This window comes from Rhodohalobacter barkolensis, assembly GCF_002834295.1.
Taxonomy (GTDB): domain Bacteria; phylum Bacteroidota; class Rhodothermia; order Balneolales; family Balneolaceae; genus Rhodohalobacter; species Rhodohalobacter barkolensis.
Genome location: NZ_PISP01000001.1, coordinates 634,387 through 692,057 on the forward strand (window position 1 = coordinate 634,387; position 57,671 = coordinate 692,057).

53 protein-coding genes and 1 riboswitch (2 of these 54 only partly in view) are annotated in these 57,671 nt (G+C 40.8%); of the genes, 37 read left to right on the top strand and 16 right to left on the bottom strand.

What is annotated here, in order from left to right; genetic code table 11:
• The 5 genes in view from CWD77_RS02510 to CWD77_RS02530 are tightly spaced (at most 52 nt apart) and all read right to left on the bottom strand, a layout consistent with a single transcriptional unit that may run on beyond the window.
• On the bottom strand, positions 1 to 923 hold the 5' portion of the coding sequence (locus CWD77_RS02510; RefSeq protein WP_101071652.1) for a serine hydrolase. The gene continues 301 nt to the left of window position 1, outside the view; 923 of the gene's 1,224 nt are visible here — the first part of the coding sequence; its start codon is at positions 921 to 923; the stop codon falls past the left edge of the window.
• Between the two features lie 50 nt (positions 924 to 973).
• Positions 974 to 2,233 carry a type IX secretion system plug protein gene (locus tag CWD77_RS02515; protein ID WP_165779059.1) on the bottom strand — a complete coding sequence of 420 codons (1,260 nt, stop codon included), beginning with the start codon at positions 2,231 to 2,233 and terminating at the stop codon, positions 974 to 976.
• 52 nt (positions 2,234 to 2,285) lie between these two features.
• Positions 2,286 to 3,113 (bottom strand): diaminopimelate epimerase, encoded by an 828-nt coding sequence (gene dapF / locus CWD77_RS02520; protein ID WP_165779060.1) that lies wholly within the window; start codon positions 3,111 to 3,113, stop codon positions 2,286 to 2,288.
• Between the two features lie 7 nt (positions 3,114 to 3,120).
• On the bottom strand, positions 3,121 to 4,320 hold the full coding sequence (locus tag CWD77_RS02525) for a DNA polymerase III subunit (RefSeq protein WP_101071655.1): 1,200 nt from the start codon (positions 4,318 to 4,320) through the stop codon (positions 3,121 to 3,123).
• Between the two features lie 22 nt (positions 4,321 to 4,342).
• On the bottom strand, positions 4,343 to 5,005 hold the full coding sequence (locus CWD77_RS02530; RefSeq protein WP_101071656.1) for a heme exporter protein CcmB: 663 nt from the start codon (positions 5,003 to 5,005) through the stop codon (positions 4,343 to 4,345).
• 202 nt (positions 5,006 to 5,207) lie between these two features.
• Here CWD77_RS02530 and CWD77_RS02535 point away from each other — a divergent pair, with 202 nt between their 5' ends.
• The 8 genes from CWD77_RS02535 to ald all read left to right on the top strand — a co-directional run bounded on the left by CWD77_RS02535 (position 5,208) and on the right by ald (position 12,669).
• Positions 5,208 to 5,678, top strand: coding sequence for a PTS sugar transporter subunit IIA (locus CWD77_RS02535; protein WP_101071657.1), 471 nt, complete (start codon positions 5,208 to 5,210; stop codon positions 5,676 to 5,678).
• A gap of 11 nt (positions 5,679 to 5,689) precedes the next feature.
• Positions 5,690 to 7,159, top strand: coding sequence for a D-alanyl-D-alanine carboxypeptidase/D-alanyl-D-alanine endopeptidase (gene dacB / locus CWD77_RS02540; RefSeq protein ID WP_101071658.1), 1,470 nt, complete (start codon positions 5,690 to 5,692; stop codon positions 7,157 to 7,159).
• Between the two features lie 2 nt (positions 7,160 to 7,161).
• Positions 7,162 to 8,532 (top strand): sigma-54-dependent transcriptional regulator, encoded by a 1,371-nt coding sequence (locus CWD77_RS02545; protein ID WP_101071659.1) that lies wholly within the window; start codon positions 7,162 to 7,164, stop codon positions 8,530 to 8,532.
• A gap of 39 nt (positions 8,533 to 8,571) precedes the next feature.
• On the top strand, positions 8,572 to 9,462 hold the full coding sequence (gene folD / locus CWD77_RS02550; protein WP_101071660.1) for a bifunctional methylenetetrahydrofolate dehydrogenase/methenyltetrahydrofolate cyclohydrolase FolD: 891 nt from the start codon (positions 8,572 to 8,574) through the stop codon (positions 9,460 to 9,462).
• Positions 9,463 to 9,518: 56 nt separating this feature from the next.
• Positions 9,519 to 10,232 (top strand): hypothetical protein, encoded by a 714-nt coding sequence (locus tag CWD77_RS02555; protein WP_206017929.1) that lies wholly within the window; start codon positions 9,519 to 9,521, stop codon positions 10,230 to 10,232.
• A 21-nt stretch (positions 10,233 to 10,253) separates the two neighbouring features.
• Positions 10,254 to 10,988, top strand: coding sequence for a tRNA pseudouridine(38-40) synthase TruA (gene truA / locus CWD77_RS02560; protein ID WP_101071661.1), 735 nt, complete (start codon positions 10,254 to 10,256; stop codon positions 10,986 to 10,988).
• 82 nt (positions 10,989 to 11,070) lie between these two features.
• Positions 11,071 to 11,367 (top strand): hypothetical protein, encoded by a 297-nt coding sequence (locus CWD77_RS02565; protein WP_133120163.1) that lies wholly within the window; start codon positions 11,071 to 11,073, stop codon positions 11,365 to 11,367.
• A 189-nt stretch (positions 11,368 to 11,556) separates the two neighbouring features.
• Positions 11,557 to 12,669 carry an alanine dehydrogenase gene (gene ald / locus CWD77_RS02570; protein ID WP_101071663.1) on the top strand — a complete coding sequence of 371 codons (1,113 nt, stop codon included), beginning with the start codon at positions 11,557 to 11,559 and terminating at the stop codon, positions 12,667 to 12,669.
• Between the two features lie 137 nt (positions 12,670 to 12,806).
• On the opposite strand, the gene CWD77_RS02575 is transcribed toward ald, so the two are convergent.
• The 5 genes from CWD77_RS02575 to CWD77_RS02595 form a co-directional block, all read right to left on the bottom strand.
• Positions 12,807 to 13,976 carry a citrate/2-methylcitrate synthase gene (locus tag CWD77_RS02575; RefSeq protein ID WP_101071664.1) on the bottom strand — a complete coding sequence of 390 codons (1,170 nt, stop codon included), beginning with the start codon at positions 13,974 to 13,976 and terminating at the stop codon, positions 12,807 to 12,809.
• A 211-nt stretch (positions 13,977 to 14,187) separates the two neighbouring features.
• On the bottom strand, positions 14,188 to 14,958 hold the full coding sequence (mazG, locus tag CWD77_RS02580; protein WP_101071665.1) for a nucleoside triphosphate pyrophosphohydrolase: 771 nt from the start codon (positions 14,956 to 14,958) through the stop codon (positions 14,188 to 14,190).
• A gap of 160 nt (positions 14,959 to 15,118) precedes the next feature.
• Positions 15,119 to 16,393 carry an asparagine synthetase B gene (locus CWD77_RS02585; RefSeq protein WP_101071666.1) on the bottom strand — a complete coding sequence of 425 codons (1,275 nt, stop codon included), beginning with the start codon at positions 16,391 to 16,393 and terminating at the stop codon, positions 15,119 to 15,121.
• Entirely contained in the window at positions 16,390 to 18,291 is a 1,902-nt protein-coding gene (locus CWD77_RS02590; protein WP_101071667.1) for a tetratricopeptide repeat protein, read from the bottom strand. The genes CWD77_RS02585 and CWD77_RS02590 overlap by 4 nt, the downstream gene beginning before the upstream one ends.
• Before the next feature lie 6 nt (positions 18,292 to 18,297).
• Positions 18,298 to 18,900 (bottom strand): Maf family protein, encoded by a 603-nt coding sequence (locus CWD77_RS02595; protein WP_101071668.1) that lies wholly within the window; start codon positions 18,898 to 18,900, stop codon positions 18,298 to 18,300.
• Between the two features lie 200 nt (positions 18,901 to 19,100).
• On the opposite strand from CWD77_RS02595, the gene CWD77_RS02600 reads away from it, so the two are divergent.
• From CWD77_RS02600 to CWD77_RS15520, 8 genes are all read left to right on the top strand, one after another.
• A complete protein-coding gene (locus CWD77_RS02600; RefSeq protein ID WP_101071669.1) occupies positions 19,101 to 19,361 on the top strand; it encodes a DUF3098 domain-containing protein in 261 nt (86 codons plus the stop codon).
• Positions 19,362 to 19,448: 87 nt separating this feature from the next.
• Entirely contained in the window at positions 19,449 to 20,219 is a 771-nt protein-coding gene (locus tag CWD77_RS02605; RefSeq protein ID WP_133120164.1) for a DUF92 domain-containing protein, read from the top strand.
• Positions 20,216 to 21,526, top strand: a complete 1,311-nt coding sequence (locus CWD77_RS02610) for a dicarboxylate/amino acid:cation symporter (protein ID WP_101071671.1) — start codon at positions 20,216 to 20,218, stop codon at positions 21,524 to 21,526. The genes CWD77_RS02605 and CWD77_RS02610 overlap by 4 nt, the downstream gene beginning before the upstream one ends.
• A gap of 196 nt (positions 21,527 to 21,722) precedes the next feature.
• Positions 21,723 to 22,619 (top strand): tetratricopeptide repeat protein, encoded by an 897-nt coding sequence (locus tag CWD77_RS02615; RefSeq protein ID WP_101071672.1) that lies wholly within the window; start codon positions 21,723 to 21,725, stop codon positions 22,617 to 22,619.
• Positions 22,620 to 22,700: 81 nt separating this feature from the next.
• Positions 22,701 to 25,175, top strand: a complete 2,475-nt coding sequence (locus tag CWD77_RS02620) for a T9SS type A sorting domain-containing protein (RefSeq protein WP_101071673.1) — start codon at positions 22,701 to 22,703, stop codon at positions 25,173 to 25,175.
• 154 nt (positions 25,176 to 25,329) lie between these two features.
• Positions 25,330 to 26,151 carry an aldo/keto reductase gene (locus CWD77_RS02625; protein WP_101071674.1) on the top strand — a complete coding sequence of 274 codons (822 nt, stop codon included), beginning with the start codon at positions 25,330 to 25,332 and terminating at the stop codon, positions 26,149 to 26,151.
• A 68-nt stretch (positions 26,152 to 26,219) separates the two neighbouring features.
• Positions 26,220 to 26,396, top strand: coding sequence for a hypothetical protein (locus CWD77_RS15515; RefSeq protein WP_165779061.1), 177 nt, complete (start codon positions 26,220 to 26,222; stop codon positions 26,394 to 26,396).
• The gene (locus tag CWD77_RS15520; protein ID WP_165779062.1) at positions 26,393 to 26,551 is read left to right on the top strand and encodes a hypothetical protein; all 159 of its coding nucleotides are present in this window, start codon (positions 26,393 to 26,395) and stop codon (positions 26,549 to 26,551) included. Before CWD77_RS15515 ends, CWD77_RS15520 begins: the two co-directional genes overlap by 4 nt.
• A gap of 4 nt (positions 26,552 to 26,555) precedes the next feature.
• On the opposite strand, the gene CWD77_RS02630 is transcribed toward CWD77_RS15520, so the two are convergent.
• A complete protein-coding gene (locus tag CWD77_RS02630) occupies positions 26,556 to 27,287 on the bottom strand; it encodes an acyl-[acyl-carrier-protein] thioesterase (RefSeq protein WP_165779063.1) in 732 nt (243 codons plus the stop codon).
• A 100-nt stretch (positions 27,288 to 27,387) separates the two neighbouring features.
• Between CWD77_RS02630 and CWD77_RS15695 the strand changes: the two genes are divergently transcribed.
• A complete protein-coding gene (locus CWD77_RS15695) occupies positions 27,388 to 27,516 on the top strand; it encodes a hypothetical protein (RefSeq protein ID WP_276307509.1) in 129 nt (42 codons plus the stop codon).
• A gap of 4 nt (positions 27,517 to 27,520) precedes the next feature.
• Positions 27,521 to 27,749, top strand: a riboswitch (cobalamin riboswitch).
• 67 nt (positions 27,750 to 27,816) lie between these two features.
• Positions 27,817 to 29,727 carry a TonB-dependent receptor gene (locus CWD77_RS02635; RefSeq protein WP_101071676.1) on the top strand — a complete coding sequence of 637 codons (1,911 nt, stop codon included), beginning with the start codon at positions 27,817 to 27,819 and terminating at the stop codon, positions 29,725 to 29,727.
• Positions 29,728 to 29,836: 109 nt separating this feature from the next.
• Here CWD77_RS02635 and ftsE read toward each other — a convergent pair whose 3' ends face one another.
• The 4 genes from ftsE to CWD77_RS02655 are packed head-to-tail and all read right to left on the bottom strand — an operon-like array spanning position 29,837 to position 33,745.
• Positions 29,837 to 30,514, bottom strand: a complete 678-nt coding sequence (gene ftsE, locus CWD77_RS02640; RefSeq protein ID WP_101071677.1) for a cell division ATP-binding protein FtsE — start codon at positions 30,512 to 30,514, stop codon at positions 29,837 to 29,839.
• A complete protein-coding gene (locus tag CWD77_RS02645; RefSeq protein WP_101071678.1) occupies positions 30,511 to 31,287 on the bottom strand; it encodes a class I SAM-dependent DNA methyltransferase in 777 nt (258 codons plus the stop codon). The genes ftsE and CWD77_RS02645 overlap by 4 nt, the downstream gene beginning before the upstream one ends.
• The gene (gene pdxA / locus CWD77_RS02650) at positions 31,280 to 32,287 is read right to left on the bottom strand and encodes a 4-hydroxythreonine-4-phosphate dehydrogenase PdxA (protein WP_101071679.1); all 1,008 of its coding nucleotides are present in this window, start codon (positions 32,285 to 32,287) and stop codon (positions 31,280 to 31,282) included. The genes CWD77_RS02645 and pdxA overlap by 8 nt, the downstream gene beginning before the upstream one ends.
• A gap of 60 nt (positions 32,288 to 32,347) precedes the next feature.
• Positions 32,348 to 33,745 (bottom strand): GWxTD domain-containing protein, encoded by a 1,398-nt coding sequence (locus CWD77_RS02655; RefSeq protein ID WP_101071680.1) that lies wholly within the window; start codon positions 33,743 to 33,745, stop codon positions 32,348 to 32,350.
• 119 nt (positions 33,746 to 33,864) lie between these two features.
• On the opposite strand from CWD77_RS02655, the gene CWD77_RS02660 reads away from it, so the two are divergent.
• From CWD77_RS02660 to fbp, 10 genes are all read left to right on the top strand, one after another.
• A complete protein-coding gene (locus CWD77_RS02660) occupies positions 33,865 to 35,475 on the top strand; it encodes an acyl-CoA carboxylase subunit beta (RefSeq protein ID WP_101071681.1) in 1,611 nt (536 codons plus the stop codon).
• 196 nt (positions 35,476 to 35,671) lie between these two features.
• Positions 35,672 to 37,039, top strand: a complete 1,368-nt coding sequence (locus CWD77_RS02665) for an acyclic terpene utilization AtuA family protein (protein WP_101071682.1) — start codon at positions 35,672 to 35,674, stop codon at positions 37,037 to 37,039.
• 114 nt (positions 37,040 to 37,153) lie between these two features.
• Positions 37,154 to 38,197, top strand: coding sequence for an NAD(P)/FAD-dependent oxidoreductase (locus tag CWD77_RS02670; RefSeq protein ID WP_101071683.1), 1,044 nt, complete (start codon positions 37,154 to 37,156; stop codon positions 38,195 to 38,197).
• A gap of 58 nt (positions 38,198 to 38,255) precedes the next feature.
• Positions 38,256 to 40,052 (top strand): ABC transporter ATP-binding protein, encoded by a 1,797-nt coding sequence (locus CWD77_RS02675; protein WP_240596613.1) that lies wholly within the window; start codon positions 38,256 to 38,258, stop codon positions 40,050 to 40,052.
• A gap of 77 nt (positions 40,053 to 40,129) precedes the next feature.
• Positions 40,130 to 41,401 carry a ribonuclease Z gene (gene rnz / locus CWD77_RS02680; RefSeq protein ID WP_101072916.1) on the top strand — a complete coding sequence of 424 codons (1,272 nt, stop codon included), beginning with the start codon at positions 40,130 to 40,132 and terminating at the stop codon, positions 41,399 to 41,401.
• A gap of 12 nt (positions 41,402 to 41,413) precedes the next feature.
• Positions 41,414 to 43,204, top strand: a complete 1,791-nt coding sequence (locus CWD77_RS02685) for an ABC transporter ATP-binding protein (protein WP_101071684.1) — start codon at positions 41,414 to 41,416, stop codon at positions 43,202 to 43,204.
• A gap of 54 nt (positions 43,205 to 43,258) precedes the next feature.
• Positions 43,259 to 43,510 (top strand): hypothetical protein, encoded by a 252-nt coding sequence (locus CWD77_RS02690; RefSeq protein ID WP_101071685.1) that lies wholly within the window; start codon positions 43,259 to 43,261, stop codon positions 43,508 to 43,510.
• Positions 43,511 to 43,517: 7 nt separating this feature from the next.
• Positions 43,518 to 44,643 (top strand): peptide chain release factor 2 gene (prfB, locus tag CWD77_RS02695; RefSeq protein ID WP_108722887.1). Its coding sequence is split into 2 segments (ribosomal slippage): positions 43,518 to 43,586 and positions 43,588 to 44,643, totalling 1,125 coding nucleotides; the frame shifts between segments, so codons are not numbered across the junction.
• Complete coding sequence (coaE, locus tag CWD77_RS02700) at positions 44,640 to 45,248, top strand: dephospho-CoA kinase (protein ID WP_101071686.1); 609 nt, start codon at positions 44,640 to 44,642, stop codon at positions 45,246 to 45,248. Before prfB ends, coaE begins: the two co-directional genes overlap by 4 nt.
• A 55-nt stretch (positions 45,249 to 45,303) precedes the next feature.
• Positions 45,304 to 46,341 carry a class 1 fructose-bisphosphatase gene (gene fbp / locus CWD77_RS02705; protein ID WP_101071687.1) on the top strand — a complete coding sequence of 346 codons (1,038 nt, stop codon included), beginning with the start codon at positions 45,304 to 45,306 and terminating at the stop codon, positions 46,339 to 46,341.
• 21 nt (positions 46,342 to 46,362) lie between these two features.
• Here the strand turns inward: fbp and CWD77_RS02710 are convergent, their stop codons facing one another.
• On the bottom strand, positions 46,363 to 46,872 hold the full coding sequence (locus CWD77_RS02710) for a DUF192 domain-containing protein (protein WP_101071688.1): 510 nt from the start codon (positions 46,870 to 46,872) through the stop codon (positions 46,363 to 46,365).
• A gap of 142 nt (positions 46,873 to 47,014) precedes the next feature.
• Here CWD77_RS02710 and CWD77_RS02715 point away from each other — a divergent pair, with 142 nt between their 5' ends.
• The 9 genes from CWD77_RS02715 to CWD77_RS02755 form a co-directional block, all read left to right on the top strand.
• The gene (locus CWD77_RS02715) at positions 47,015 to 47,473 is read left to right on the top strand and encodes a ribosome maturation factor RimP (protein WP_101072918.1); all 459 of its coding nucleotides are present in this window, start codon (positions 47,015 to 47,017) and stop codon (positions 47,471 to 47,473) included.
• A 28-nt stretch (positions 47,474 to 47,501) separates the two neighbouring features.
• Positions 47,502 to 48,761 carry a transcription termination factor NusA gene (gene nusA, locus CWD77_RS02720; protein WP_101071689.1) on the top strand — a complete coding sequence of 420 codons (1,260 nt, stop codon included), beginning with the start codon at positions 47,502 to 47,504 and terminating at the stop codon, positions 48,759 to 48,761.
• 66 nt (positions 48,762 to 48,827) lie between these two features.
• On the top strand, positions 48,828 to 51,716 hold the full coding sequence (gene infB, locus CWD77_RS02725; protein WP_101071690.1) for a translation initiation factor IF-2: 2,889 nt from the start codon (positions 48,828 to 48,830) through the stop codon (positions 51,714 to 51,716).
• Between the two features lie 110 nt (positions 51,717 to 51,826).
• Positions 51,827 to 52,201: a 30S ribosome-binding factor RbfA gene (rbfA, locus tag CWD77_RS02730; protein ID WP_101071691.1), complete on the top strand. Its 375-nt coding sequence runs from the start codon at positions 51,827 to 51,829 to the stop codon at positions 52,199 to 52,201.
• A complete protein-coding gene (gene truB, locus CWD77_RS02735; protein WP_101071692.1) occupies positions 52,201 to 52,956 on the top strand; it encodes a tRNA pseudouridine(55) synthase TruB in 756 nt (251 codons plus the stop codon). Before rbfA ends, truB begins: the two co-directional genes overlap by 1 nt.
• Positions 52,957 to 53,029: 73 nt before the next feature.
• The gene (locus CWD77_RS02740) at positions 53,030 to 53,992 is read left to right on the top strand and encodes a bifunctional riboflavin kinase/FAD synthetase (protein ID WP_101071693.1); all 963 of its coding nucleotides are present in this window, start codon (positions 53,030 to 53,032) and stop codon (positions 53,990 to 53,992) included.
• A gap of 50 nt (positions 53,993 to 54,042) precedes the next feature.
• The gene (rpsO, locus tag CWD77_RS02745; RefSeq protein ID WP_101071694.1) at positions 54,043 to 54,312 is read left to right on the top strand and encodes a 30S ribosomal protein S15; all 270 of its coding nucleotides are present in this window, start codon (positions 54,043 to 54,045) and stop codon (positions 54,310 to 54,312) included.
• A gap of 137 nt (positions 54,313 to 54,449) precedes the next feature.
• Positions 54,450 to 56,570: a polyribonucleotide nucleotidyltransferase gene (gene pnp, locus CWD77_RS02750; RefSeq protein WP_420821210.1), complete on the top strand. Its 2,121-nt coding sequence runs from the start codon at positions 54,450 to 54,452 to the stop codon at positions 56,568 to 56,570.
• Between the two features lie 112 nt (positions 56,571 to 56,682).
• Positions 56,683 to 57,671, top strand: partial view of a M16 family metallopeptidase gene (locus CWD77_RS02755; protein WP_101071696.1) — the 5' portion only. 265 nt of this gene lie beyond the right edge of the window; 989 of the gene's 1,254 nt are visible here — the first part of the coding sequence; the start codon lies at positions 56,683 to 56,685; its stop codon lies beyond the right edge, outside the window.

Here is a 57,671-nt window from a genome sequence, read left to right on the forward strand (position 1 = left end):
CAGTTCAGTATTCTTTCACTTGCCCTGCTTGAGATATTCTCCTGTGTGTAGATCTGTTCAAGAAATGTAGTCAAATCCCGAGCTGTGGCTTTTGGAAAAAGCTCCATTGCATCGCGCTCTTCCATGAATGATCTTCCGAGTCTGTCATCTTCAAATTCTTTTGTCAACTCTTCACGTATTGTTGAATCCGTAGTAAATTCATTGGATTGTTGAATTACGTAATCTCTGAACTCACTTTTTGATCTTTCATCCCAATCGGATATAAGTTCATCAATAAATTGATTGCTTACCGATTCTGATATGGTAAGGTATATTCCCGAAAATGGAAGAGGTGTATCCGTTGATTCGAGTCCAAATTGATCCATTAATCCATCCCAATCGAATGGCTCCAGCTTCCACCACAGGTAATCGGAGAGAGCCGGATCATTAAAATGGGAGAGAAGAACAAAAGCATCCTGTACTGAAATCTCTCCATTTTGAACCCACCCTTTCTCTTCTGCAAAAGTAATGGCATCAGCGTGGACTGAATTGTCGATCTGTGGTAGTACATATTTGTCAATATCGTTCACAGAGATCAGTTCTTCCGGGTTAAGATCACCGGATTCCATCTCAATTGCATAGGCGGTCATCAGAAATATATTGGATAGAGCACCCATGGTTCGGGGAGTATCTGCTTCATAGAAAATTGTAGAGTCCGGATGTTCAAGTACAATACTGGCAACGGAGACATTCTGCGGATTTTGTTCAATATATTCCGTTAACCCTCGCAGTGACTCAGTTTTAGGCACCCAGTCAGATCCCTCCATAAATGCTTCCCGATTTTCAAGAAACGTGTTAAATGCCGTCCAGTTTAAACCGATCACTACAACCCCTAATACGAGAGCTGTACCTACAAATGCGGATATAAATTTTAAAATTCTCATGTGATGAATAAAGGGAAATAATGTGTCGTAATTATAAATTTGGACTGATTTTATCGACTTGCCTTATAAAACGTATTAACCTGCAACAATCTGTGATAAAATTGATTGATGTCTCTGAAGTAGACAAAAGCATGATACTCCTGTTGGTTATCCGGAAACAGTGTATCAAAGGCAAGATCGTCCATTGTTCCGTTTTCAACCAACACGTATTTGTATCGATACGTGCCTTCTTTCATAATAACCGTACTGATCCATCTTCCAAGATTCTCATCATAATTTAGTCGATGTTCTTGGGAGATTTTCCAGGAATTAAAATCGCCGACCAGATAAATTTCCTGATTCTCATTTAAATTGTATTCGGTATCAAATCTGAATTCAACTTCAAGATAGTTGGAGTTTGTGGTGGTTTCGGGGCCATAATTTTGAGGCACACCTACCGTAACCGGTTGCGTAAATCCTTCTGATTCATCTCTCAGTGTTACTTTCCAGGGCTCCGCGCTTTTATCAACGTCCAGAACCGTTCTGCTTAGCTGATCCACATTGTTTAGGTTCAACACTCGAAATTCATAATCGCCAAAAAAAGGTCGGTTAAAAGAGAGTTCAAACTGAGCTTCATCCGGGTCTGAAAAATCTAGTTCCTGAGCTTCTACACGTCGCCCCCAAAATTGATTTTGACTATAGTAAAAAGAGAGATCGAACTGAGGTTGATCCACAAAATCGGGTAGAACGTAACGACTTACAGGACTGTGCATCACTCTTTGGTTAAAGCGAGCAGACTGCAAAACTTCTGCACCTGATGCTATTGAACCCTCATTTTCATACACGAAAAAAGGCAGAGAGAATTCAAGCTCACCCGTATCTCTGTTATGAATATGAAGTAAGTAATTTCCACTGACTCTGAATCCGATGTTTTGATTAGGAAAGCTGTAAGAAAAAGACCGGTAGTACGGCTGTGATGATCGGCTGACTATACCGCCTGATATATCGTACTGTTCAAAACCTGTCAGGAACTGATCAGGCGAAAGACCTGACTCCGACCAGTCCGGATTATGGTGCGTAAATGAGATTTGGTACGAGCGTGATTCAAAGCCAAGCGACTCAAATCGAAGGGTTAACTGGTCGTTGCTGTTTAGCTCCAGAAATGGAGCAGCATTGGGTTGTTTGGAAGGATGGAGCTTAACGGAATAAACAGGATCATCCGGTGATACGACCTGTGGCAGTGTAAAATATTGATCAGTTGCAGATTCTTGTGATGATCTTTCCTCAGAATAGGATTGCCCTGTTGTTGTACACCCGTGTAAGGTTGTCACAATCAAAAGTGTAACACTCAGATTAATGATAACGGATACATATGAGTTATTTTTACAGATAGTACTCTCCCTCAAAAACAAAAGTTGCCGGTCCTTCAAGTTTAATTTCACTGTATTTTTTGTCAGATTCATTAAACTGAAAATGAACCATCAGGGTACCGCCTCTCACTTTTACTTTATATGTGTATTTACCATCTCCATTTTGCTGAAGATGATGCCATGCCAGCGCTGAAGAGATCGCTCCGGTTCCGCATGCAAGGGTAAGGTTTTCCACACCGCGCTCGTACGTTTGCAGACAGAGTTCGTCCGAATCTACACCGGCAATGAAATTGACGTTGGTTCCCTTTGGCTGATAGTGATTGTGATAACGTAAATAGCGTCCGTCTGTTATCAACTGCTTTTCATCTTCGAGCAGATCTTTTTGAACCGGGCACACAATATGCTCGGTGTTTGTATAAACATTTAAAACAGATTCTGAACCTACATTCTCTTCTTTAACTTCTGTTTCGAGCGGAAAAGAAATGGTTACATTCTCTTGTTCAACATTGGCTCTGTAGATTTTGTCGTGTACCCGAAAGCTGAACTGTTTGGGTGAACCTAATGTAACTGCATATGCGGCAAAACAGCGGGCTCCATTACCGCACATTCCGGCGTCACTGCCATCCGGATTTTTATAGACCATGACCAGATCTGCTTTTTTGGTGATATCGTAACAGAGTGCAATCAATCCGTCACTCCCAATTCCAAATTTGCGATCACATAACACAGGAGCAATTTTCGACAACTCTTCGTCTTCAATTTTCATGGATCGGTTGTCAAACAGGACAAAATCATTTCCTGCACCCTGCATTTTTATAAAGGGGAGTGTATTGTTGTTCATCAGTCGGTTATCCTTCAGTAAGTGCAGGTAAATGTTTCCATGCCTCATCTTCATTAATCAAGGGATCTACTCCACGCATCAAGGCCGTAAATCTCATGGAGAGTGCTGTATAAATATATTTAAGCTGCACATTCTGGTACAGCAGCTGTTTCAAACTCTGAAGATGTTCAATCATCTCAATAATACGGGCATCCTTCATTGTTGCCGTAAATTTCTTGATCACTTCAATTTGATCCACGTTGGTGACTAACTGTGTGCTCTTCTGTTCCCTGTACACAAGAATGTCTCTCAGAAATTGCTCCAGAGAGTTACATACGGCAATTTGATTTTCAGTATTGAGTTTGCTGTTCCACTCATTGACAATTTTAAGAAGTGCCGGTACATCCTGGGTGTAAGAATATCTTAGAAAGTCGATAATTTCTGTACGGGTCTGCTTTAAGGTCTTAACATCAAAGAAACGGGAGAGGGAGTAGTTCCCATCTGCCATCCTGGCCAGGAAAGACGCATCTTCCTCAGATTTATGATCAAACTGTACCAATCCATCTCGAATATCATTTTCACTGAGCGGATTTAACCGTATTTGCTGGCATCGTGAGATAACGGTTGGCAGCAGTTGATCGGTTTTGGTAGCTGTGAGAATAAAAACCAGCCTTGATGATGGCTCTTCCAGAAATTTTAAAAATGCATTGGCAGCCTCTTTACGCATCGTATCGATTTCTGTAATCACAACTACGGTTCGTCGTCCCTCATTGGGATTGTACTTCATCAGCGGCTGAATGTCTGACCGGTAGTAATCGATGGGATAAAATGCGCGTCTGTTCTTAGACATATTATCACTGTTCAGGGCCGGCCGAACGGCAAAATCAACGATTTCGTAGGGATCTTGAGCCAGCATTTCAATTCTGGGCTGTATTTCGTTTTCGCCTTTGGATGGAAATGGAATAAACAGATGAATGTCCGGGTGAGCAAACCAGCTGGATTTTTTTGATTCTGCAGTTCCCCTTAGATTAGTGAGATTATCAATTCCGTTGATGGCTTCTGCCATAGCCAAAGCAAATGCCTTTTTTCCGACTCCGGTTGGACCGGTGATGAGATAGGCGTGATTAAGCCGATCACTTTTCAAAATTCGTTCAGCCTTCTCACGGGCATCCTGTTGTCCAACTAAACGGCGATCTCCAAACGATATGTTATTTTCAATAAAACTCATTCAGCTAAATCAATTTAAAGGTCTATTCATCCCAGATATAATCAAAGAGAAGTACTCCGGCTGCGATCGTTGTACCACAATACCCAATGAGTGCGGCGAGATCGTTTAATTCGGATCCATCAGGACCGTTAACCAGCGCGATGGTGGTTGTTCGAGTTAAAATAAGGAGTAATGGAACCAAAAGCGGGATACAAAGAACAGAAAAAACGGCTCCCTTTCGATCTGCTTTGGCAATCATCGCAGAAACCAAAGTGGTAACAGACGAGAGACCGGCTGCTCCGAACAGAATTGAGAACAGAAAATAGGGTAAACTCACAATTTTCATGTTCATCATTACGATATAGAAGAAAAATGTAAAGATGTGGAGTATTAATAGGAACAGAAAATTATAAACCAGTTTACCGGTATAGACTTCAGTAGCACGAGAATTTAAACGTAGAAGCTCCCAGGTTTTCTTTTCGGTTTCATGCACAAAAGATCGCATCATTCCGGTCATTGCAGCAAAAAGGATCACAATCCATACCAAACCGCTTTTTGGAGTGGGGTCGAGCTGCTGTGCACTTAATGTAAACAGTATCAGGAGCAGAGCGGCTCCTGTAAATGCCAGGAGTGTATTGATCGCATATTTTGTGCGAAGTTCTTGGGTAATCTCTTTCTTAAGAATTGTGAGCGATGATTTCAGCATAGAATCGTCAGATCATTAAGTGCCCGTAAAGGTACAAAAAAATAGCAGAGAGGTGAGGGTAAATTCTTACGTTTTTCTGCTATAAAATGAGATTATTATGCTTCTTAAAATAATCTGAAATGCATTAGGAATATTTTTGAAGAGTATGCAATATGGTCACTATATTCTGATGTACTAAAACCGCTGTGCTTGAATCTTTTTTATGAACATCTATTCACTACTCGACAAGTCTACAATTCTTGCTAATCTTGATGTGCAGTCAAAAAAAGAACTGCTTGAGAAGATGATTCAGTCTTTGTCGGATCATGTTAATGAGAAACAACTCCGGGAAATACATACGGCTGTATTTGAACGAGAAGAAATTATGTCTACCGGGGTTGGAAAAAGCCTTGCCATTCCACACGGCAAAGTTAAATCAATCGACGAAAATATAGCGAGTTTCGCAAAGCTTAAAACTCCAATAGACTACGACTCCATCGACGGCGAACCGGTGCAAATGGTTTTTTTATTGGTTGGCCCGGAATCGAAACATACCATTCATATTAAACTTTTGAGTAGAATTTCACGATTAATGAATAGTGTCTCTTTTAGAGAATTGCTAAACGATTGTGATACACCGGAAGAGATTTATGAAGCTTTTCATCAAGAAGAGCAACGATATTTTACCACATGATCCTATAGCCTATGGAATCTGTTCGATTGTTTAAACGATCACTCATCAAGGCACTTCTGCTGAGCACATTTCTTTTCTCAGGGCCTCTGATATCTTATGCACAAATTTCATCTGAGGTCGATTTTTTGATCGACAGGAGTCGTGCAAACGATGCATTCTGGTCTATTCATGTTTCAGACAGCCTCGGTAATGTTTTAGAAGAACTGAATGGCCACAAACTGATTCGACCGGCCTCTAACCTGAAGTTAATTACATCCGGTGCATTTCTGGATGTTCTTGGAAAGGATTACCGATTTACGACAAATCTCTATGGAAGGGGAGAAGTTATAGACAATCGCTGGGTAGGAGACTTAATCATTGAGGGAAGTGGCGATCCTTCCATTAACGGTGAGTTTTACGACGATCCGCTATTTCTTTTTGAAGAGTGGTTTCAGGTACTTGATTCGCTTGGAATTGAACAAATTGATGGCAGTATTATTGCTTACGATGGGCTTTTTGATGACGTACCCTATCCGCAGGGATGGGAGTGGGATGATCTGTCCTATTACTATGCACCCGAAATCAGTGCGCTTTCATTCAACTTCAATGTGGTGGATCTGGAAGTGGTGGCTGATGGGGCTGTTGGCTCTCAACCCACCATTCGCTGGTTTCCTTTCAATACATCGTATGTAGAGTTTTTGAACCAACAAACGATCACACCTGCCGGTACAAAATATAATGAATCGTACCGAAGAGTATTGGGAACCAACACTATTGTGTTGCGAAGTACATTGCCCCAGGGATATTACGAGACGGAGCCGCTTTCTGTACTCTCACCATCAACCTATTTTATTGATACTTTTTCGCGCTATCTGGACAGGAGCGGTATACGGGTTAGAGGGCAATTAATTGTAGAGAGTGATTACTATAGCTGGAGTACAGAAGGCTTGGAAGTACTGGCGACTCACACATCTGAACCGCTTCATAAAATGGTGACCTGGATGAATCGTGAAAGTGATAATCTTTTTGCAGAAATGCTGACGAAAAAAGTTGGGAACCATGTGTATAATACTCAGGGAAACACAGAAATTGGCTTACAGGTGATTAAAGAGTTTATGCACGAAACCGGTATTGATACTTCTGTAGTACGGCTTCGAGATGCTTCCGGTATGGCACCCGCTACCCTGATTCGGGCTTCCGATTTAAATCAGTATCTTAATTCTATTAAAAATAAACCTTGGTTCGATACGATGTACGAATCGCTATCGGTAGGCGGTGTCAATGGAACGTTAGGGCATCGATTCAGGAACAGTACAGTGAATAGAAATTTTTATGGAAAGTCCGGTTTTATGTCGGGTGTAAGAACGTTAAGCGGTTACTTGACAACCGGCTCGGATCAGCAGCTGACGGTAACCATTGCTACAAATAATTACACAACATCTACAGGACATGTAGACTGGGTTCACGAGAAAATTTTAGAACATCTCTACAATAACTACTGAGAATGAGTAAAAAGCCGCGGATTTTAATTACAGATGATGAAAAGAGTATCAGGAATATTCTGAGGGATATACTTGAATATGAATCATATGACGTAGAAGAGGCGGAAAGTGGTGATGAGGCTCTTAAAAAGGTTTCCGGTGGAAGGATAGATCTTGTTATCCTGGATATCAAAATGAAAGGAATAGACGGACTGGAGACTCTGGAGAAGATTAAAGATACAGAGCCCGAACTCCCGGTTATTATGATTTCCGGACACGGCACCATTAAAATTGCAGTCGACGCTACAAAAAAAGGCGCCTACGATTTCCTGGAAAAACCACCGGATCTGAACAGGTTACTGGTTACTGTGCGGAACGCTTTAAAAAGCAGTGAGCTCATTCGTGAAAACAAGCAGATTAAGTCTGAACTGCTCGGGGTTTCCGAAATTATTGGTGAAAGTGCCCCGATCAAAAAAATTAAGGATACCATATCAAAAATTGCTGCCACGTCCAGCCGCGTACTCATTACTGGAGAAAATGGTACGGGAAAGGAACTGGTTGCACGATCCATCCACAGCCAAAGCAGAAGAGCTTCTAAACCTTTTGTTGATGTAAACTGCGCTGCGATTCCCTCAGAACTTTTGGAAAGTGAACTTTTTGGTCACGAGAAAGGAGCTTTTACCGGTGCCATCAAACAGAGGATCGGTAAATTTGAACAGGCGAATGGCGGTACACTTTTTTTAGATGAAATTGGAGATATGAGCCCCGATGCTCAGGCAAAAGTGCTGCGAGCCCTTCAGGAAAATAGGGTTACTCGGGTTGGAGGTTCCGAATCTATTGAAGTGGATGTAAGGGTGATTTCAGCTACAAATAAAGATCTTCGAAGCGAGATTGAGCAGGGAGGCTTCCGGGAGGATTTATACCATCGGTTAAGTGTAATTCCAATTCACATACCACCGCTTCGGGAAAGAAGGGAAGATATCCCCCTGCTGGCGAAAACCTTTCTGGCTCGCTTGGGTGAAGAAGAAATCGTGTTTTCCGGAAAATCATTTACAGACGATGCCATCGAAGTGTTGAAAGAACAGACCTGGTCAGGTAATATTCGTGAGCTTCAAAATGTTATTGAACGATTGGCAATACTTTCGCCCGAAGATGAAATTACAGGTGATGATGTCCGCCGACTGGTGGTAGGGAATCAAAGTTCGAAAAAGGCGGTCTCTGAATTGATAAATGATCTGGAAAAATTCCAGGATTTTAAGGAGGAAGCCGAAAAACTTTTTCTGGTAAAAAAACTTGAGAAATATGGCTGGAATGTATCGGCTACGGCTGAGGCGATTGATATTCGAAGAAGCCACATCTACAATAAGATGAAGAAATATGATATTGAACGTTAATTGAAGCTCGAAATATAGATTAAATAAGGGATAGGATAGATGTCTGCAAAACTGATTGATGGGAAAAAAGTTGCCTCAGAACTTAAAGAACAAATTCGCGAAGATGTCGATAATTGGGTAAATGCCGGTAACAGGCGCCCTTTTTTGAAAGTTTTACAGGTTGGAAACGACCCGGCTTCTTCAACATACATAAAAGCAAAAACCCGAGTTTGTAAAGAGGTTGGGATTGATACGGACACCACTCATTTACCGGATACCGTATCGGCCAAAGAGCTGAAAAATGTAGTCACTCAATTTAATAATGACGATTCCATTGATGGAATTTTAGTTCAGCTTCCTTTACCGTCTCATTTGTCATCTCATGATGTGATTGAGAGTATTGATCATAGAAAAGATGTGGATGGATTTCACCCGATGAATGTGGGTCGTTTAACGCTCGATCAGCCAACATTTAAATCGTGTACCCCGGCAGGTATTTTTGAACTTTTCAAGTATTATAGCATCCCCACAAAGGGAAAACATGCTGTAGTGGTGGGGGCGAGTAATATTGTGGGTACACCAATGTCTATAATGCTTTCTCGTGAGAACTCATCCGGTAAGGCAACCACTACCATTTGCCACAAGTTTACGAAAGACATCACAGCACATACAATCTCTGCGGATATTCTGGTAGTAGCCGCCGGTCAACCGAATTTGATCAAGGCTGAAATGGTAAAAGAGGGAGCTGTTGTGATTGATGTTGGAATAAATCGAGTGGCTGATGAAACCAGCGATAAAGGTTATAAATTGGCGGGTGATTGTGATTTTGAGAGCCTCAAAGATAAGGTTAGCTGGATTACACCGGTTCCGGGCGGTGTAGGACCCATGACGGTTGCCATGTTGATGAAAAATACACTACTGGCAGCTAAAAAATCGATCTATCCGGATTGATGATGTGACATAACCTGAATATGTTTTTATACCGTCTGATTTTAATATCTATCGTTATGATCCTGTTATTTGGTTTAGCAGGTGTAACTACTTCTTCCGCTCAGCTGGTTGAATCGGGCAGTGATGGAATGGATCAAATTTCTCAATTAGATCAGACTGACGATAAATCACCCCGAGGAGCTTTTTTAAGATCGTTGGCCGTTCCGGGCTGGGGACATTTTTATGCAGGTAAAAACCATTCGACTCGGGGTGGCATACATTTGGGAGCGGATGCAATTGTGTTGGGATCTATTTTTGGATTCAATATCAGAGCGAACAGACTGGAAAATGATTTTCTCACCTTCGCAAATTTAAAAGCCGGAGTTGATTTATCATCAAGAAACAGATCGTTTCGATTAGCCGTTGCCGATTTTAACTCTTTGAATGACTACAATGACTATCAGTTGCGTACGCGGAACTGGAATCGGCTCATTGAAGATACACCGGATAATCGATGGAACTGGTCGTCAGCAGAAGATCGAACGACGTACAGGGACATGCGATCCGATGCAGACCGAATCCGAAACCAAATTCCCGGTCTTGCAGGGATTATGGTAGTTAACAGAATTATAAGTGGAATCAGTGCCTATAACAGAGTCCGGAATGATAATGAAAGCAGTAATCTAAGCAGAACATCTGTTTCACTCTTACCGGTTTGGCATAACAATCAAATCGATCCATCGATATCTGAATTAAGCGGAGTGGCTGCTAAGTTTACATTTACATTTTAATATTTCTTCCCACCCAGATTTATGAGCCGTTATAAACTCACATTCGAATATGAAGGTACCGATTACAGCGGATGGCAAAGGCAACCCAATGTGCGCACGGTAGAAGGGGAGATTGAGTATGCTTTCTCTAAAATGTTTCAAAAGGATATAAACATCATTGGTCAGGGAAGAACGGATGCCGGTGTTCATGCTCTATCACAAACAGCCCATGTGGATCTGCCCGAACGATATTCAAAAGAGCGTATTGAATATGCAATGCGTGGCTTGCTGCCAAAAGATGTGGCCCTAAAAAAAATTGAAGATGCAGATGAGGATTTTCATGCGCGATTCCATGCCCAATCCAGGAGTTACAGGTATCAAATATCAGTTGAACCAAGTCCTTTGAATCGTAGATTTACGTGGGAACACTTTATGGAGCCGGAATTTAATATCCTTGAAAAGTGTGCGGAAATGATAACAGGAGAGAGAGATTTTATCAACTTCTGTATTCCAAATGATGAAGAGATAGGTACCACGATTTGTACCATTCTGAACTGCAGCTGGAAGCGTGATAATGAAATGTTACAGTTTGATATTGAAGGGAATCGTTTTTTACGTCATATGGTACGACGTTTGGTTGGTAGTATGATGGAGGTTGCCACCGGAAAAAAATCAATAGAGGATTTTAAAGTACTGTTAAGTAATGAACCCGTTGAAAGAAAAGCATTTGCAGCTCCTGCATGTGGATTGATCTTAACAGAAGTTAAGTATGATTGATGCCCCGCTTAACAAATTGTTAACATAGGGGTAAAGATTCGATAAGCTCAATTGTCCATTTTAGGACGAATTATATATTTATATGAGCTTAGATATGTTAATAGGGTCAGACTTTAATCATAAAATGGAATCCATTCTTTTAAAAGCGCTTAAACTATCTGAATCATCCAATCAAAGCCGGATATCTGTAGAAGAGTTAAATCAAGATTTAGAATTGGATAGAAATGAATTAAAGAACTATCTGGAGTATTTGAGCGATAAAAACTTTCTGATCTTATCAACTATAGGAGGTCCTTTCTTGTACGGTCATATTGAGTTGACTTCAGAGGGTTTAAAAAAGGCAAATAAGATCCTTCAAAAAAGTAAAAATTGCCGGTAATTTTTAAACCCATTAACACAAATAAATCTGGTTTGAAATGTATTGATCTGTTTGACGTTCAAAACGTTGGCAGATTTCCCGATTTCTAATCAGTTTTGCTCTCTTTTACACGATTTCCTCTCGCCTTTTGCTGAAAGTTTCCTACCTTTATAGCGACTTTTTAAACGTTCAAATAAAACTATTGATATAATGATTATTGGAGTTCCTAAAGAGATAAAAACTCTTGAGAATCGTGTTTCTTTGCAACCGGGTGGAGTTCATCAATTGATAAATAACGGGCATCAGGTTCTTGTAGAAAAGGGTGCAGGTCTGGGAAGCGGTTTTACAGACGAAATGTACGAAAGTAATGGAGCAACCATCATCGATGATGTAGAAGAGCTTTGGAAACAAGCCGGCATGATCATGAAAGTAAAAGAACCGATTAAAGAGGAATACCCTAGGATGCGTGAAGGTCAGATTATCTTCACCTACTTTCACTTTGCGGCCAGCCGTGAACTGACTGAAGCCGTTCAAGAATCGAAATGTATAGCCATTGCATACGAAACTGTTGAGAAAAAAGATGGATCCCTTCCTCTGCTTGTTCCGATGAGTGAGGTTGCCGGACGTATGGCGGCTCAGGAAGGTGCTAAATATCTCGAAAAAACATTTGGCGGACGAGGCGTATTAATGGGAGGTATTCCCGGAGTGCCACCTGCAAACGTACTGGTACTCGGTGGAGGTATTGTGGGTGTAAATGCCGCTAAAATTGCTGCAGGAATGGGGGCCAGTACAACTATTCTGGATATAAATATTCCTAAGCTGCGCTATTTAGATGATGTGATGCCGAAAAATGTTCGTACACTTTTTTCTACGGAAGGAAATATCAGAAACTTGCTTCCTACAACGGACCTGATTATTGGTGCTGTACTAATACCCGGAGCTAAAGCGCCAAGCCTAATCAGCAAAGATATGTTGAGTCTGATGAGACCCGGAACGGTTATGGTTGACGTTGCCATTGATCAGGGTGGATGTTTCGAAACTTCGAAAGCCACTACGCATGATGAGCCGATCTATATGGTTGATGACGTTGTTCACTACTGTGTAGCTAACATGCCGGGTGCTGTTCCTTACACTTCAACGTTAGGACTGACCAATGTAACACTTCCTTACGCTGTTCAGATAGCGAACAAAGGTTGGGAAAAAGCAATTAATGATGATCCTGAACTGAGAATGGGACTTAACATAGCTGATGGAAAAATTGTTTATAAATATGTTGCAGATGCATTTGATATGGAATACACTCCCATTGACGACGTGATGTAATTTTTCTAAACACTATATAGAAAAACCCGGTTCAATAATATTGAGTCGGGTTTTTTTGTTTAGGATAAAAAATTTCATAAAAAAACCCTGCGGGATTGTTCCGGCAGGGTTTAAATAGGTTAATAGGAGAAGAGAAATTATCTCTTTTCAACAGGCGTCCATTCCAGGTTTTTCTCACCTATGTAGAGCGCTCTTGGACGAACCAGACGATTATTCTCTGATTGTTCAATGTAGTGAGCAGACCATCCGCTTACGCGACTCATGGTAAATATACATGTAAAAAGATCCGGTTGAATACCAATTGAGTAGTAAACCGTTGCTGAGAAGAAATCCACATTAGGATCAATATCCTTCTCATCCTTCATGGTTTTCATCATATCTTCAGACCACTCATAGAGTTTTTCATGTCCGGTCTCTTCAGATAATTTTTTCGACATTTTTCTTAGGTGGAAGGCACGCGGGTCGAATGTTTTGTACACTCTGTGACCAAAACCCATAATCTTTTCTTTGTTCTCAAGCTTTTTCTTGGTAAACGCAACGGCATCCGCGCTGTCGCCTTCTTTTTCAAGCTCGAGTAGAGTATTCATTACAGCGGTATTTGCTCCACCGTGTAGTGGGCCTTTAAGCGCACCAATAGCACCTGTAACAGCTGAGAACATGTCAGATTCAGTAGCACAGATGGTTCTGGCGGTGAAAGTTGAAGCGTTCATTCCATGTTCTGCATGAAGTATAAGGCAGAGATCCATGGTTTTCTCAGCTGCATCACCCGGCTTCTCGCCGTTTAGCATATATAGAAAATTATAAGCTGTACTTCCTTCCTTCAGAGGAGAAACAATCTTTTTTCCTTTTCGAGATCTGTCGAATGCAGCAATAATAGCTGGAATTTGAGCCGTCATTGCAATCGCATGCTTCCGGCTGTCTTTGGCTTTATCCCCGGAATTTTCTGTTTCAAAATCTGAAAGCATGGAAACAGCTGTTCTGAGAACCGCCATCGGCTCAGCGTTTTTGTTGGTAGTTTTGATATACTCCAAAACCGGCTTGGGTAAATTACGTTGGCTAATCAACTCATTTTTCAGTTCATCAAGCTCAGACTTGTTTGGCAGTCTGTCATTCCAAAGCAGAAAGCATACTTCTTCGAATGTTGCCTTTTCTGCAAGTACATCAATATTATACCCTGAATAGATGAGTTCACCTTTTTGTCCGTCAATTGAGCTCTTGGTGGTAGAAAAAGCTACAATACCGTCTAAACCCCTGTTGATGTGTGGATATTCGCTTGTATCGATATTATCCAGATTATGGTGCGCCATTATATTTATCCTGTTTAATTAACATTTTTATCTCTGCGGTTGCAAATAGTCTTGAATAAACTGAACGTGTCTCCTAAGAATGGATAACCTTTATGAATATAAATCGTTCAGCGAGCGTCAACTTCTTTATCACGCAGAAATTTTCTTTTTTATGCTAATAAAATACAAAAAAGTAAGCGCTTTTAGAAGCAGTCTCAGAGGTTAAAGTCTGTTAACTCCCTTCATTTTTCTTTGCATCTTCCCATAGCTGATCCATCTCCTCCAATGAAGCATCTACGATAGATCTTTCCCTCTCTTTTAAACTTTTCTCGATATGCTGAAATCGATAGGTAAATTTTCTATTTGCACCTCTTATTGCATCTTCTGCATTCAATCCAAGCAGTCGTCCAACATTGACTAAACTGAAAAGCAGATCCCCAAATTCATCCTGCTGTTCCTTTGCCGTTTGATTTGCTACTGCTTCCCGCCATTCATCAATCTCTTCATTCAGTTTATTCCAGGCGAGTTTCCACTCTGCCCAATCAAAACCGACATTTGCCGCTTTTTCCTGCATACGCTGAGCTCTGATAAGTCCGGGCAGATGTTTAGGAACGCCATCGAGAATAGAGTCCCGACCCTCTTTTAGTTTAATGGCTTCCCAGTTGGCGGCTACCTGGTTTTCCTCATCAGCCACTGTATTTCCAAATACGTGAGGATGGCGCCGAATCAGTTTTTCCGAGATGTTGTAGATCACGTCACCCATTTCAAAATGCTTGGTTTCTGAGGCCATCTTGGTTTGAAAAACGACGTGAAGAAGCAGATCACCAAGTTCCTTTTTCAACTCATCCATATCATTATTGTCGATCGCTTCTACAGCTTCATAGGCCTCTTCGATGAGGTTGTCTTTAATACTGTGGTGAGTCTGTTTTCGATCCCAGGGGCACTCTTTTCTTAAAATGGAAATAAGTTCTACCAGGTCTTCAAAATTTCGAGATGGCTTCATAGTCTGTATTACAGTATTTCAGTTGAATAAAGAGTCAGATTGATATTGAATGCAAAGATAGGAAGGTTAGGGGAGAGATGTGTGGATTCGGTATATGTTCTACGGTTTAAGGTATACGGCAAAAGTGCTCGTCAGACGAGTTTTCAAACTCTATTTTGAATCACGTCTGTTTCTTTTTCTTCTCTGCAGCGGGGAACAGGATATTATTAAGGATCAATCGGTACCCGGGGCTATTGGTATGAAGGCTCAGGTCAGTCGGAGGATCACCAACACGATGTGTGTAATCCTCAGGATCGTGACCTCCGTAAAATGTAAAGGTTCCGTTTCCGTAGTTGCCATGCACATATTTCACCTGATCACGTCCGGGCGACTCGGCGAGAATGACGGCACTGTTTTTAATTTTGTCTCGCTGAAAAGCCGTGGCCTGACCATAAAAACCGCGGATACTGCTCACGTGATTTTGTGTAAGCATAGAAGGAACCGGATCCCATTTGGCAGAAAAATCGAACAGGGTAAAAAAGTCAAGACTCTCGCTGATACGGTTTAAATCTACTTCAATATCGATGGTGGAGTGTTCATACTCGTACGGGTCGGTTATAACTTCAAATCCTTCGAATGCGAAGGTTTCGTTAAAATTGAGACGGTTATTCACATCGTTATCAATCGGGTCCCCATCGATTTCTCTTGGAATAATGTCTAATCCTTCGGCAGCCAATGAAATATCAAAAGTGTCCGTTGCCGAACACATCGCAAACATAAACCCGCCATTTCCAACAAAGTCACGTATTTCATGTACGATATCCAGTTTTAGCTGGCTAACTTTTTCGTAACCCAACTCAGTTGCCAGCTCCTGTTTATCCTGAACCTGAGTGATATACCACGGAGCATTTTGGTACATACCCCAGAACTTCCCAAACTGCCCTGTAAAATCTTCGTGATGGAGATGCAGCCAATCATAATCAGCCAGTTCACCTGAAAGTACTTGTCGGTCGTAAACTGTGTCGTAAGGAATTTCAGCATAGTCAAGTACCAGGGTAACCGCATCATCCCAAGGAAGTGAACCGGGAGGAGAGTAGACCGCTATTTTTGGGGCAGCTTCAAGATTAACAGCCGACATGTTTACTCCAGGATTTTCCACTTCACCGATGATTTGTGCTGCCTGAGACTCAGTAATTACTTCAACCTTAACATTTCTGATCCTGCTCTTTCGAATAATATCCTGAGTTTCGGTTGTTAAAAAACTACCGCCTCGGTAGTTCAGCAACCATTGTCCGGTTTCGCCTTCATTCAGATGATTAAAAATAATTCCATAAGCTTTCAGGTGATTGGTTTGTGAACCATCCATTGGAATTAAAACACGATTCTGGGCTTGCAGATGAAAGAAACCTGAACCCAAAAATAGAAGTAATAATAAAGCTGTAAACTTGGATCTCATTGCAAATATCCATTTTGAAACTGTTGTAATTTTTCTCGTGCATACGAAGCGTAAAAACCATCAGGAAAAGAGATTACAAGATCTTCAAAAAACTCCTCGGATTCATCTCGTGTAAACTCAGTTTTTACATCTGAACTGAAAAATTTATCCTCCGCAGATAAATTCCTGTTGATAACAATTCTTCCATTTACAATCTGTTCAACCAGCAGAGCACGATCCCACATCAGCCGTTCGAGCAGGGGAGTTTGTGAATTCGTTTCAATTTGCCGGTTGAGAAGTTGAAGTTTGAACGCTGTAAAATCTTCGGGCAGTGTTGAGGTCAATTCGACAGATAAATCATCCGCAAATGGATTTCTGGGGTTATCCCAAATAGGCTCCAAAATTTCTAAGGCGTTATTGAAATTCCCGGTATGAAGAGAAAACATTCCTTCGCCCAGACTATCTAATACGGAACCTGTTGTATCTGCTCGCAATCCATCCTGAATCCATATACGAAGTTTAATCGCATCATTTGCATAATAAGATGAATTTCTACGTTCCAGCGATCTCAGCTGTATTTCTGCAAACTCGGAGTCACCCGCAAAAAAGTCAGAAAGGGCGGAGAAATATCGAACTTTTTCGGAGAGGTCGGATTGATCGGTTGCGCGGTCAGCCCGTGCCAATTGCTGGCGGGCTCTGCTAAAGTTGTTATTGAAGATGGAAATTCTTCCTTCGGCATAAAGAGTGTATGGATCATCGGATCCTGCATTTTGCTGTAATTTTGAAAACCATTTTTCGGCATCTTCCGGATCTTTAAAAATATCCAGAGACAAATCAACCAAACGGGCTAAAACTCTGTTTATCTGTTGATAATCAGAATCTTGGTCAATCAACTCCTCTGAGGTGTCATAAGATTTTTGATAGAGTACACGAATAGAATCTGCCGGTACGAGGTTGTTCTGTTCGGCATACTGAGCCCACTGCAGGTACGTGTTGCTAAGCTCATCAAAAGAACGATAACGAGTGGTTAAATTTGTACTTTCGTTGTAATACTTATAAGCATTTTCCGCAAAAGGAAACTGTTTGGCAGAGAGAAAACGGTTACCCAGTGAGAACAGTGAATATACAGTGTATGACGTCTCTTCTTCATAAAAGCGAGCGAAATTATACGCGCGTTCATACTCTTCCGTTTCAAGTAGGAGCCAGCTTAAAAGTTGATAAAGCTCGGCATAGGCTTCATGAGATGTAGAAAGATCCATCATTAAATCCTCCAGCTCAAAAGAGGCAATCTCATATAGATTATTGTCTTGCATTTGGAAAAACCGCTGCTGAACAATAGCCATTTGACGGGGAGATTCAAGGATTAACCGATAATACTCACTTACAGATTCATCAAATCGCCCGGCCTGCATATAGGTATTGGCGAGTTCGTTAAGGAAGAGAGTTTGATTGTTATGGATCTCCTGAGCTTGACGATAGGTTTTAATGGCCTCATCATATTCCCTGCGATTGTTCATCGATGATGCAATTGTGTAGTAAGCCTGTATGTTTTGAGAATTATTTTCAATTGCTTCACTCCAGATCTCGATAGCTTTGTCTCGATTTCCTTTCATATGCTGAATTTCACCGAGTTTACCTTTTGCCTGAAGTGTTACGAAGCCGCGTTCGATCTGTTTTTGAACTATCTCTTCTGCTCGATTCAAATTATTGACGTTGATCAATGCATCAATCAAGCGATCAAAGTAAACATAAGATGAAGGATTTTGTTCATGTAGTTCAGACAAAATTGGAATGGCTTCTTCATAATTCTGTTGCTGCATCAGCCGGTTGGCAGATTGAAAATCCCTATTTTGTGAAATTCCGATATCAACGAAAAACAGGAAAATCAGACCGGTAAAAAAAATAGATCGATATAGCATCAGCAGTTAATAAAACAGTTGTTTAAACACGTTTGGAAAGTGCAGTTTTACCTGATCATAAAATTTGAAAAGTGGAAACCCAACAACGTTATTGTAATCGCCATTAATTTTTTTAACGAATACAGCTCCGAAATCATCCTGAATGCCGTACGATCCGGCTTTATCCATTGGACTGCCGGTTGAGACATAACGTTCTATTTCCGATTTTTCTAACGCCCCAAATGTAACTTTCGTCTCTTCAGAAAAGGTTCGATGTTTTATTAAAGTTCCATTTTGGTGTGTTAAAGCCAGATATACGCCGCTGTATACTTCATGGGTTTGATCACTCATCCTGGCAAGCATCTCTTTTGCGTCATCTTTGTTCTGAGGCTTACCGAGATAGCTGCCGTTCAGAGATACAATGGTATCAGCGGCAATTATAAACGAATTTGGATGTTGCTGAAGCACCGATTCTCCTTTCTGAAGCGCTAGGGACTGAACCAGTTCTTTTGGATTCATACTATCATCCATCACTTCTTCGATATCAGAAGGGGATACAGTAAAATTCAGATTGATCTGTTTGAGCAAATAAGACCGTCGGGGACTAGCCGAAGCCAGGATGATTTCCATATTTTAAAATTCTCTTAGAAAGAACATTTTTCCTGTTTCAGATATTTGAATAACTTAAACATCGAACGGGCTTATTAAAAGTAAATCCTTTGAATCAGTGGGGATTTTTTTTATTCGGGATTGATCAAAAAGAGTGTTTACTTGCAATAGCAGTGCCTGTATGTTTTTAAATCACAATAAATAAAGAACCGATTGTCTGTATGAGTGCGAAGCAACGAAGGAATAAGAATAAGAAAAAGAAACCGATGCTATTTACTCCTTTAAATTATAAACTTTTGGGATTGGGGGTACTGTTGGTTGTGATTGGTTTTACGGCAATGAGACTTGAAAATGAAGTATATGGTATTATATCACTCTATTTTTCACCTATCATTATACTGTCAGGTTATGTTGTAGTAATCTATTCTATATTGAAACGAGACCATAAACTTGAGGATTCATCACCCAAAACCTCATCTTAAATCGTTTTGGACAGGCTCATAAATTATCTTTTCTGGATCGTCATTATATTTCTCTTCGTACTTGAGGGGAAATCGAGTGATCATTTGATGATCTTAGCTGGAATGGGCCTATCCATATTAGTTGCGTATATAGCTTTTTTTCTCAATTGGATTACACTCGATGCAACCAAAGCTGCTGTCGTATTAGGAACCGTAACGTTTGGTTTTGGTGGCATATGGCTGGCACTTGCACTGATTTTTTTCTTCATAAGTAGCAGCCTGGTTACTCAAAGGAAAAGACAAAATGGAGTAGATGCCGGTTCAGTTCCTCTGCGGTCTGAAGATCCCTATCATAACAGCAGAAGGGATGGCTATCAGGTGTGGGCCAATGGATTTTGGGTAGCGGTGTTCTGCCTGCTCTGGTTTCAATTCAAGCAAGACTATCTGCTACTCTCTGCATATGGTGTAATAGCTGCCGCAACTGCAGATACCTGGGCTACTGAACTGGGTTCAAAAAAACCTGGAAGAACCCGATTGATAACCAATTTCAGAAAGGTAAATCCGGGTACGGATGGCGGAATCAGCTTAAGGGGTACCCTGGCAGCAATGATAGGCAGTTCTGCAATAGCAAGTATTTTACTGATTCAGCCTGATTCAAACAGTTTACATATTTTTATTGCTATTGCAGCAGCTGGATTTCTTGGTTCTGTTGCAGATTCCTATCTTGGCGCTTATTTACAAACAAAAAATGTACATCGCTTCAGGCCAGATCGATTAATTGAACGCGATGCCATGTTTAAAAACTGTTTTGTCAATTGGCTGGCTACAGGAATTGGCGGCATGTTAACTCTCATAACTATTAAAATCATAACTCTATGAAGTGGTATAGAAAACTACATTGGCAAATAATAATCGGTATGGTACTTGGCCTTATTTGGGGGCTTTTTTCCAGTATAGTTGGGTTAAATGAATTTACCAGCGATTATATACGGCCATTTGGTGATATTTTTATAACTCTTCTGAAGTTGATTGCCGTACCTCTTGTACTTGCTTCTTTAGTTGTTGGAGTTTCCAATTTAAATGATATGAGTCAGCTTTCCCGAATGGGAGGGAAGACGATTGCCATTTATTTGATTACCACAACTTTAGCCATTACAATCGGTCTTGGGGTGGTCAACATTATGCAGCCCGGAAAAGCGCTACCTGAGGAGACAAGAACCAGTCTGATGGAAAGCTATGGCGGATCAGTAGAGGGAAGAGATGAAGCCGCACAAGAACTCCTGGATCGTAGTCCCCTCGATTTCTTTGTAGACATTGTGCCTGAAAACTTTTTTGAAGCCGCTTCTGACAACGCAAATATGCTTCAGGTGGTTTTTATTGCCATTCTGATTGGAATAGGTATTGTTCAAATCCCAATTCAAAAGGGTCAGGTACTGATTAACGTCTTCGAGTCTTTAAATGATGTGATCATCAAAATAGTCGACCTGATTATGAAAACAGCACCTTACGGTGTATTTGCACTGATGGCTGTTGTGATTGTGGATCTAGCGGGAGACGACTTGAGCCAGGCGCTCACGCTTCTCAGCGCGCTCGGTTGGTACACGCTTGCTGTTGTCTTTGGCCTGTTTCTTCATGTGATGATTGTTTATTCAAGCCTTTTTAAAATATTTAGTCAGATGAAACTCAAAGACTTCTTCAAGGCAATTCAGCCGGCTGTTCTCTTAGGTTTCAGTACAAGTTCAAGTGCAGCTACGCTTCCGGTTACCATGGAGAGAGTAGAGAATAACCTCGGAGTAGATGAGGAAGTCTCCAGTTTTGTTCTCCCTGTGGGAGCTACAATTAACATGGACGGAACCAGCCTTTATCAGGCAGTGGCAGCTGTATTTATTGCACAGGCACTGGGAATGGATCTTTCGATTGCTCAGCAGTTAACGATTGTTTTGACTGCAACATTGGCGTCAATAGGAGCGGCCGGAGTACCGGGGGCAGGAATTATCATGCTGGTTATCGTATTGCAAACCATTCAGGTGCCGATAGAGGGAATAGCACTTATTTTAGGTGTCGATCGTATTTTGGATATGGTTAGAACAGCCGTGAATGTGACAGGGGATGCAGCTGTTGCAGTAGCTGTTGCTCATACTGAAGGAAAGTTAGGGGCTTTGCACTTTGATGATGAAGACCTTTAATCAGTGAAGAGTCATTTAAACAGACAATATCAAATGACTCTTTTTGTTTTAGAATTGCAGTTCGGATCAAAACGTTGAATCTGTAGTTAGAACAGACACTGATTCTTTATGGTTTTTATACTATCACAGGATTGAATACGTAGGTTCTAGGGTTTGCAACTGTTCTGAAACTGACCAAATAACTATAATCTGACAAATGACGCTGCTTGTTTATTTTTTAACGCTCTTTACATTTATGACGGGTACGCCGGACTCGTCCTTGTCCAAATCATATGATGAAAAATTAGAGGAGGGGATCGAAGCATTTTACAACACCGAATGGGAAAAAGCTGAAACAATTTTCACACAGCTAATGAGTGAAAACCCTAATGATCCACAGCCACACTTTTTCTCCTCAATGATGCCTTTTTGGGAGTATTTTTTTATTGATCAGAATGAAGAGCTTGCCACTGAATTTCTGGATCGGTCTGAAACTGCTGTGGAGCTTAGTGAAAAGCGGTTAGACAACTCACCCAATGATACTACCATGGTGTTACTGCTGAGCGGTTTACATGGTTACAGAAGTTTGGTTGCAGCTGGTGAAAGTAATTACAGAGTGGCTGTTCGTAGCGGTATGACCGGGTTCAGTTACACACGCAAACTTTTATCTCTGGATACAGATCGCCCGGATGCAAGAATTGGCAGGGGTATGTTTTACTACATGATGGGCAGTGTTCCATCAGAATTAAAGTGGGCTACAAATATTGCAGGTCTTCGCGGTGATATAGATCAGGGTTTTGAAGAATTAAAAATTGCTGCAGAGAGTGAGAGCTATGTGAGTAATGACGCCAATATGTTGTTGATGTATCTTTATAATAAAGAAGAGAGATATGAAGAAGCTTTGTACTACGCCGATCTTCTTACCGATCAGCTTCCTAAAAATGTGATTTTTAAATTTAAAAAAGCAGAAATTTTAGAAAGCTCCGGCAATAAAAAGGATGCGAGAGAGTTATTTGCAGAGATTAATGAAATGAATCATCCGGATCTTCCATTGCTTACAAAAAAGAGCAGGATAAAGGTTGAGGAGCTCACAGATTTAACACAAATTTATTAGAATACTACAACAATCTTTCTGTTTTAATTGTTATTTTTGTTACATAATAAAACAGAGAAACTGTTAACTATTAATCAGCCTATGGGGAAACCGCTACAGAAGGGAATTTTTACTGTTCTGTTTTATCTTTTGGCTTTTACATTTCTCATTACAGCAAGGTCTCAGGCACAAGTTGTAATTCAGGATGAAAGAGGTTTAGAGATTGCTTTCAGTGCATCCGGTTCCCTTAACCAATCCCAAATTATTCAGCTCACTCCAAGTGATATATCTTCTCTTTTTTTTGAAGGAGAAGAGATTACGATTAGACCTTGGGGAGAATCTTCAGATAGCGCTTCACCATTTTTTGTTGAAAGTGAGAGTGGAGATTATGCGATTGGCGGATTAAAACCTGCTAACTCACCCAAAAACCGTCTTTTTTATCTGAGTCTGGCGAATACGACATCTTCTATGATAGATGGGATAAATGTCGCATTTGATCTACTCTATTTGCCTACTGATAATTCGGACTTTTCACTGCAGCTTCGGTATAAACTTGGAGACCAAGAATGGACGGATGTTCCCGGAGCTACATTGAACAGTTCTATGTTACGAGGAGATAAAGAAGGATGGAACTCATTCTCAGTACAATCTACGCTCGACCAAATACTTTTGGAGCAAGAGGAAGCAATAGAATTTGAATGGATAGACCGAAATGGTGAAATGGATGCGGATCAAATTCCGGTTGCCATTCAGCATGTTGAATTATTTCCCGAGATATTTACACCAAGTGAAATGAAACGGGGTGATCTGATTATTACAGAAATTTTACCCACTACCGAGTTAAGTAACGGCAATGTTGAATTTGTAGAACTGTATAACCCTACAGAGAAAACAATCTCGCTTAAAGGAGTTGAAGTTCGAACTTCGAATGGATCAAGTATGATTCGTACAGATTTTGAACTTTCACCCAACAGTTTTGGTGTAATAACCTCTGCCAGTTCCCCGGAATTTATCCGGTCTAATCAGGTTTATCGATATAGCAATTCAATATTATCTGATAACAACGGATTTGTAGAACTGTATAGTGGGGACAGAGAGGTAGCTAAAGCTACATTTGAACGAATGGATACGGATCGTTCACTGGAGTTGAATCGCATTTCCAATGCCTTTGATGGGTACACCAGTTTGCAATATTTATCACCCTCAGCAACGACTTTATCAGGAAATGTATCAGCATCTCCTGGAAATGCCGGGAGTGCGCAAAAACTGTTTGTTAAAGAGCTTACAGGTAATGGCTGGTATTTTATTTCCTCACCGGGACTACTCGATGAGAGACTGAGCCGGATTAATTTCCAAAACATTAACATGGTTAGAAGCGAAGTGGGTTCTTTTTCAGACTTCGAACCAAACGAGCCTCTTTTTATATATCAGGAAGATGGAACATCCAGGAAATTGTATTCTGTTGAATCAACTCAAAATCTTTCTGATAAGAGTTATCCAATTAATGATACTTCTTCAAAGATTGTGACTGCTCAGGATGATCTTCAAAATACAATAGGTAAATTAACTGATGATTCAGGGCGCAGAGTTTCTCCTGTTTATTTATACTGGAATAATACAGATCAGAAATTTCAACTGCTTTATGACGAGAATTCCAAAGTAAGCAGATGGGATCCCTTAATCGTAAACCGTTCTGTGAATGATCCTGGAGTATTCTCAGCCGAGACCCGTAGTATTCAAGGAAATCGCATGGATCGATTTATTCATTTTAGTTTTTTGGAGCTAACTCAGGATGGATCCAGAAAACGACTGGATCATTCAATCGTTGGGTTTTTAAGAGAGGAGAGGGGACAGACTTCAACACGGTTCGACCTGCCTAAACTATTGCCAATTTCAAATGACGAGAAAATACGCAACGACTTGTCGATGATGCATATCTCATCCGACGAAAGTGCTGACCGAACAAATAGTTTTGTACATTTCCCATTTGATCTTGATCAAACCTATTCGTTTGATGTGGGTGTAATTTCCAGTGACAGAACCTATCAGGCCGTTTTGGATTGGTCAGATATGTTAGACATACCTGATGAATGGATATTGACTCTTAAGGATAATCTCACCGGGAGTGAGATTGATATGAAAGAACAGGGCAGCTATGAGTTTCGTGTAACTGCATCTGAAGGAGATCTAAAACAGATGGAAGTCGAGCCCGGTACTATTACCGCATTTAATCCGGATGAAGACGAGCGATTTACCGTTACAATGAAACCGTATGAATCTTCAGCAGGTATTACAGAGGAGACAGAAAGACCCGGTTCAGTTGAACTGAGGCAAAATTATCCAAATCCATTTAACCCATCTACCAACATAGTTTTTTATCTGCCGGAACAGCAACCGGTAAAAATAGGAGTATATAATATTGTGGGTCAGCAGGTAGCTCTTCTTGCTGATGAACCTATTGGAGCTGGGGAGCATACGATATCATGGAATGCCTCCGAAATGCCAAGTGGTGTCTACATTGTTCAACTGGAAGTTGGCAGCCGAATTTTTACTCGAAAAATTACATTGATCAAGTAGAACGGAGTTAATACTTCTGTCAAAAAACAGATAAATGATAAGGGGCTATTTTTCATTTAGTTTTAATGTATCGAAATTGGCATTTTCGCGGTAACTAGAATATCTTACAAAAGATAAATCATTTAATAGAAAAGATAGGATAACGAAACTATTCATGCAGTTTAAAACAGCTCAGGGCGTAGACGTGCCCGAAATTGGTTTGGGTACTTATAAATTGTACGGCAAAGAGTGTAAAAAAGTAGTAGCAGAAGCATTAGATATTGGATATCGCCATATCGATACTGCTCAAATGTACAAAAACGAAAAAGAGATTGGCGATGCCATTCAATACTCAAATGTTGAGAGAGAAGATATCTTCCTGGCTACGAAGATATGGCACACTAACCTCGCTCATGATGATGTTCTGCAAACGGTTGAAGAGAGTCTGAGTGATCTGCAAACTCCGTATGTGGATTTATTGATGATCCACTGGCCAAATAAACAATACTCTTTGGAGAAGACACTTGAAGCGATGCTCGTTCTCAGAGACCAGGGAAAAGCAATGAATATTGGTGTGAGCAATTTCCCCCTCAGTTTGACTAAAACCGTTCTTGAGGAGCTTCGGATACCTATTTTTGCGAATCAAGTAGAATTCCATCCCTTTTTAGAACAATTTGACCTGCTTGATTACTCTTACGACAACGATTTTCTAATTACTGCATATAGCCCGCTGGCACAGGGAAAAGTGATGGAAAATGAGACGCTGCAGGAAATTGGAGATGCTTATGGAAAGTCACCCGCACAGGTTGCCTTAAGATGGTTGATTGAGCAGGAAAATGTCATAGCTATTCCAAAAGCCACATCTCGAGAGCACCTGGAAAGCAATATTGATATTTTCGATTTTGAACTTGATGACGATCATTTTGAAGCTATCGACTCACTTGAAAAAAATCATCGTCTAGTAAATCCAACGTTTGCTCCCGATTGGAATAGCTGATTCTGATGTAGGAACGATTTAGACTGTAATTTTTTTAAATAATTAAATTCGAATTCAAAGAAGTTTACATGCTAAAACGTTCAGACTATTTCATATTGGCTGCCGCACTCATTTCGATGATTTTATCCATCTTTTTATGGTTCAGCGGAAATCAAGACGCCGGTTTATTTGTAGGAATTTGGGTGCCATCCATTCTCGGTTTTGGTGCCTATTTTAAAATTCTAAAATACAGGGGGCGATCATGAATATCCCATTTCTCATTTCCTCCGGCATTATTGTAGTAATTCTATTCCTTATAGGTTTAATCTATACTTTTAAGGAATTTAAAGAGATGGAAGATCATCCCGAAAATTACAGACGTAAGCGTTCAAAAGAACCTAAAATTGTCGATAAGGATTAATTGGTTACTGCCATTTAGATAGTGATGTTGCAATGGCTTTTCGATCACTATTCTTAAATAGCGTTTGTTGAATAGTATCAGCTTTTTGCTCGTACGAAAGATAAATCTCATCACCTTTTACACTTTCTGATAAGTATTGGATTTCCATCTCTTGACACTGTTTTCCATCAACTAAGCTATTGGGAAGATACCCGGTCATCCAATCGATATAACGAACATTGTTGACATGATTATTCATGTCCAGGTCATTATCGTTTACTTTGGTAATCAAAACAGACTTGTTTTCAGTAACAGTTTCTAATTGTTTTTTATTTGGCTCTACCGCATGAGATCTATTCGTTAAACCCATCTTTGATATTTCAGCCGGAGTGCGAACAGGACGCTTGGTTTTTAAATCTAATACCATCCACTGACTCACAGCACGTGCCAATATCTCTCCATTTTTACTTTTCATTTCATAATCCCTGAACGCTCTTAGTCCGTCACCGGCTGTAGGCCAGGTTGTGATATCAATATCTTCCCATCTTTTCGGGCGTTGATCTACAATAACATGCATTTTATAGAGTACCCAGGTTAAACCTTTCGCATGCAGTTGGGAAATATCAAAGTTCAGATGGTGAGCATGTATGCCCGCTGCTTCCTGAAAATAGTTGCAAATGGAGGAGAGCGTAGATCTTTCATTATGATCCACTTCATAGGACCGAATTTTAAATGGAACAGTGTATAATTTATCCATGATGAATAGAGTAAAACAGGATTTGTTCTTTTCAGAGGTACTTAACTTAAGAATTTTAATCATTGGAATTTGACTTGTTCCGGATGTTAAATCAATCATCATGAGATCAGTAGAACGAATCAATTATTATCGGGATGATGAAAAATTTGAATTTAAAAAATGGAAGTTATTAACAGGTTGTGGAAAAGAAATTTTTGATAGTTTATCCGATGCCCGTAGCTTAGCGTAGTTCTTTGGAATAGTTAAAACGTGGTGTTCTGATATCTGAAAATATGATATCCGGATGAAAAGGGAATTCCGTTAAACTCGGAAGCTGTACCCGCAACTGTACATTCAGTGCTGAACTCATATCGAGTATTCAGTAAATGTTGATCCATATCTTGCCACTGTCCCCAGATAGGACGGGAAGGGTGAACCAACATTTGAATAAGCCAGGAGACCTGCCACATATTCTATTTCCCAGAAAACTTTCGGGAGTTAAAGTTTTCGGAACGATTCATTACAATCGAAAGAATAATCCTATTTACTTATGAAATCTTTATCTGTGCAAACACTGTTTGTATCTCTATTCCTATATCTATGTTTACCATCAACTCTGCTTTCTCAAGCTGTATCGGATACATTGGCGCTGGATGAAATTACTGTTCAATCCACAAGATTTGATACAGAGAAGAAGCATCAACCCATTTCCGTAACGAGATTTTCCGCCAACCAGCTTGATGTTTACGGATCGGGTGATATTTCTGCAATAATTGAAAGAAGAAGCTCTGCCATGATCCGTAATTATGGCCCCGGAGGACTATCGAACTTATCTATGAGAGGATATAGCCCCGGCCGGACGCAGGTAGTCTGGAATAATTTTAATCTTAATGATCCTGTAAATGGTGTTTTTGATCTGTCTCTAATGCCTGCCAGCTTCATACAGTCGATGGAGCTTAGTGCAGGGAATAGCAGTACAGCGTATGGAAGTTCTGCAGCAGGGGGAACTCTCTATTTAGATTCTGGGGCCGGAAGGAGCCAATATTCGGGCTGGCAAACTTTTGGTTCGTACGGGCAAAATATTCAGGGTATAAAAGCTTCTCAGCGGTTCGGTAATTGGCAGGCAGGGCTGGCTTTACAACGAGAAGCCTCTAATAATGATTATGATTATCAGTTTGAAGGGGAAACGCAATCCAGGGTACATAACAGAGTTGAAGGGCTCCATGGAATGCTAAATGCCGGGTATCAAACAGAAGACATAAATATTCAAACTACACTATGGCTCTACGGTGTAGAGAATGAATCACCCGGATCTCTCTACTTTCCAAGTGAGACCGCTGTTCAGGACGATAGAGCTTTGCGCTCGGCTACAGGAATAGAGTACAAAACCAATCAGTCTGTAATCTACAGTAACATTATTTACAGTGATGCTGATACTGATTATACCGATCAGGCATTTGGAACTGAAAGCGAAACCAACATAAAATCATTTTCTAATGAGGTTGGATGGAAACAACAATGGCTGCAGCAGCTAAAAACGGATCAATCGGTAACGTTTAGTGTGAATCGTGTGGAAAGTACAAATTTTGAGCAGAATGAATCTCAATTCAACTTTGCATACAGACTGAATGCAGAGTTAAATCCAATCGAATCCCTTCGTCTTTTTGGAGGGTTACGGTACGACTACTACGAAGTTGCCGGGGACGCGATAAGTGGTTCGTTAGGAGCTAACTATCGGCTACTGGAGGATCTTCTTATTGTAAAAGGGCAGTGGAGCCGAAACTTTGTAGCACCAACCTTGAATGATCTCTTTTGGCCAAATGGTGGAAATCCGGATTTAGAACCTGAAACGAATCATAAGTTTGAAGGAGGATTGTTATCCATTTCTGAATATGGTGATGGCTTTGGTCGGTTAGAAACGGAAGTTGTCGGATTTTTCAGTCGCCAGATGGACGGTATTCAGTGGCTTTTTGGGTCTGAAGGGTTATCAGTTCGGAATGTTAATGAAATTGAGACATCCGGTGTAGAATTGTCTGTTCGAAAGGAAATACAATTAAGTTCCAAACTTCGGCTGCATGCAGAGTTGGGGTCAGATTATACAAAAGCGATTGTTTCTGAAGATGAGATGAATCCGGACACAGAAGGTGATCAGTTGGTTTATGTACCTGAATGGTCTCATCGGGCTCATCTGAAAGCAGACTTGGATAAGTTCTCAATGGGAGCTGATTTCAGATATATAGGAGAGAGATATACAACTCAAGATAACAGTCTGTCCGATCCTCTGGATTCCTATCGATACTTGGATCTTTTTGCACAGGTTCGGATTCCTTTTAATTCAGTACAGATGAATCTATCAGGAAGGGTTCAAAACTTAACGGACCAAGAATTTCAATATATTGATGGTTATCCAATGCCCGGCAGAACGTTCTTAATGACTGCGCGATTTAACTTTACACCTTAAATACTTCAAACTTCCCTCTCGTATTCTTGATTGAATTCAATTGTGGGAGGGAAGTATTCATTAATAAATCGTGAACGTATTTTCTGAGATCAATCTAGTTCAATTACAATTATAGGACATGAATCTCATGTAGTCCGCCATCCCTGATTTGTACAGTACGGTGAGGATATTTTCGAACCATGTCATAGTCGTGGGTTACCATTAGAACCGCCATTCCACGATTGTTGATCTGCTGCAATAGCTCCATAATGGAGCTGCTCGCTCCGGGATCGAGATTACCTGTAGGCTCATCGGCAAGAAGCAATCTTGGCTCATTAGCAAGCGCTCTCGCAATAACCACTCTCTGCTGTTCACCACCTGAGAGATCTTTGGGCATGGCTTTTCGTTTATGACTCAAGCCAACTAAACCGAGTACTTCCAGCACTCTGTGTTTGATAAATTTTTGTTTGTGGCCGGTTACCCGAAGAGCAAAAGCAACATTTTCAAATACGTTACGATCGGGTAACAGTTGGAAATCCTGAAATACAATTCCCAATCGTCTGCGAAGATGTGGAATCTCTTTATCCTGTAAACTGCTGACTTTATAGTCGGCAACGCGAATCATGCCGTGATTCGGTTTGATATCACTGTAGAGAAGTTTTAGAAATGAACTTTTACCGGCACCGGTTTTACCAATCACGTAGCAAAATTCACCGACTCCAAGGGAAAAATTCACAGTATCAAGAACGGGTTCACTTTCGTATGCAACGGTAACATCGTGCATTTCTATTACATCACTTTCACTCATTGCAGTACCATCGTTATTCTTAAACTTTTTTCGTGAGCTTGTTTTAGCGCAAATCCATCAAACGCATTTAAAATAGAAAATTCTGTCTTCTTTATGATACTTTCTATTTCCTCGAGAGTATAAATGTGTTGACAGTGCTCTTCCTGGAATCTTTCAATAACCTGACCGCTTTCACTGTTTAACTTCTCAATTTCAAATCGATTGGTATGCTCTCGATTCTTAGCATTATAGGTGCTTTTTCTCCGGTATCTGTAAAGATTATTAATCCGGCGAGACTCGTTGTTCAAATATTTAATAGCAATTCTGGAGTTTCTTGGGGTGGTAAAGTCATAAATAAATAAGCCGCCCGGGTTTAAAACGTTTCGCACTTCACTGTGCAGCTTAAGAATATTTTCTTCGCTATGGAGATAGTTCAGGCTGTCGAAAACCATAAATACAACATCAAAATTTTGGTCCAGTTGCAGGTTTAGAAAGTCGCGAGTAAGGAACTGAACATCCGAATATGAACTTTTGGCTTTTTGTTTGGCAACATCAATCATTTCTGGAGAACCATCTGTGGCCGTAATTTCGTAGGCTGCCAATTCTTCAAGTGATAAAGCCATTGTACCAGTACCGCACGCCAATTCTAACACAGACTGGGCATCCGGATGATATTGATAGATAATCTCATCAATGTAATCGGTCCAGGTTTCGTAATCCACCTCCACCATTACATCATCATATATTTGAGCGAGAGCAGAGTAATTTTTTTGAGTAGAAACTTGATTACTCATCAGCAGAAATGCCCTCCATTTGAAGTTGAGCCATATCAACAGCCAAATTGTATGCGGCTGAAAAAGAATCCGGATTGGCTCTGTTTAATCCGGCAATATCGTATGCTGTACCGTGATCAGGAGAAGTTCGGATAATGGGAAGTCCGGCTGTAAAATTCACTCCTTTGCCAAAACTGAGAGTTTTGAAGGGGATTAATCCCTGGTCGTGATACATCGCTAATATCGCATCAAATTGATTCTGTTTTTGACTGCCAAAAAATCCATCGGCGGGGTAGGGGCCTTCTGCTTCAATACCTTTTTTATTTGCAAGATTTATTGCAGGAATTATCGTCTCTATTTCTTCGGTTCCCAGTACACCTCCATCACCGGCATGGGGGTTTAATCCCAGCACAGCAATCTTCGGATTTTTAATCCCAAAGTTCTCTTTAAGACTAGTATGTAGGCTTTCCAGTTTTTTAATGATGGTATCCTTTTGAACGGATTGTGCAACGTCTTTGATTGGAATGTGACCGGTTAACAATCCTACTCTTAACTGATCCGTGGCTAAAATCATCATGAAGTACTCAGTACCGGTTTTTTCAGCTAAAAATTCCGTGTGACCCGGATAGTGATAACCGGCTTTGTGAATGGCCTCTTTCGAAATAGGGGCTGTGACCAATGCATCCGTTTTATGAGCAAGACAACTGTTAATTCCATATTCAACAGCTCTCATGGCAGCCTTTCCGGCAGCTTCTGTAATTTTTGTCGGCTGAATGTCACTACTGTCCGGTTCGGTTACACTTAAAATATTGACGATATCATCTTTGATTTCTTCAGTTTTTGAAACCTGATTTCTGGATATTTGAATGTTTAGTTTCGACTCATAAAATTGAAAAACCTTTTCAGATCCAATAATTACAGGCGTAGATATTGATAGGTCAACAGATGAGAGATGTTTCAGCACCACTTCCGGTCCGATGCCGTTAAAATCTCCCATGCTGATCGCAATCTTTGGTCTCATACCGAAAAACAGTTAAGGTTATGTGTGGCTCAAAAGCTCACTTAGAAATTGTATGATAAATTAGGATTCAGAAATCAATCTGAAATCTCCCAAACCGGAAACGGCTTCGAAAATTAGCTCTCTATCCGGGTACTCCCAAATTTCTCTTGTGGGCTGATTAGGCAGAAGCTGTCTGTCTATATTTGTTGGAGGACCATACAGGATATACGTTTTTCCACGGTCTGTATCATAACCGGGTGTTTGAAATGACGAAAAGTTCTGATATGCATAGTCAATTCGTTCATAGTACTCCGTCATGAGCTCATTAAATTCTGTATCGGGAGTTGGATCACGCTCTTCCCAGAATTCACGAAACTTGCGTTCCCGTTCAGCTTTTGAACCTGAGTTCAAATTCTTGAGTTCTCTTTCATCTACAATAAATTTCAGCATATCTATTGAGACATCAAGATTGTAAAGCGAAACCGGCATATCTATCCATCTGGACTGAATACTTTTTTCACCAACAACTTCATCTTGTTCAAGATCCTTCAATTCAATTTTATAACTCGCATTTTCAAATTCCACATTCGGAACTAAAACATCTGCGTATAAAACCCCACCTTCACCGGCAAGGAGTTCAACTTCAATATCATCACCGTTTTTTCTAATAGCTGACTCTGAGGCATTAAAATATTTATCAGTGTCTATCACTGTAGTAAAGTGAGGATCTGCTGTAGCTGATTTTTCTCCATTTTGGACTCTGTATATTGAAAGCTCGTAGCGTTCATCATCTGAAACATCTGAATCTGCTTTTGGGAGCCGAATCAAGAGACTGTAATTTTGCCCATAAAGCACATTTGATCCATAATTCAAAAAGGTTGCATTTATTTGATTACTGCTGCGATCTAAATCATTTACAATAAAGAAGTCTGCCTTTTTTAAACTGTCGGGATCATGGACCGCCAAAGGCCGAACTTGAGATGGGCTTTCTCTTTCCGATCCGCCACGTGCCAGCTGAAGCTGATAGTGATACGTACCGTGTTCCAACTGGGTTGATAAAACTCCCTGAACATGATCATAACGGGATTGGGTATCTTCAAATGTTTCAACCCAAACGGTATCACTCCACATCTCACGGAAAATGGGAACGCCGGTAGGTCTTGTTTCTCTTCTCGAACTTCGGTGTTCACCTTCAAATATTTCAAGACCCATGCGAACAGGAGAAAAATAGCTAAACTCTTCTGATGGAGCCGACATGTTTGGCCGAACTCTTAAAAAGGGCAAAAAATCATGCTCCAGGCGAAATAGAACCGCTACTGTGCTATTTGAATTAATCTGTGGTAAAACAACATGATCAGAATATGCTGAAGGTTGATCTGATTGTCTCAATAGAGACTCATATGTTGTTTGTCGTTGTGCATCAGCATCTGTTATTGTAAACAGGAACAGTGCTATGAGAAAAAGTGCTATTCGTTGCATTATTTTATAATCTCGTAATTATTTATGGATTGAACGTACGAAAACATTGACATATTTGGAACGTGAACGATACAATCAGTATTATCAATCCGAAAAATTAACTTAAATCTACCAAAGACATGAAAGAAGACTGGCTTGACGGATTACTTGATTCATTGAGAAAAGAAGAAGCTACAATAAAACAAGGCGGCGGAAAGAAAAGAATAGAAAAAGAGCATAAAAAAGGAAAACTAACGGCCCGGGAAAGGATTGATATGCTTTTAGATGATGGCGAAGAACTTTCTGAGCTTGGGCTTTGGGCGGCCTACGAAATGTATGAAGAAGAAGGAGGATGTCCTTCGGCGGGTGTGGTTGTCGGTACAGGAAAGGTAAGCGGCAAGACATGTATGATTGTTGCCAATGATGCAACCGTAAAGGCAGGTGCTTGGTTTCCAATGACGGCGAAAAAAAACCTTCGTGCTCAGGAGATAGCGATAGAAAATCATTTGCCCATCATTTACCTGGTGGATTCAGCCGGTGTTTATCTGCCCATGCAGGATCAAATTTTTCCGGATAAAGAACATTTTGGCCGAATTTTCAGGAATAATGCAGTGATCAGTGCGAAGGGAATTCCGCAGATAGCAGCCATTATGGGAAGTTGTGTTGCAGGTGGAGCCTATCTGCCCATCATGAGTGATGAAGCTCTGATTGTTGATGGCACAGGAAGTGTATTTCTGGCAGGAAGCTATTTGGTAAAAGCCGCCATTGGTGAAGAAGTGGACAATGAAACCCTTGGGGGAGCTACCACTCATACGGAAATCAGCGGTGTTACCGACTACAAGATGAAAGATGACACCGAGTGTCTGCTAACAATTCGTGACCTGGTTGATAAATTGGGTCCCAAAGAGCGAGCCGGATTCAATCGAAAAGAGGCTGTTAAACCGGAAGTTGCACCTGAGAAAATGCTGGAAGAGTTTCCGGCTGATCGAACCAAACCGTACGATATGCATACGGTCATTAAAAGTATCATAGACGCCGACTCATTCACTGAATATAAAAAAGGGTATGGCAACACGCTCATCACAGGCTATGCTCGCATTGATGGATGGAGTGTAGGAATTGTGGCCAATCAGCGTAAGATTGTCAAGAATAAACAAGGTGAAATGCAAATTGGCGGTGTGATCTACTCAGATAGTGCCGACAAAGCCGCTCGATTTATCATGAACTGCAATCAAAAGAATGTTCCAATTATTTTTCTACAGGATGTAACCGGCTTTATGATTGGAAAGCGAAGTGAGCATGGCGGAATCATCAAAGATGGAGCAAAAATGGTGAATGCAGTAGCAAATTCAACCGTACCCAAAATTACAGTTATTGTAGGTAACAGCTACGGTGCCGGGAACTATGCAATGTGTGGTAAAGCGTATGATCCCCGCTTCATTTATGCTTGGCCTACTGCTCAAATAGCGGTGATGGGCGGAACACAAGCAGCAAAGGTATTGACACAAATTCAGGTCTCTTCACTGGAGAAAAGGGGTGAGGAGTTATCGGATGAAGACAAAGCTGAAATTTTACAGCGTATTAAAAGCCGCTACGATAAGCAAACGGATGTACGTTATGCTGCGGCCAGATTGTGGGTAGATGAGATTATCCATCCTGCATCAACAAGATCTCGTATATCGGAAGCCATTGAGTGTGCGGACCATAATCCTGATATTCCTGAATTTAAAACCGGAGTTTTGCAGGTATAGCTTAAACGATTAGCCTGGGTTGTGAAGTGATTACTATTCAAGTCCGTATGCAGAACCATGCGGACTTTTTTACTTTCAGGCAAAAATCTTTTATACCAGAAAATTGGGATACATATTTTGGCGGAATCAGGTTTCAGAACTTCGATTAAAATCACGATATTTGAGTCTCGATGTTTAATCAAAAAAGGAGCTATTTGTGAAAGAGTATATCAAAATTGCATCAGGTCAAGGGTTTTGGGGCGACCTGCCCGATGCACCATTGGAACAGGTGAAAAGAGGTAAGATTGACTATTTGGTGATGGATTATCTTGCAGAGGTTACCATGTCTATCATGCAGAAGCAGCGTATGCGAAATGAGAATTACGGATATGCCCGCGATTTTGTCAATGTAATAGAGAACACATTGGATGAAATCAAAAATGATGGAGTGAAAGTGATCTCTAATGCAGGTGGTGTAAATCCGGTGGCATGTAAAGACGCTATTCTTAAAATTGCCAAGGAAAAGGGGTACTCCGGAATTAAGGTTGCGGTAGTTGATGGTGATGATATCTTGCCAAATTTGGATGAAATTATTGCAGATGGTCATCAGTTGAAAAACATGGAAACCGGTGCCCCTATTACGGAAGTAAAAGATGAGCTGTTAAGTGCAAATGTATATTTTGGTTGCCAGCCTATTGTAAAAGCACTTGAAATGGGTGCTGATATTGTAATTACCGGCAGAGTTACAGATACGGGTTTAACACTGGCTCCTATGGTGTACGAATTTGGATGGGATTTTGAGAATTACGATTTAATGTCAACAGGAACCATTGCCGGTCACATTATTGAATGCGGTGGTCAGGTTTCAGGCGGTAATTTTACAGATTGGGAAAAAGTAGATGATTTTGTCGATATCGGTTTTCCAATTATTGAAGCACATCCCGACGGAACATTTTATGTAACCAAACATGAAAATACAGGTGGATTGGTTTCAGAAATGACGGTAAAAGAGCAGCTGCTTTACGAAATCGGTGATCCATCCAGCTATATCACACCGGATTGTATTGCTGATTTTTCATCCATTCAGCTTGAACAGGATGGAGAAAACCGGGTTAAAATATGGGGAATTAAAGGAAGACCGGCTACACCGACATATAAAATATCTGCAAGTTACATTGATGGGTATAAGCTGTCATCAACACTTGTGTACAGCTGGCCCGATGCTGTAAAGAAAGCAAAGGCAGCAGGCAATATTCTGTTGAAAAGAGCAGAGAAGCTAGGTATAAAGTTCAGGGACACCAATATTGAATTGGTGGGTTTAAATGCCTGCAATGAAGATATGGACGCTTTGAAACAGGATCTGAGCGATATGAATGAAGTACAGCTTCGTGTGTCTGTTCACGGTGAATCCCGTGAAGACCTGAACAGATTCGGAATGGAAATTGCGCCTTTAATTTTGACAGGTCCCAGTGGAGTTACCGGATTTGCCGGAGGTCGCCCCAAAGCCAGTGATGTTGTTGCCTACTGGCCAGCATTACTTGATAAAAAAGCAGCAACACCCAGGGTAACAGTTTTTGATATTTAAAACATATCCGCTAAAAAAGAATGAGAAGTAGACCGTTTAGTTCTTTAACTTATCTACTTCAAATTTTTTTAAGACGACAACTTAATAAATACTAACTGGCACTAAGGATTTGATATGGTAATTGGGATTATCGGAGCAGGAATTGCAGGATTAACAGCCGGACGCCTTCTGGCTCAGGCTGGCCACGAAGTCACAATATTGGAAAAGAGCAGAGGGTTTGGAGGTCGTATGGCTACCCGATACACCGGAAAAGATCTGCAACTTAAACTGGATCACGGAGTCTCATACTTTACTGCAGATTCTCCTGAATTTCAGCAGTTTACTGCGGAATTGCTCGATAAAAAGATCATTCAGCTATGGGGTGAGGATTTTCTTTTCTACGATGGTGAGAAAATTGTAGAGAGAAATCCAAATAAAAGGGATTCTGCTATTTTTACTGCTGTTGATGGTATGAACTCAATTGGTAAATATCTAAGCCGATGGGTGGATGTTAAGTCTGATACCAAAGTTGGTGGATTAACTCATATCGGGGAAAATCGGCGTAAGAAACGATCCTGGATGATAAACCTTCTTTCCAGGGAAACATTTGAAGCTGACGCTGTAATTATTGCTACTCCGGCTCCACAAGCCTATGGGATACTGAATACCACTACAGATGAAGTGTCTACACTTAAAATGATCCGTGAAATTGATGAAGTTTCTTACGATCCGTCTTACTCTTTAATGTTGGGTTATGGTGATACTGTTCATCCTAAGTGGCAGGCCATTCAATGTAAAAACAGTTCCATACGTTTTATTTCTAATGAGGGCTCTAAACGTGATGTTGGCGAAAACTGTACTTTAATTGTACAATCATCTCCGGCGTTTGCAAGAAATCACAGACACTCTGATGAGGAACAAGTGAAAAAAGCATTGCTTTCTGAGTTAGCAGAAATTGTGGGCGGCTGGACGACAACTCCGGAATGGAGTCAGCTTCATTTCTGGAAATTCAGTCAGCCTATGAAGTCCTTGAAACGACCTTATTTTGAAATGGAAATAGAAGAAACTCCATTGGCTTTAGTTGGAGACTACTTTGAGGGAAATGATGTCGACGCCGCTTATCGATCCGGTTACAAACTTGCCAAGCACTGGATTGAAAAGTATAAAGGCTTGGAATGAATCAATATTGCGTCAGGTTCTTATAAAGTATCAGCATTAAAAATTTAAAAACCTGAGAGTGGATTCTCTAAAAAAACTGAATCAGTATTTAAGGGATTATAAAGGCACAATACTGCTTGGGGGGCTGTTTCTTACGGCGTCCAATTTCTTTCTTATCTGGATTCCTGTATTTATCAGACGAACAATGGATGAGGTGGAGCTCGTGGTAGATGACTACTCCGGAGATTACACATCCGTTTTTGAGGTCCTGTTTAGCAGTGAGGCGGGTGTAGTTCTGGCTTACAACTCGTTGTTGCTCATCGGTACAGTTTTAATGTACGGTATACTACTTTTTGCTACCCGCCAAACGCTCATCGTCAGCTCTAGAAAGATCGAATTTGATATTCGAAATCGGATCATAGCAAAGCTTTTCAAACTTCCCCAGCGTTATTTTGCCGCAAATAAATCGGGAGATGTTTATGTAAGAGCTACGGAAGATGTAGCCAGGGTTCGGGAGTATTTCGGTCCGGTGTTAATGTACACCATAAATACATTTACAAGGGCAGGGTTTATCATCACTATGATGATTATTGTAAATCCTGAGCTGACATTCTGGGCTCTTGTTCCGCTGCCATTTCTCTCTGCATTTGCCTATTGGGTAAGTGGATTTATTAACAAATATCAACTGATCATACAGGAACAGTACTCACGGGTTGCTGGCAGAGCTCAGGAAACCTTTAGCAGCATACGCCTGATAAAGGCATTTAATCGGGAGAATTATGAACAGGATCGTTTTGAAAAGATCAGCGACTCGTACCGTAAAAAGAAATTAAAGCTGGATTTGGTTGAGTCACTATTTCACCCAACCCTGAATTTACTGATTGGAACCTCAGTTGTTATTGTTGTATGGCAAGGTGGACTGATGGTGATTGATGACGTCATTACAGTTGGCAACATCGCTGAATTTGTAATTTATGTGGCTTATCTGACCTGGCCGGTTGCCTCTTTGGGATATACGGTAAACACCCTGCAAAAATCCTTGGCCTCATGGGAGAGAATTGACAAACTATTGACAGAGCCCATTGAGATAAAAGACGATAAGAATAGACTAAAGGATCAGAGTATAAGAGGAAAGATTCAGTTCAAAAATGTTAGCTTTAAATACCCCGGTGCAGACGAATTTGCTCTAAAAAATATTAATCTGACCATTAATTCCGGAGATAAAGTTGCTATTGTAGGTCGAACCGGGTCTGGAAAAACAACACTTGTAAACTTGATTCCCCGCCTGTTTGATCCCAGTGAAGGTGAAATTTTTATCGATGGGATAAATCTAAGAGACTGGAATTTATCTCAACTCAGAGAGATTATTGGATATGTACCTCAGGAAACTTTTCTTTTCTCTACAACCATTAAAGAGAATATTGCATTTGGCGTAGAGAATGCTTCCATGAAGATGGTTGAAGACGCTGCTGACAGTGCTCAGGTTTTGGAGAATATTTTGGAATTTGAGAAAAAATTTGAGACAATGGTAGGTGAACGGGGTATAACTCTTTCGGGTGGACAAAAACAGAGAACAGCGATTGCAAGAGCACTCATCAAAGATCCCAGAATAATTGTACTGGACGATTCTTTAAGCGCTGTAGATACAAATACGGAAGAAGCCATTTTAAAACATTTGAATGAAAAGCTTACCGGTAGAACTACAATCATGATTTCGCATCGAATATCTACAGTTAAAAACGCCGATATAATTTTTTATATTCAAGACGGTTCTATAATAGAACAAGGTTCTCATGATAAATTACTTGCAGAAAATGGGCACTATGCAAGAATGTATCAAAAACAACTACTCGAACAAGAATTAGCTCAGATTTAAAAATAATATAGAATGCTTAACAGGGTTCCTTTTGTTTGAATGGCAAAAGCCCTAAAAAACACACAGCGGGAGATACTATGATCATTGTACCATTAGGTGTTGCATCTGCAACTCCAACAGCAACAAGACACCTATCATCAGTGGCACTATGGCGCGAAGGGGATATTCACCTTTTCGATTGCGGTGAAAATGCACAGATGAGAATGCTTCAGGCAGGATTAAAAAGATCCAAAATTGAAAATATTTTTATATCTCATTTTGACGTAGACCATTATTCCGGTTTAATCGGATTGATTTCTACACTTCAGCTTCAGCGAAGAGACCGGGATTTAACAGTTATTGGTCCAAAAGGCATAAAAGAGTTTTTAGAATTTAATTTTAAATTTGCAAACCTTGAGCTCAGTTTTGGAATCAATTATGTGGAGGTTGAAGAGGATATTGAATCCGAACGCGTTGTCGATACAGAAGAATACTATGTTGAAGCCCGTCCGTTAAATCATACAAAGTTTTGTCTAGGATACCGTTTTCAGGAAAAAGATAAACCCGGAAAGGTAGATGCTGAGAAGGCAGAAAAACTGGGTATAACCGAGGACGAACAGTATAAAGCACTAAAGGCCGGTGAAGATGTAGAGCTGGAAGATGGTACGGTTATCAAATCTTATGAGATTGTTGGTCATCCCAGACCCGGTGACAGTTTTGCTTACATCACAGATACGAAATACTGTCCGAACTCTGTGAAGCTCGCGATGAACACGAATATACTTTATCACGAAGCAACCTTTAGCGAGAGTCTGGCTGATAAAGCTGCTGAAACAGGGCATTCAACTTCAAATGATGCTGCCCGTGTTGCAAATGAAGCTCAAACCAAGCTTTTGGTTATCAGTCATTTTTCAGCACGCTATACCAACCCATTTATTTTGTTACGTGAAGCGCGCGAGAAGTTTTTCCCGGCTTGGCTTGCTACTGAACTGCGTCCAATCTTCACAAACCCAGCTCAGGAGAAAGGGATTGTTCAGCAAAAAGTCTATATCAAAGAAATTGACGACAGTAAGAGCAGCAGCTCCAAGGGAAGCAGCAGCGGCAGAAGTAGCCGTGGCAGTAGCGACCGGGGTAAGAAAAACTTCAGGAAACGGAAATCATCATCCGGTCGAGGAAGAAGTTCTGATCGCAGTAGCAGCAGCAATCGCAGAAGCAGAAGTGATCAGGGAAGAAAACGAAAGGATCGTTCAAGCAGGGATTATAGCGACAAACGTGACAGACGTGACCAAAATGACCAGAATGAGGGAACGTCAAGACCGCCAAAACACATTACTCCAAGAACACCTTTCGACGATTTCGACAGATTTTAAAATCGAATTGATTTGAGTAATAAACAGGACTCTAAAGCCGTCGATTCTGTATTGATTCGGCGGCTTTACTACTTTTTCCAACCCTATAAATGGTGGGCACTGCTAGCCATTGGCCTGACCCTGTCTGCCGCTTTTCTGGGTACGGTACGGCCTAAGCTTACACAAGTTGCCGTTGATGATTACATCTCTGTTGGAGATTACAACGGCTTGATGTGGATCATTGCCTTGCTTGGAATGGCTCTAATCGGGGAGTTCATCATTTTAGTGATGAATACTTACCTGACCCGTTGGTTCGGACAAGGGGCACTTTTCCGATTGCGTAATGCAGTTTTCGAAAAAATTCAATCTTTGCACGTCCAGTTTTTTGACAAAAATCCCATTGGCCGCCTTATCACTCGTACAACCAGTGATATTGAAGCACTGAGTGAGTTGCTATCTGATGGCATTGTTAACATGATCGGTGATCTGTTCAGGATCTTCTTTATTCTCTATTTCATGTTGATGATGAGTTGGGAACTCACCATTATTGCTATTCTTGTTTTGCCAATTTTATTTTATTCAACTTTTTGGTTTAAGGGGAAAGTACGATCTGCTTTTTTAGAGGTAAGAGATCAAATTGCCCGGCTCAATTCATTTGTTCAGGAGCATATCAGTGGCATGGCTGTTGTTCAGCTATTCAATCGTGAAAAGAAACAGAAAAATAGATTCCGTTCGATAAATGCAGAGCATAAAGATGCTCACATTCAAACCATCTTTTACTTTTCAATCTTTTGGCCTGTTGTAGAGGTATTAGCAAGTTTGGCCATGGCATTGGTTGTTTGGTACGGTGGAGCGAGAGCTTTAATGGATGAGGTATCATTCGGTGTACTGTTGGCCTTCATTCAATATGTTCGGCAGTTTTTCAATCCAATTAGAGGATTGTCGGAAAAATACAATACGCTTCAATCTGCATTGGCCTCATCAGAACGGATTTTTGATGTTTTGGATACAGAAAATCAGGTTGATGAATCGGATACACCTGACCATATCAAAGAGATTAAAGGCAGAATTGATTTTAAGAACGTTTGGTTTTCGTACAATAAAGATGACGAGACTATCCTAAAAGATGTCACTTTTTCTGCAAAACCCGGTGAGTCACTCGCCATAGTTGGTGCAACCGGTGCAGGAAAGTCTACAATTATCAATTTGCTCATGAGATATTACGACATCGAAGAAGGAGAAATACTTCTTGATGGTCATAATATTAAAAATCTATCGCTCGAGGATCTGCGCAAAAACTTTGGATTGGTACTGCAGGATAATGCTCTTTTTTCCGGAACAGTTTTAGAAAACATTACGCTTGGAAATAAGAATATTTCCAGAGAAGATGTTATCAAGGCTTCCAAAGAGGTGGATAGTCATCATTTTATATCAAAACTACCCGGTGGTTATGATTACGTTCTGAATGAACGGGGAGCCTCTCTTTCAATGGGGCAGAGACAGCTTATTTGCTTTGTTCGTGCGATGGTTTATGATCCAAAAATTCTTATTCTGGATGAAGCCACCTCAAGTGTGGATTCTGAAACTGAAGAATTGGTTTCCAAAGCGTGTGAGAAAATGATGCAAGGACGAACATCCATTGTAATTGCTCACCGGTTATCTACCATTAGAGGAGCTGATAAAATTTTGGTGATGCACAAAGGAAAAATAAGGGAGAAAGGATCCCATAAAGCCTTGATAGGCAAGGAAGATGGAATCTATCGAAAACTTTATGAGTTACAATATAGAGATCAGGATATTCCATCAACAGATAGTGTTGCATGAATGCCGGTAAAAGGAGATTTTTAAGTAACAAACAACTATTTAAGGAGACCGATTATGGAAAATGTAAAAAAACTAGAGAAAGAACTGAAAGACGTCATTGAAAAAGAGAAAGAAGCGCTTAATGAGGCTTATGATGATCTGGTAATTAAATTGCAAAAAGAAAGAGATCGTCTGCAAAAAGACCTCAGAAAAGAGTATAAACAAGCGAAGAAGTATGTGAAAAAGAATCCTGAAGTTAGTCTGGGAACGGCTCTGGCCGGCGGATTGATTGCAGGAGTTATCATTGCTAAAATTTTAAACAGATAATTCAGTAATGGAGAACATCCAGTTAGATAAATTGAATTCCCTATTTGAGCGGCTCGATACGCTCAGGGGGTACCTTTGACTACGATAAACGAAAAGTTCGGGTAATAGAGCTGCAAGAACAAACCCAGGATCCTGAATTCTGGAATGATCCCGATAAAGCTCAGCAGATTATGCAGGAGCTGGACAGGGAAAAAAGTCTTGTAGAAAAGTGGGACGAACTGGATGAACTCCGTGAAAGTATTCGTGTTTTTCTCCAATTTCTAGATGAGGGCGAAGATGTTCAGGATGATCTTCGGGCCGAGGTAGAAACGTTCCGTAAAAAACTTGAAGATCTGGAGCTTCAAAATATGCTCAGCGGTGAGGATGATCATCGTAATGCAATTATGACATTCAATCCGGGAGCCGGGGGTACAGAAAGCCAGGACTGGGCTCAGATGCTATTTAGAATGTACACCCGCTGGGCAGAAAGCAAAGGCTATAAAGTTTCTGTTGTTGAATACCAGGATGGTGATGTAGCCGGATTAAAAAGTGCTACGATTGAAGTTTCCGGACCCAATGCTTACGGATATCTTAAATCCGAAAGCGGCACACACCGATTGGTACGTATTTCTCCTTTCGACAGTAATTCCCGCCGGCATACATCATTCAGTTCAGTTTTTGTGTCGCCTATCATAGATGATACGATTGAAGTAAATCTGAACGACTCTGACATTGAACTGCAACGCTTTCACGCAAGTGGTGCGGGTGGTCAGAATGTGAATAAAGTGGAAACCGGAGTTCGATTGGTTTGGACCGGAAAACTCAGTGACGGGTCAGAAGAGAGGGTTGTTGCGGAGTGCCAGCAGGAACGTTCACAGCTTCAAAACCGTGAAAAAGCATTGGTTATGCTAAAATCTAAGGTGTATGAGCTCGAAAAACAGATTAAGGAGAAGGAGAAGCAAAAACTGGAAGACTCCAAAAGCAGTAATGAATGGGGTTCTCAAATCCGTTCATATGTATTTCACCCATATAACATGGTAAAAGATCACCGTACGAATTATGAAACCGGTGACGTGCAAGGGGTGATGGATGGAGATCTGGATGAGTTTATGAAAGCATATCTGTTGGCCACCAACATTGGGGAAGCGGCATGATTGTAGCCGGGGTAACCGGAGGCATAGGTTCAGGAAAGAGTACACTATGCAAGGTGTGGGAATCACTTGGCGCAAAGGTGATATATGCTGATGATCTGGCCAAACAGTTGATGGTTGAGGATGAAGAGGTAGTTGCCAAACTAAAAGAGATTTTTGGCAAGGATACTTATAAAAATGATGGTTCTCTCAATAAAACTCATCTGATTAACGAAGCTTTTCAAAAAGGAAGGGTAGAGGAGTTGAACAGTGTGGTTCATCCGGCTGTAGCACGGAAATTTCAAGAGATCCGTATTCAAACTGAGAAAACTGAAACAAAAGTCTTGGTTAAAGAGGCGGCTTTGTTACTCAATGAAGGGCGACCTAAAGATTTGGACGTTGTGATTTTGGTACTGTCACCGAAGGAAGAACAGATTAATCGGGTTAAGAAAAGAGACAGCGTTGAAAAAAAAGATGTTTTGGAGAGAATGAATAAGCAACCTGACTTTGAAAAATTAAAAAGTTATGCCGATTATATCATCACAAATGATGGTACGCTTAAAGAGTTTAAATTAAAATCAAAAGAGCTTTATTTAAAAGTATTGGAAGACTATCGGGATAATGTGTAATTCGCACAACTTCTAAGATACTTTTAGGGAAAGTGCAAAATTGAGTGTTGTTGCTATGGAATCTACGTCTACCGCTAAATCCAGGAAACTGGTTACACTGGATGAGTATATCATTCAGGCACAAAATAAATTCCCCGGGGCCACAGGAGAACTTTCTCAGCTTTTGAGGGATATTGGCCTTGCAGCTAAAATCATATCCCGGGAAGTAAACAAAGCCGGGATTACTAATTTACTCGGAGTGGACGGGTCTACAAATGTGCACGGTGAATCTGTAAAACGATTAGACTTATTTGCTGATCAGCAGCTTATTTCCGCGCTTGACAGGTCTATGATTACCTGTATGGTAATATCGGAAGAAAATGACGGGATCGTTCGATTAAATAGTGAAGGCGGCAAATATATTGTCTATATGGATCCTTTAGACGGATCCTCAAATATCGACGTAAATGTTTCGATTGGGAGTATTTTTTCAATCTACATGCGTCAGCCCCGATTTGATAAAAAACTCGTAGAAGATGACGCATTACAACCCGGAATACGACAGGTAGCAGCCGGGTACGTTTTGTACGGATCGAGCACTATAATGGTTTATACCACTGGCTTGGGAGTAAGCTCTTTTACGCTCGATCCAAGTATTGGTGAATTTATTCTCTCCGAAGATGATTTTAAAATTCCGGAATGCGGTAATATATACAGTATTAATGAGGGGAGTTATAATTCCTGGGCCGACGGGTTAAAAAAGTATATCAAGTATTGTCAGGTTGAGGATGAAGAAACGAATCGGCCTTATACAGCTCGATATATCGGATCTATGGTGGCTGACTTGCACAGAACTCTGATCAAAGGCGGAATTTTTATCTATCCGGCAAGCACTCGTTATCCAAACGGAAAGTTAAGGTTGATGTATGAGTGTAATCCGCTGAGTTTTATTATTGAACAGGCAGGGGGTATGGCAATTGATGGAAAAAAACGAATAATGGAGAAGCAACCGACATCCATACATCAGAGAATTCCGATCTACATCGGTTCTCCCGACAATGTGAAAAAAGTGAAAGAACTTCTCGATCAACACGAAAATAAAGAGTCAGTTTAGATACCTTAATTCCATGCTATCTTATTGAGGACTATCAAGAGAATATTCAATCATCATTCCTTCACGGATATCGTGGTTCAGTGTGAATCCGGCATTGACTTCTACGACATACTTAGCCGGTGTTTCTGAGACGATATTTTCGTGGGAATATGGTGATGTATTACGATGTATTCGAACTATTTCCATTTCTGAATTTACGAAGAGAATATCCAGAGAGAGAGGGGTATTTGCCATCCAGAAACTTCGCGGCGTTTCATCATCAAAAATAAAAAGCATTCCTGCATCTTCAGGCATGTTTTGAACATTCATTAATCCTTCGCTTCTGCTATTATCATCATCTGCAATGGCAGACCGGACAGTTACAATTTCCTGTTCGGATGAATCCAGAAAAGTAACCGTAGCAGTATAATCCAACTGTCGAGATTCCGATTGTTCTGATTGTTCATTTCCTTTGCCATTACAAGCTGCAACTAAAAGGGACAGTATCAGTAGGCTGTATCGAAGCATATATATTTTATTTTTGATGTTCATAAAGCTCTGAATAGTACATCTTAAGAGGTGAATTCTCAAGTTTTATTAGTTGGTTTTTTCAACAATTAAGGTTAATTTTCAGATCTGAAAAGTGAGCGCCAGAAGGCCCTCACTTTTTTTTGTACTCAGATTTAAGCTTTTTATGAACAGCACGACTATAAATACCATAAAGGAATTGGCGAAACCCATTGTGGAGCAGGAAGATATGTTTCTTGTTGATGTTGAGGTTAAGAATGCTAAAGTACAAGAAGTGTGGGTTTTGGCAGATTCTGAAAAGGGTGGTGTTGATTTGGACGCTTGTGCACGAGTTAGCCGGGAATTGAGTTTTATACTTGAAGAGAAGGATATTTTCAATAAAGCTTACAGGCTGAATGTTTCATCACCCGGATTGAGCAGGCCACTGAGTGACCAGCGCCAGTATCCAAAAAATGAAGGCAGGACCATAAAAGTTAAATATAAATCAGATGAAGAGTATTTAACCGTAGAAGGCGTACTTCAAAGTGTAAACGATTCACAAATTGAAGTTAAACCAGAGGACGATAAACTGGTTGTTATTCCGTTTGATAATATTGTAGAAACTAAAATAGTACCGAAAATTTAGCCGGCAACGAACTTAAAACTATTTCCAGATGCAAAACGAAATTTCAAAGCAAATAATCCAGTCGTTTGCAGAAATTGCAAAAGATAAAGGCATAGATAAAGATCTGCTTCTTTCTATACTTGAAGATGTATTTCGTACGATGATTCGTAAAAAATATGAATCAGATGAATCGTTTGAAGTAATTTTGAATGCAGACCGGGGAGAAATTCAGATTCTCCATATTCGTGAAGTAGTTCCGGCAGATGAACTGACTGACCCTGTGACTGAAATTACCCTGGAAGAGGCTCAAAAGCATGATCCGGATCTCGAACTATATGACGAGTATGCTCAGGAAATATCTATTACTGATTTTGGACGCCGTGCAGTTTCAATGGCGCGTCAGCAGTTGGCACAGCGGATTCGTGAAATTGAGAAAGATAATGTATTTGAAGAGTATTCCGATCGTATTGGAGAAATTGTATTGGGTGATGTATATCAGGTGCGACACAATAAAGATATTCTGGTAAATCACAACGGAGTAGAGTTACTCCTTCCTAAAAACGAACAGATTTACAAAGATCGATACCGTAAAGGTGATACGATCAGAGCGGTTGTTTCTGAAGTAAAACGTATCGGTGGAAATCCAACGGTAATTATTTCAAGAACATCTCCTCTGTTCCTGGAAAGGTTATTTGAAAATGAGATTCCGGAAGTATTTGATGGAATTATTGAGTTGAAAAGAATTGCACGCGAACCGGGTGATCGTTCCAAAGTGGCTGTGGTATCTTATGATGAGCGTGTTGATCCGGTAGGAGCCTGTGTGGGTATGAAAGGGATTCGTATTCATGCAATAGTACGAGAGCTTCAAAACGAAAATATTGACGTCATCAATTATAGTGATGACAAGATTGAATTTATCAAACGTGCGCTTCAGCCTGCAAGAGTTGCAAAAGTGGAAATCAGTGAAGATGGGAAGCAAGCAAATGTACTTGTGCCAGCTGACGAAGTTTCCAAAGCGATTGGTAAAGGAGGTGTGAATATCCGCCTTGCCTCAAAACTTGTTGGATGCGAAATCGACGTATACAGGGAAGTAGAAGAGGAAGATGATATCGATCTGGCTGAATTTGAAGTCGATTTTGGAAAAGAGACGATTGATATGCTTTTCGAAATTGGATGCGACAGCGCACGTGCAGTACTAGAGCTGGATGAAGATGAGATAGTTCGCCGAACCGAAGGTAAAATTACCAAAGAGGAAGCAGAAAAAATCATCGATATCATTGCTTATGAATTTGAGGACGAGGAAGATTGATCGTACCTTTCGACTCTAGTTTCTTTTTTAGTTTATAATTTGACAAACCGACGCAAACAGACATATATGACGGACCAAAAACCGAAAAAGCTCTTTAAAGTAGCATCAGAATTTAACGTTGCCACTCAATCTATCGTGGATACATTGAGTGACAACGGTTTTGATGTCGCTAATCGGCCAAATTCAAAAATCACACCCGAAATGTACGAGGTGCTTGATGGAGTATACGGCGATGACAAAGCAAAGAGCCGAGAACATGAAAGAGCCAGAGAAGAATACGAAAGTCGTCGGAATCAAATTTTATCGAGCCGAAACGAAAGCGTTTCAATTGACAACTTTTTAGAGCCGATTGATGAAAAAGAGGAGGCTAAAGAAGAGAAGAAGGAAGAAAAACCTAAAGAAGAGAAAAAGGCTGAATCCTCAAAAGAGCCTACTCTTGAGCCTCAGGAAGAACCTGAAGTAAAAGAAGAGAAAGAAGAAGAACCTGAGGCGGCTTCTGAGGAAGTATCCGATGAGGAAAAAGAAAAAGAAATTGAAGTGAAATCTTCAGATCAGGAAACTGAAGAATCAGATGATGAAGAGGAAAAGGTTAAACCTGAGGAAGTGAAGAAGGAGGCACCGAAAAAGGAAGAACCTGAGCCTGAATCTGATGAAGAAGATGAGGAAGATGAAGAAGAGGATTACGATGAAGATGATGAGGAGGAGGAAGACGAGGACGACACAGAAGTAGAAGATATTGAAGATGAAGAAGACGATGATGACTCTGACTCTGAGGAGGAAGAAGATTCCGATGAAGATGATGAAGAAGAGATTATTCGGGGACGCTCAAACAAAAAGCTTACAGGTACAAAAGTAGTTGGGAAAGTTGAGTTTTCTAAAGAACCACGCAAGAAGCGTAAGACCAGAAAACGCAAGAAAGATCGCAAAGATGATGAGACTTCGGATGCTAAAAAGCAGTCCAAACCACCCAAGGAGGATAAATCGTCTAAGAAATCGAAGAAGAGTAAAAAGAAAGGCCGTCGCTCAAAAGTTGATGAGGAAGATGTAGAGAAGAAGATGCGCGAAACGATGCAGAAAATGCAGAGTAGCGGCACAGTTGGCAGCAAGCGGTCGAAACGCAGAAGGCAGCGTAAAGAGGAGAGAGAGGAAGAGCGCGCCATGCAGGAGGAAATGGAGCAGCTCGAAGAACAAATTCTTGAGGTGGCAGAATTTATCACCGTAAGTGATCTTGCGGAAGAACTTGAGGTTAAACCAACCGATGTAATTACTACATGTATGAATCTCGGTATGATGGTTTCAATCAATCAGCGTCTGGATGCATCTACAATTGAGTTAGTTGCAGCAGAATATGACTTCGATGTGGAGTTCGTAGACGCAGAAGAGATGATTGAAGAAGAGATTGAGGTGGAAGAAGATAAACCTGAAGATCTAGAGCCGCGTGCTCCGATTATTACCGTAATGGGTCACGTTGATCACGGTAAAACTTCACTTCTTGACTACATTCGAAAAGCGAAGGTAGCTGCAGGTGAAGCTGGTGGTATTACTCAGCACGTTGGCGCGTATGAAGTTGTTACAGACGACGACAAGAAGATCACCTTCCTGGATACTCCGGGACACGAAGCGTTTACCGCTATGCGTAGCCGTGGTGCACAAGCCACAGATATTGTAATTCTGGTTGTTGCTGCTGATGATGCCGTGATGCCTCAAACGATTGAGGCGATTAATCACGCCAAAGCAGCCGGTGTATCAATTGTAGTTGCTATCAATAAAATGGATAAGCCGGAAGCCAACCCTGATAAAATCAAACAGCAGCTCTCCGAACATGGAGTCATTGTAGAGGAGTATGGTGGTACAAATCAGGTGGCGCTGGTATCTGCAGAAACCGGCGACGGAATTGATGATCTACTCGAAAAAGTATTGATTGAAGCTGAACTGCTTGAATTGAAAGCCAATCCAAACCGACTTGCTCAAGGTATTGTTCTTGAGTCGAGAATTGATAAAGGTAAAGGTACAGTTGCAAACATTTTGGTTCAGAACGGGACACTGAAAGTAGGTGATCCGTTTGTAGCCGGACCGGTATTTGGCCGTGTTCGTGCAATGGAAAATGAGCATGGAACCCGACTGCAGGATGCCGGACCATCAACACCGGTACAGCTTATCGGTTTTGACGGGACACCTCAGGCAGGTGATCGACTGATTGTTCCAAAAGATGAGAAGACCGCAAAAGAAGTTGCAAATCAGCGTCAACAGATTCGAAGAGAGCAGTCACTGCGGCGTGTTAAACATATGACTCTTGATGATCTTTCCAGAAGAATGGCGCTTGGTGAAGTATCAGAATTGAATATCATTATCAAGGCTGATGTAGACGGCTCCATTGAAGCTCTATCCGGAGCTCTTCAGAAATTAAGTACCGAAGAGGTTTCTGTAAACATTATTCATACGGGATCGGGAGCCATTACAGAATCTGATGTACTTCTTGCTTCCGCATCTGACGGTATCATTATCGGTTTCCAGGTTCGACCTACTGCCGGTGCACGTAAACTTGCCGAAACCGAAAGTATCGATATTCGACTGTTCAGCGTTATCTACGATGCAGTTGATGAAGTACACGATGCACTTGAAGGCATGTTGAGTCCTGAGATTTCAGAACAAATGAAAGCGATGGTTACCGTACGTGAAGTATTCAAAGTATCCAAAGTAGGTACAATCGCCGGATGTTATGTTACAGAAGGAAAACTTAATCGTAATAACCCAATCCGGGTCATTCGTGATGGTGTTGTCATTTACGACGGAGAAGTAGATTCACTAAAACGTTTCAAGGATGATGTGAAGGAAGTTCAGGCCGGCTATGAGTGCGGTGTGAGTATTAAGAACTTCAACGACTTGAAAGTGGGAGATGAATTTGAAAGTTATGAGATTGTCGAAGAGAAACGAAGTCTGGATGATGCAAGATAATTGCACATTCCCATTTGATTGATTTCAACTCTTCATCAAATCACAGTGAAAAGGGTGCTGATGTAAAAGCACCCTTCATAATCTAAATTTAGCTTTTCAAGCAATATATTATGAGTATCCGAACAGAGAGACTCAGTTCCGTAATCAAAAAAGATTTGGGACAGCTTTTACAGAGAAATTATCAGCCTTCCGGTACATTTATTACCGTGACACAGGTAAGAATGACTGATGATCTTTCGATTGCGAAGGTGTATTTAAGTGTTTTTTCTCCGAACAAAGATGTTCAGGAAGTCTATAAATACATCGATGATCACCAGGATCAAATTCGCTACGAACTTGCTTCAAAAATAAAAAATCAGGTACGACGGATTCCTGAACTTCTTTTCTATGAAGATGATACAGCCGAATATGTAAATAAGATTGAGAATCTGTTTGAAAAGGTGCGTAAACAACGGAAACAAAACTCCGGAGATAAAGACGAATAATGGCAAAAAAAGCCATTCCTCTTTCCGACCTTCCTATCGTCAATCAGAACACAGATTCTGATTCCTTTCAAGCCGATCAATTTTCCACCGGTGCCGTAGTACTAATGGATAAACCAATGGAGTGGAGCAGTTTCCAATTGGTTAAGTATGTACGTTATCGGATACCTCCGAAAAAAGTTGGTCATGCCGGTACTTTAGATCCGCTGGCTACCGGTTTATTAGTGCTTTGCACAGGTAAAGCGACAAAATCCATCGAACAGATACAAAATCTTCCGAAAGAGTATATAGCTACTGTTCGGTTCGGTGCTTCCACACCTTCTTACGATTCTGCTTTAGAACCGGATGAAACGGCGGAGTGGGATCATATCACAAAAGAAATGATCGAACAGAAATTGGATAATAATTTTTCAGGTGAGATACTTCAAAAACCACCGATCTATTCCGCTATCAGTATTAAAGGGGAACGACTTTATAAAAAAGCGCGACGAGGTGAGACTGTAGAAATTGCTGCCCGACCGGTACAAATTTACGAAACTGAACTACTCAGCGTAAATTTACCGGACATCAAACTGCGTATTCGATGCGGAAAAGGAACTTACATTCGATCACTTGCACATGATTTGGGATTAGCTTTGGATAGCCGTGCATATATGTCTGGTCTAAGGAGAACAAAAATAGGCCATTTTGATGTTGAAGATGCAATGACGACAGATCAGTTTGATACATTTATAAATTCAGTATCACCGAAATCTTGAGCAGCAAACTTCCAAAACTGAGATTTAACATCTAATATTATCGGAGTTTCTACTTAATAAATCAGAATTTACCATGGCAGACATCGTATTTTTAAAAAATGTAGAAAGAGATTTAAACACAGTTCTAACTGTAGGCACTTTTGACGGCGTGCATGCAGGTCATAAAGTTTTGATCAACTCTGTGATTTCGTCTGCTAAAGAGAGAAATGCCAGAAGTGTAATTGTTACATTTGACCCGCATCCAAGAGATATAATCAATCCCGGAAGTGATGGAATTCGGTTGCTGAGTACATTGGAGGAACGCAGTGAGCTTCTCGCTGATCTTGAAGTAGATGAGATGGTTGTAATTCCGTTCGACAGGGATTTCTCTCTGTTAACTTCAGAGCAGTTCGTCAGAGATATTGTCTGGGAAAAAATAGGTGTTAAAGAGTTTGTTATTGGGTATGACCACCATTTCGGCAGGAATCGTGAAGGGACGATTGAAACGGTTCAGCGTCTTGGGGAAGAACTTGGTTTTAAATCGAGCGTGGTTTCTAAACAGGAAGTAGGCGATAAAACCGTGAGCAGCACCGCGATTAGGAATGCCATTCAGAAAGAGGGGGATATGCTGCTTGCTGCCTCATTTTTGGAGCGCTACTATATTCTGAATGGAACGGTGGTTCATGGTGATAAACGAGGTAAACAGATTGGATATCCAACGGCTAATATTCAGCCACAGAATACCAAAAAGATCGTTCCGAAAAGGGGCGTTTATGCTGTTTGGCTAAGAGTTGATGGAAAGTATCACGGAGGGATGATGAATATCGGGGTTCGTCCAACTTTTGAGGGCGAACAGGAAACACTTGAAGTGAACATCTTTGATTTTGATAAAAACATCTATGGAAAAGAAGTCCAAATTCAATTTGTAGACAGAATACGGGATGAACGTAGTTTTAAGGGAGTAGAGCAACTTAAAGCCCAGCTGCGAAGTGATGAGACCAATGCACGAATGAACCTAAAGAACCACTCTCCGGATATTGCAAAACAATTTAAATAAGCTTATTTTAACAAGCTATAAGAGTTTAATAGAACCTTCATAAACAACAGATGAGTATAACAAAAGAACAAAAAGCAGATATTATTGAAAAGCATGGCGGTGACGCCGAAAACAGTGGTTCAGTAGAAGCCCAAATAGCTATACTAACCGCTCGTATTAATGATCTGACCGGTCACCTGAGTGAAAATAAGAAAGATCACTCTTCAAGACGTGGTCTATTGAAGATGGTTGGTAAAAGAAGAAGGCTTCTCAACTATCTTAAAAATAACGATATTGTAAAATACCGAGAGCTTATCCAAGAACTGGGTATTCGTAAATAAGCATTTCTCAAAGGCGCGTAAATCATTACGTGCCTTTTTTATATCCTCAAATATGGTCGAAAATTTAAACGATGATATTTGTTTGAATTGCTTTACTAAAAGGATAGTCGACGAAAGAAAAATAGATACAGATAGATATTATGAAAGAAGATTTTAAAAGCGTAGAGTTTGCACCCGGTAAAACGATTTCGGTAGAAACCGGTCGTTTAGCCAAATTAGCGGATGGTGCAGTAATGGTAAGAATGGGCGACACAATGGTACTTTGTACGGTTGTTAGCGCAAAAGAAGCTAAACCGGGACAGGATTTTTTCCCAATGGTTGTAGATTTAAGAGAGAGTTTCACTGCTGCCGGTAAATTTCCCGGTGGATTTATGAAAAGAGAAGGCCGTCCTTCCGATGGTGAAACATTAGCCAGCCGTTTAATTGACAGAAGTTTACGTCCGCTATTCCCTAAAGGTTATTATAACGATACACAGTATATCTGCCAGGTATTTTCATCTGATGGACAAAACGAAGCTGATGTATTAGGAGCTTTTGGTGCTTCTGCTGCGACACACATTTCTGATATTCCATTCGACGGTCCGATGGCTCAGGTAAAAGTTGGACGTATTGATGGTGAATTCATCATCAATCCAACTATTGATGAGCTTGAAAAAAGCGACATTGACATGATCGTTGCCGGTACTGCCGAGAGCGTGATTATGATTGAAGGCGAAATGGGTGAGATCAGCGAAAAAGAGATGCTGAGCGCTATTAAAGAAGGTCACAAATCTATTATTAAGCTCTGTGAATTTCAGGAAGAACTGAGAAATGAATTTGGCGTTGAAAAGCGTGAATTTACTCCTGAAGAAGAGGATGAGGATCTGAAAGCTAAAGTTGCTGAGAAGGTCGGAAACCGATTGAATGAAATTGTAAGCATTGGACTTGGCAAAGAAGATTTTAATGGCAAAGTCAGTGAGTTAAAATCTGAAGTGAAAGAAGCTATTACTGCCGAAGAAGGATATGAAGAAGCGGGCAGCGATATTTCTTCCATTTATGGAGACATGGTAAAAGATGCGCTTCGTAATAATATTCTTGAAAATAGAAAACGAATTGACGGACGTTCACCGGAAGACATTCGAGATATCTGGACACAGGTTGGATATCTGCCAAGAGCACACGGTTCTGCAATTTTTAGCCGTGGAGAAACTCAGGCACTTGTCTCTGTAGCTTTGGGTACAAAGCGAGATGCTCAGAGTGTTGACACACTTTACTACGAGGAAGACAAGAAGTTTATGCTTCACTACAACTTCCCTCCATACTGTGTAGGTGAAGCAGGATTTATGAGAGGTCCGGGCCGACGTGAAATTGGCCACGGTCACTTGGCTGAAAGAGCGCTTAAAAAAGTTCTTCCTAAGTTTGAAGATTTCAGCTACGTAATTCGTGTACGATCAGACATTACCGAATCTAACGGCTCATCTTCTATGGCCTCCGTTTGCGGTGGTTCCATGGCACTGATGGATGCCGGTGTTCCAATGCCAAAACCTGTTGCGGGTATTGCAATGGGAATGATTGTTGGAGAAGACAAATCAGTTGTTCTTTCTGATATTCAAGGTGAAGAGGATTTCATGGGCGACATGGACTTCAAAACTGCCGGTACCGCTGATGGTATCACAGCTACTCAAATGGATATGAAAGTTCAGGGAATCAGCTTTGAAGTTCTTGAAGAAGCACTTGAACAAGCTCATAAAGGTAGAATGCATATTCTTGAGAAGATGGCCGAAACCATTTCCAAGCCTAAAGAGAATATCTCTGAGTACGCTCCACAATTTGTCAACATGACAATTTCCGGGGATAGTATTGGCGCTGTGATTGGGCCGGGCGGTAAAGTGATTCAAACACTCCAGAAAGAGACAGATACAGAGATCTGGATCGAAGAGGATGAAGAAGGTAAAGGTCAGATTACAATTAGCGCAGACAGTCTTGAGAAGGCTGAAGCTGCCAAGAAACGTATTCAAGCCGTTGCCGGTGAACTCGATGAAGGAGCGACCTACAAAGGAACTGTGAAGGCGATTAAAGAGTACGGAGCATTCGTTGAGATTGTACCCGGAAAAGAAGGTCTGCTACACATTTCTGAACTGGAACACGGACACGTTAAAAAAGTGGAAGATGTGATTTCTGTAGGTGACGAAATTGACGTGAAACTTCTGAAAGTTGAGCACGGTGGAAAACTAAGACTTTCCAGAAAGGCTCTGCTTCCAAAGCCGGAAGAAAACTAATTTAAATCGGCTTCAAAAAGATTAGCGCCATCGGAATCCGGTGGCGCTTTTTTTGTTTTACTTATACCTGAGATCCAAGATCTCAAAAAATCATTTGATTTAATTTTATTGTATGCAGACAACTGAATCGATTACCGAAGTTAAAAAAACGGTCCTTTCAAACGGATTGAAAATTGTTACAGAAAATATACCGGGTGTGAAAAGTATAACGGCCGGATTTTGGGTGAAAACGGGCAGCAGACATGAATCAGACAAACTGGCCGGTGTAACGCACTTTTTAGAGCACATGCTTTTTAAAGGCACTGAAAAACGAAGCTCATATGATATCGCACAGAGCATGGAGTCAGTTGGTGGATATCTGAATGCATTCACATCAACGGAGTACACCTGTTACTACTCCCGATGTCTTGATACGCAGATTGATAAAGCGATGGATGTATTGAGTGATATGATTCAGAACTCACAGTTTCCGGAAGAAGAGCTTCAAAAAGAGAAGAAAGTTGTTCTCGAAGAGATGAAAATGTATAAAGATAGTCCCGATGATTATATTTTTGAACTCTTTAGCGGAAATGTATTTAAGGATCATCAGGTGGGGCGACCCATCATTGGCTTCGAAGAGACTGTCTCATCATTTACACGTCAAAATTTATTCGATTACATGGATAACCGCTATCGGCCGGATAATATGTTGATTGCAGTTGCCGGTCACGTGGATCACGATGAAGTAATCTCACTGATCCAGGAAAAACTGGAATTGAAAAATTCAGAGCCAACGGTTGATGAAGAACAACCGCTCACTTCATATGATAAGTTTCAAATTGAAGAGAGCCGGGTTATTGAACAGACTCATATGGTAATGGGGCGAAGAGCCTTGAACTACGATCATCCAGACAAATACCTGCTGCTGCTGGCTAATACAGTTTTGGGTGGGGGAATGAGTTCCAGGCTGCATCAGAATATCCGTGAAAAATATGGATACTGTTATGCAATCGGTACGTTTAACCAATCTTATACAGACACCGGGATGTTCGGAGTTTATATCGGCACGGATAAAAATTACGTATCTCATGTCCGGGATTTAATTTCCAAAGAGTTTGAAAT

Coding starts and splice junctions, on each gene's coding strand:
- dapF (WP_165779060.1), bottom strand. CDS start 3,113: ATGAACAACAATACACTCCCCTTTATAAAAATGCAGGGTGCAGGAAAT.
- CWD77_RS02525 (WP_101071655.1), bottom strand. CDS start 4,320: ATGAGTTTTATTGAAAATAACATATCGTTTGGAGATCGCCGTTTAGTT.
- CWD77_RS02530 (WP_101071656.1), bottom strand. CDS start 5,005: ATGCTGAAATCATCGCTCACAATTCTTAAGAAAGAGATTACCCAAGAA.
- CWD77_RS02535 (WP_101071657.1), top strand. CDS start 5,208: ATGAACATCTATTCACTACTCGACAAGTCTACAATTCTTGCTAATCTT.
- dacB (WP_101071658.1), top strand. CDS start 5,690: ATGGAATCTGTTCGATTGTTTAAACGATCACTCATCAAGGCACTTCTG.
- CWD77_RS02545 (WP_101071659.1), top strand. CDS start 7,162: ATGAGTAAAAAGCCGCGGATTTTAATTACAGATGATGAAAAGAGTATC.
- folD (WP_101071660.1), top strand. CDS start 8,572: ATGTCTGCAAAACTGATTGATGGGAAAAAAGTTGCCTCAGAACTTAAA.
- CWD77_RS02555 (WP_206017929.1), top strand. CDS start 9,519: ATGATCCTGTTATTTGGTTTAGCAGGTGTAACTACTTCTTCCGCTCAG.
- truA (WP_101071661.1), top strand. CDS start 10,254: ATGAGCCGTTATAAACTCACATTCGAATATGAAGGTACCGATTACAGC.
- CWD77_RS02565 (WP_133120163.1), top strand. CDS start 11,071: ATGAGCTTAGATATGTTAATAGGGTCAGACTTTAATCATAAAATGGAA.
- ald (WP_101071663.1), top strand. CDS start 11,557: ATGATTATTGGAGTTCCTAAAGAGATAAAAACTCTTGAGAATCGTGTT.
- CWD77_RS02575 (WP_101071664.1), bottom strand. CDS start 13,976: ATGGCGCACCATAATCTGGATAATATCGATACAAGCGAATATCCACAC.
- mazG (WP_101071665.1), bottom strand. CDS start 14,958: ATGAAGCCATCTCGAAATTTTGAAGACCTGGTAGAACTTATTTCCATT.
- CWD77_RS02585 (WP_101071666.1), bottom strand. CDS start 16,393: ATGAGATCCAAGTTTACAGCTTTATTATTACTTCTATTTTTGGGTTCA.
- CWD77_RS02590 (WP_101071667.1), bottom strand. CDS start 18,291: ATGCTATATCGATCTATTTTTTTTACCGGTCTGATTTTCCTGTTTTTC.
- CWD77_RS02595 (WP_101071668.1), bottom strand. CDS start 18,900: ATGGAAATCATCCTGGCTTCGGCTAGTCCCCGACGGTCTTATTTGCTC.
- CWD77_RS02600 (WP_101071669.1), top strand. CDS start 19,101: ATGAGTGCGAAGCAACGAAGGAATAAGAATAAGAAAAAGAAACCGATG.
- CWD77_RS02605 (WP_133120164.1), top strand. CDS start 19,449: ATGATCTTAGCTGGAATGGGCCTATCCATATTAGTTGCGTATATAGCT.
- CWD77_RS02610 (WP_101071671.1), top strand. CDS start 20,216: ATGAAGTGGTATAGAAAACTACATTGGCAAATAATAATCGGTATGGTA.
- CWD77_RS02615 (WP_101071672.1), top strand. CDS start 21,723: ATGACGCTGCTTGTTTATTTTTTAACGCTCTTTACATTTATGACGGGT.
- CWD77_RS02620 (WP_101071673.1), top strand. CDS start 22,701: ATGGGGAAACCGCTACAGAAGGGAATTTTTACTGTTCTGTTTTATCTT.
- CWD77_RS02625 (WP_101071674.1), top strand. CDS start 25,330: ATGCAGTTTAAAACAGCTCAGGGCGTAGACGTGCCCGAAATTGGTTTG.
- CWD77_RS15515 (WP_165779061.1), top strand. CDS start 26,220: ATGCTAAAACGTTCAGACTATTTCATATTGGCTGCCGCACTCATTTCG.
- CWD77_RS15520 (WP_165779062.1), top strand. CDS start 26,393: ATGAATATCCCATTTCTCATTTCCTCCGGCATTATTGTAGTAATTCTA.
- CWD77_RS02630 (WP_165779063.1), bottom strand. CDS start 27,287: ATGGATAAATTATACACTGTTCCATTTAAAATTCGGTCCTATGAAGTG.
- CWD77_RS15695 (WP_276307509.1), top strand. CDS start 27,388: ATGAGATCAGTAGAACGAATCAATTATTATCGGGATGATGAAAAATTT.
- CWD77_RS02635 (WP_101071676.1), top strand. CDS start 27,817: ATGAAATCTTTATCTGTGCAAACACTGTTTGTATCTCTATTCCTATAT.
- ftsE (WP_101071677.1), bottom strand. CDS start 30,514: ATGAGTGAAAGTGATGTAATAGAAATGCACGATGTTACCGTTGCATAC.
- CWD77_RS02645 (WP_101071678.1), bottom strand. CDS start 31,287: ATGAGTAATCAAGTTTCTACTCAAAAAAATTACTCTGCTCTCGCTCAA.
- pdxA (WP_101071679.1), bottom strand. CDS start 32,287: ATGAGACCAAAGATTGCGATCAGCATGGGAGATTTTAACGGCATCGGA.
- CWD77_RS02655 (WP_101071680.1), bottom strand. CDS start 33,745: ATGCAACGAATAGCACTTTTTCTCATAGCACTGTTCCTGTTTACAATA.
- CWD77_RS02660 (WP_101071681.1), top strand. CDS start 33,865: ATGAAAGAAGACTGGCTTGACGGATTACTTGATTCATTGAGAAAAGAA.
- CWD77_RS02670 (WP_101071683.1), top strand. CDS start 37,154: ATGGTAATTGGGATTATCGGAGCAGGAATTGCAGGATTAACAGCCGGA.
- rnz (WP_101072916.1), top strand. CDS start 40,130: ATGATCATTGTACCATTAGGTGTTGCATCTGCAACTCCAACAGCAACA.
- CWD77_RS02690 (WP_101071685.1), top strand. CDS start 43,259: ATGGAAAATGTAAAAAAACTAGAGAAAGAACTGAAAGACGTCATTGAA.
- coaE (WP_101071686.1), top strand. CDS start 44,640: ATGATTGTAGCCGGGGTAACCGGAGGCATAGGTTCAGGAAAGAGTACA.
- fbp (WP_101071687.1), top strand. CDS start 45,304: ATGGAATCTACGTCTACCGCTAAATCCAGGAAACTGGTTACACTGGAT.
- CWD77_RS02710 (WP_101071688.1), bottom strand. CDS start 46,872: ATGAACATCAAAAATAAAATATATATGCTTCGATACAGCCTACTGATA.
- CWD77_RS02715 (WP_101072918.1), top strand. CDS start 47,015: ATGAACAGCACGACTATAAATACCATAAAGGAATTGGCGAAACCCATT.
- nusA (WP_101071689.1), top strand. CDS start 47,502: ATGCAAAACGAAATTTCAAAGCAAATAATCCAGTCGTTTGCAGAAATT.
- infB (WP_101071690.1), top strand. CDS start 48,828: ATGACGGACCAAAAACCGAAAAAGCTCTTTAAAGTAGCATCAGAATTT.
- rbfA (WP_101071691.1), top strand. CDS start 51,827: ATGAGTATCCGAACAGAGAGACTCAGTTCCGTAATCAAAAAAGATTTG.
- truB (WP_101071692.1), top strand. CDS start 52,201: ATGGCAAAAAAAGCCATTCCTCTTTCCGACCTTCCTATCGTCAATCAG.
- CWD77_RS02740 (WP_101071693.1), top strand. CDS start 53,030: ATGGCAGACATCGTATTTTTAAAAAATGTAGAAAGAGATTTAAACACA.
- rpsO (WP_101071694.1), top strand. CDS start 54,043: ATGAGTATAACAAAAGAACAAAAAGCAGATATTATTGAAAAGCATGGC.